General features: G+C 72.4%; 60 protein-coding genes. 30 read left to right on the forward strand and 30 right to left on the reverse strand.

Annotated features, from left to right (window positions below):
* The 3 genes from IE145_RS30055 to IE145_RS30065 all read right to left on the reverse strand — a co-directional run.
* A partial coding sequence (locus IE145_RS30055; RefSeq protein ID WP_189528584.1) for a contact-dependent growth inhibition system immunity protein occupies positions 1–582 on the reverse strand: 582 nt, incomplete at its 3' end.
* A gap of 88 nt (positions 583–670) precedes the next feature.
* Entirely contained in the window at positions 671–1,228 is a 558-nt protein-coding gene (locus IE145_RS30060; protein WP_189528585.1) for a hypothetical protein, read from the reverse strand.
* A 146-nt stretch (positions 1,229–1,374) separates the two neighbouring features.
* Positions 1,375–1,893: an RNase A-like domain-containing protein gene (locus tag IE145_RS30065; protein WP_189528586.1), complete on the reverse strand. Its 519-nt coding sequence runs from the start codon at positions 1,891–1,893 to the stop codon at positions 1,375–1,377.
* 265 nt (positions 1,894–2,158) lie between these two features.
* Here IE145_RS30065 and IE145_RS30070 point away from each other — a divergent pair, with 265 nt between their 5' ends.
* Positions 2,159–2,680: an EF-hand domain-containing protein gene (locus IE145_RS30070; protein WP_189528587.1), complete on the forward strand. Its 522-nt coding sequence runs from the start codon at positions 2,159–2,161 to the stop codon at positions 2,678–2,680.
* Positions 2,681–2,729: 49 nt separating this feature from the next.
* Here IE145_RS30070 and IE145_RS30075 read toward each other — a convergent pair whose 3' ends face one another.
* On the reverse strand, positions 2,730–4,301 hold the full coding sequence (locus IE145_RS30075; RefSeq protein WP_189528588.1) for a class I adenylate-forming enzyme family protein: 1,572 nt from the start codon (positions 4,299–4,301) through the stop codon (positions 2,730–2,732).
* A gap of 175 nt (positions 4,302–4,476) precedes the next feature.
* On the opposite strand from IE145_RS30075, the gene IE145_RS30080 reads away from it, so the two are divergent.
* The 4 genes from IE145_RS30080 to IE145_RS30095 all read left to right on the forward strand — a co-directional run bounded on the left by IE145_RS30080 (position 4,477) and on the right by IE145_RS30095 (position 8,866).
* Positions 4,477–5,676: an amidohydrolase family protein gene (locus IE145_RS30080; RefSeq protein WP_189528589.1), complete on the forward strand. Its 1,200-nt coding sequence runs from the start codon at positions 4,477–4,479 to the stop codon at positions 5,674–5,676.
* A 10-nt stretch (positions 5,677–5,686) separates the two neighbouring features.
* Positions 5,687–6,844 carry an acyl-CoA dehydrogenase family protein gene (locus IE145_RS30085; RefSeq protein WP_189528590.1) on the forward strand — a complete coding sequence of 386 codons (1,158 nt, stop codon included), beginning with the start codon at positions 5,687–5,689 and terminating at the stop codon, positions 6,842–6,844.
* Between the two features lie 7 nt (positions 6,845–6,851).
* Positions 6,852–7,955: an acyl-CoA dehydrogenase family protein gene (locus tag IE145_RS30090; protein WP_189528591.1), complete on the forward strand. Its 1,104-nt coding sequence runs from the start codon at positions 6,852–6,854 to the stop codon at positions 7,953–7,955.
* Positions 7,956–8,362: 407 nt separating this feature from the next.
* A complete protein-coding gene (locus IE145_RS30095; RefSeq protein WP_189528592.1) occupies positions 8,363–8,866 on the forward strand; it encodes an ATP-binding protein in 504 nt (167 codons plus the stop codon).
* 23 nt (positions 8,867–8,889) lie between these two features.
* Here the strand turns inward: IE145_RS30095 and IE145_RS30100 are convergent, their stop codons facing one another.
* The gene (locus IE145_RS30100) at positions 8,890–9,816 is read right to left on the reverse strand and encodes a cyclase family protein (protein WP_189528593.1); all 927 of its coding nucleotides are present in this window, start codon (positions 9,814–9,816) and stop codon (positions 8,890–8,892) included.
* Positions 9,817–9,900: 84 nt separating this feature from the next.
* Between IE145_RS30100 and IE145_RS30105 the strand changes: the two genes are divergently transcribed.
* The 4 genes from IE145_RS30105 to IE145_RS30120 all read left to right on the forward strand — a co-directional run bounded on the left by IE145_RS30105 (position 9,901) and on the right by IE145_RS30120 (position 13,874).
* Positions 9,901–10,878: an SDR family oxidoreductase gene (locus IE145_RS30105; RefSeq protein WP_189528594.1), complete on the forward strand. Its 978-nt coding sequence runs from the start codon at positions 9,901–9,903 to the stop codon at positions 10,876–10,878.
* Between the two features lie 84 nt (positions 10,879–10,962).
* Entirely contained in the window at positions 10,963–12,087 is a 1,125-nt protein-coding gene (locus tag IE145_RS30110) for an acyl-CoA dehydrogenase family protein (RefSeq protein ID WP_189528595.1), read from the forward strand.
* Positions 12,084–13,133, forward strand: coding sequence for a Zn-dependent alcohol dehydrogenase (locus tag IE145_RS30115; RefSeq protein ID WP_189528596.1), 1,050 nt, complete (start codon positions 12,084–12,086; stop codon positions 13,131–13,133). Before IE145_RS30110 ends, IE145_RS30115 begins: the two co-directional genes overlap by 4 nt.
* Before the next feature lie 87 nt (positions 13,134–13,220).
* Positions 13,221–13,874, forward strand: a complete 654-nt coding sequence (locus tag IE145_RS30120) for a TetR/AcrR family transcriptional regulator (protein WP_189528597.1) — start codon at positions 13,221–13,223, stop codon at positions 13,872–13,874.
* 98 nt (positions 13,875–13,972) lie between these two features.
* On the opposite strand, the gene IE145_RS30125 is transcribed toward IE145_RS30120, so the two are convergent.
* Complete coding sequence (locus IE145_RS30125; RefSeq protein ID WP_189528598.1) at positions 13,973–14,959, reverse strand: GlxA family transcriptional regulator; 987 nt, start codon at positions 14,957–14,959, stop codon at positions 13,973–13,975.
* A 69-nt stretch (positions 14,960–15,028) separates the two neighbouring features.
* On the opposite strand from IE145_RS30125, the gene IE145_RS30130 reads away from it, so the two are divergent.
* Positions 15,029–15,514 (forward strand): ribosomal maturation YjgA family protein, encoded by a 486-nt coding sequence (locus IE145_RS30130; RefSeq protein WP_189528599.1) that lies wholly within the window; start codon positions 15,029–15,031, stop codon positions 15,512–15,514.
* 15 nt (positions 15,515–15,529) lie between these two features.
* On the opposite strand, the gene IE145_RS30135 is transcribed toward IE145_RS30130, so the two are convergent.
* Positions 15,530–15,913: a hypothetical protein gene (locus IE145_RS30135; RefSeq protein ID WP_189528600.1), complete on the reverse strand. Its 384-nt coding sequence runs from the start codon at positions 15,911–15,913 to the stop codon at positions 15,530–15,532.
* 189 nt (positions 15,914–16,102) lie between these two features.
* On the opposite strand from IE145_RS30135, the gene IE145_RS30140 reads away from it, so the two are divergent.
* Positions 16,103–17,425: an MFS transporter gene (locus IE145_RS30140; RefSeq protein WP_189528601.1), complete on the forward strand. Its 1,323-nt coding sequence runs from the start codon at positions 16,103–16,105 to the stop codon at positions 17,423–17,425.
* A gap of 55 nt (positions 17,426–17,480) precedes the next feature.
* Here IE145_RS30140 and IE145_RS30145 read toward each other — a convergent pair whose 3' ends face one another.
* Both IE145_RS30145 and IE145_RS30150 read right to left on the reverse strand, forming a co-directional pair.
* Positions 17,481–18,092: a flavin reductase family protein gene (locus IE145_RS30145; protein ID WP_189528637.1), complete on the reverse strand. Its 612-nt coding sequence runs from the start codon at positions 18,090–18,092 to the stop codon at positions 17,481–17,483.
* A 157-nt stretch (positions 18,093–18,249) separates the two neighbouring features.
* Entirely contained in the window at positions 18,250–18,873 is a 624-nt protein-coding gene (locus tag IE145_RS30150) for a CGNR zinc finger domain-containing protein (RefSeq protein ID WP_189528602.1), read from the reverse strand.
* 172 nt (positions 18,874–19,045) lie between these two features.
* On the opposite strand from IE145_RS30150, the gene IE145_RS30155 reads away from it, so the two are divergent.
* Positions 19,046–19,501 (forward strand): VOC family protein, encoded by a 456-nt coding sequence (locus IE145_RS30155; RefSeq protein ID WP_189528603.1) that lies wholly within the window; start codon positions 19,046–19,048, stop codon positions 19,499–19,501.
* 38 nt (positions 19,502–19,539) lie between these two features.
* Positions 19,540–20,484, forward strand: coding sequence for a pyridoxamine 5'-phosphate oxidase family protein (locus IE145_RS30160; protein WP_189528604.1), 945 nt, complete (start codon positions 19,540–19,542; stop codon positions 20,482–20,484).
* 15 nt (positions 20,485–20,499) lie between these two features.
* Here IE145_RS30160 and IE145_RS30165 read toward each other — a convergent pair whose 3' ends face one another.
* Positions 20,500–21,327 carry an enoyl-CoA hydratase/isomerase family protein gene (locus IE145_RS30165; RefSeq protein WP_189528605.1) on the reverse strand — a complete coding sequence of 276 codons (828 nt, stop codon included), beginning with the start codon at positions 21,325–21,327 and terminating at the stop codon, positions 20,500–20,502.
* Complete coding sequence (locus IE145_RS30170) at positions 21,318–23,546, reverse strand: acetate--CoA ligase family protein (RefSeq protein ID WP_189528606.1); 2,229 nt, start codon at positions 23,544–23,546, stop codon at positions 21,318–21,320. The genes IE145_RS30165 and IE145_RS30170 overlap by 10 nt, the downstream gene beginning before the upstream one ends.
* A 393-nt stretch (positions 23,547–23,939) precedes the next feature.
* Between IE145_RS30170 and IE145_RS30175 the strand changes: the two genes are divergently transcribed.
* The 3 genes from IE145_RS30175 to IE145_RS30185 are packed head-to-tail and all read left to right on the forward strand — an operon-like array spanning position 23,940 to position 25,704.
* The gene (locus tag IE145_RS30175; RefSeq protein WP_189528607.1) at positions 23,940–24,497 is read left to right on the forward strand and encodes a hypothetical protein; all 558 of its coding nucleotides are present in this window, start codon (positions 23,940–23,942) and stop codon (positions 24,495–24,497) included.
* Positions 24,498–24,536: 39 nt separating this feature from the next.
* Positions 24,537–24,773 (forward strand): Dyp-type peroxidase domain-containing protein, encoded by a 237-nt coding sequence (locus tag IE145_RS34045; RefSeq protein ID WP_189528608.1) that lies wholly within the window; start codon positions 24,537–24,539, stop codon positions 24,771–24,773.
* A gap of 40 nt (positions 24,774–24,813) precedes the next feature.
* Complete coding sequence (locus tag IE145_RS30185) at positions 24,814–25,704, forward strand: NAD(P)H-binding protein (protein ID WP_229825954.1); 891 nt, start codon at positions 24,814–24,816, stop codon at positions 25,702–25,704.
* 93 nt (positions 25,705–25,797) lie between these two features.
* On the opposite strand, the gene IE145_RS30190 is transcribed toward IE145_RS30185, so the two are convergent.
* The 7 genes from IE145_RS30190 to IE145_RS33870 form a co-directional block, all read right to left on the reverse strand.
* The gene (locus tag IE145_RS30190) at positions 25,798–26,670 is read right to left on the reverse strand and encodes a hypothetical protein (protein WP_229825956.1); all 873 of its coding nucleotides are present in this window, start codon (positions 26,668–26,670) and stop codon (positions 25,798–25,800) included.
* Between the two features lie 103 nt (positions 26,671–26,773).
* The gene (locus tag IE145_RS30195; protein WP_189528610.1) at positions 26,774–27,883 is read right to left on the reverse strand and encodes a S1 family peptidase; all 1,110 of its coding nucleotides are present in this window, start codon (positions 27,881–27,883) and stop codon (positions 26,774–26,776) included.
* Between the two features lie 520 nt (positions 27,884–28,403).
* Positions 28,404–29,360 (reverse strand): AraC family transcriptional regulator, encoded by a 957-nt coding sequence (locus IE145_RS30200; protein ID WP_189528611.1) that lies wholly within the window; start codon positions 29,358–29,360, stop codon positions 28,404–28,406.
* 264 nt (positions 29,361–29,624) lie between these two features.
* Positions 29,625–30,098 carry a carboxymuconolactone decarboxylase family protein gene (locus tag IE145_RS30205; protein ID WP_189528612.1) on the reverse strand — a complete coding sequence of 158 codons (474 nt, stop codon included), beginning with the start codon at positions 30,096–30,098 and terminating at the stop codon, positions 29,625–29,627.
* Between the two features lie 135 nt (positions 30,099–30,233).
* The gene (locus IE145_RS30210) at positions 30,234–30,581 is read right to left on the reverse strand and encodes a VOC family protein (RefSeq protein WP_189528639.1); all 348 of its coding nucleotides are present in this window, start codon (positions 30,579–30,581) and stop codon (positions 30,234–30,236) included.
* Positions 30,581–30,949: a hypothetical protein gene (locus tag IE145_RS30215; RefSeq protein WP_189528613.1), complete on the reverse strand. Its 369-nt coding sequence runs from the start codon at positions 30,947–30,949 to the stop codon at positions 30,581–30,583. The genes IE145_RS30210 and IE145_RS30215 overlap by 1 nt, the downstream gene beginning before the upstream one ends.
* A gap of 39 nt (positions 30,950–30,988) precedes the next feature.
* Positions 30,989–32,107: a DUF2867 domain-containing protein gene (locus tag IE145_RS33870; protein ID WP_189528614.1), complete on the reverse strand. Its 1,119-nt coding sequence runs from the start codon at positions 32,105–32,107 to the stop codon at positions 30,989–30,991.
* A gap of 100 nt (positions 32,108–32,207) precedes the next feature.
* On the opposite strand from IE145_RS33870, the gene IE145_RS30225 reads away from it, so the two are divergent.
* A complete protein-coding gene (locus IE145_RS30225) occupies positions 32,208–32,807 on the forward strand; it encodes a TetR/AcrR family transcriptional regulator (RefSeq protein WP_189528615.1) in 600 nt (199 codons plus the stop codon).
* Positions 32,808–32,876: 69 nt separating this feature from the next.
* On the opposite strand, the gene IE145_RS30230 is transcribed toward IE145_RS30225, so the two are convergent.
* The gene (locus IE145_RS30230; RefSeq protein WP_189528616.1) at positions 32,877–34,100 is read right to left on the reverse strand and encodes a flavin-containing monooxygenase; all 1,224 of its coding nucleotides are present in this window, start codon (positions 34,098–34,100) and stop codon (positions 32,877–32,879) included.
* Between the two features lie 227 nt (positions 34,101–34,327).
* On the opposite strand from IE145_RS30230, the gene IE145_RS33585 reads away from it, so the two are divergent.
* The 3 genes from IE145_RS33585 to IE145_RS30245 are packed head-to-tail and all read left to right on the forward strand — an operon-like array spanning position 34,328 to position 35,452.
* Positions 34,328–34,531, forward strand: a complete 204-nt coding sequence (locus IE145_RS33585; RefSeq protein ID WP_229825958.1) for a hypothetical protein — start codon at positions 34,328–34,330, stop codon at positions 34,529–34,531.
* A gap of 37 nt (positions 34,532–34,568) precedes the next feature.
* Positions 34,569–35,021, forward strand: a complete 453-nt coding sequence (locus IE145_RS30240; RefSeq protein ID WP_189528617.1) for a DoxX family protein — start codon at positions 34,569–34,571, stop codon at positions 35,019–35,021.
* Positions 35,018–35,452 carry a Zn-ribbon domain-containing OB-fold protein gene (locus tag IE145_RS30245; RefSeq protein ID WP_189528618.1) on the forward strand — a complete coding sequence of 145 codons (435 nt, stop codon included), beginning with the start codon at positions 35,018–35,020 and terminating at the stop codon, positions 35,450–35,452. The genes IE145_RS30240 and IE145_RS30245 overlap by 4 nt, the downstream gene beginning before the upstream one ends.
* Before the next feature lie 13 nt (positions 35,453–35,465).
* On the opposite strand, the gene IE145_RS30250 is transcribed toward IE145_RS30245, so the two are convergent.
* Positions 35,466–35,879, reverse strand: a complete 414-nt coding sequence (locus IE145_RS30250) for a hypothetical protein (RefSeq protein ID WP_189528619.1) — start codon at positions 35,877–35,879, stop codon at positions 35,466–35,468.
* A gap of 75 nt (positions 35,880–35,954) precedes the next feature.
* Between IE145_RS30250 and IE145_RS30255 the strand changes: the two genes are divergently transcribed.
* Both IE145_RS30255 and IE145_RS30260 read left to right on the forward strand, forming a co-directional pair.
* A complete protein-coding gene (locus tag IE145_RS30255; RefSeq protein ID WP_229825959.1) occupies positions 35,955–36,779 on the forward strand; it encodes a helix-turn-helix domain-containing protein in 825 nt (274 codons plus the stop codon).
* Positions 36,776–37,027, forward strand: coding sequence for a DUF397 domain-containing protein (locus tag IE145_RS30260; protein ID WP_189528621.1), 252 nt, complete (start codon positions 36,776–36,778; stop codon positions 37,025–37,027). Before IE145_RS30255 ends, IE145_RS30260 begins: the two co-directional genes overlap by 4 nt.
* Here IE145_RS30260 and pspAB read toward each other — a convergent pair whose 3' ends face one another.
* From pspAB to IE145_RS30275, 3 genes are all read right to left on the reverse strand, one after another.
* A complete protein-coding gene (gene pspAB, locus IE145_RS30265) occupies positions 37,028–37,612 on the reverse strand; it encodes a PspA-associated protein PspAB (protein ID WP_189528622.1) in 585 nt (194 codons plus the stop codon).
* A gap of 38 nt (positions 37,613–37,650) precedes the next feature.
* The gene (gene htpX, locus IE145_RS30270) at positions 37,651–38,559 is read right to left on the reverse strand and encodes a zinc metalloprotease HtpX (protein ID WP_189528623.1); all 909 of its coding nucleotides are present in this window, start codon (positions 38,557–38,559) and stop codon (positions 37,651–37,653) included.
* A gap of 102 nt (positions 38,560–38,661) precedes the next feature.
* Positions 38,662–39,348 (reverse strand): pyridoxine/pyridoxamine 5'-phosphate oxidase, encoded by a 687-nt coding sequence (locus IE145_RS30275; RefSeq protein WP_189528624.1) that lies wholly within the window; start codon positions 39,346–39,348, stop codon positions 38,662–38,664.
* 97 nt (positions 39,349–39,445) lie between these two features.
* Here IE145_RS30275 and IE145_RS30280 point away from each other — a divergent pair, with 97 nt between their 5' ends.
* Positions 39,446–39,724 carry a type II toxin-antitoxin system Phd/YefM family antitoxin gene (locus IE145_RS30280; RefSeq protein ID WP_175516139.1) on the forward strand — a complete coding sequence of 93 codons (279 nt, stop codon included), beginning with the start codon at positions 39,446–39,448 and terminating at the stop codon, positions 39,722–39,724.
* A complete protein-coding gene (locus IE145_RS30285) occupies positions 39,717–40,121 on the forward strand; it encodes a PIN domain-containing protein (protein WP_189528625.1) in 405 nt (134 codons plus the stop codon). The genes IE145_RS30280 and IE145_RS30285 overlap by 8 nt, the downstream gene beginning before the upstream one ends.
* A 174-nt stretch (positions 40,122–40,295) precedes the next feature.
* On the opposite strand, the gene IE145_RS30290 is transcribed toward IE145_RS30285, so the two are convergent.
* Positions 40,296–41,468 carry a thiolase C-terminal domain-containing protein gene (locus IE145_RS30290; protein WP_189528626.1) on the reverse strand — a complete coding sequence of 391 codons (1,173 nt, stop codon included), beginning with the start codon at positions 41,466–41,468 and terminating at the stop codon, positions 40,296–40,298.
* Between the two features lie 165 nt (positions 41,469–41,633).
* Between IE145_RS30290 and IE145_RS30295 the strand changes: the two genes are divergently transcribed.
* Positions 41,634–42,854: an acyl-CoA dehydrogenase family protein gene (locus tag IE145_RS30295; protein ID WP_189528627.1), complete on the forward strand. Its 1,221-nt coding sequence runs from the start codon at positions 41,634–41,636 to the stop codon at positions 42,852–42,854.
* Positions 42,851–43,336, forward strand: a complete 486-nt coding sequence (locus IE145_RS30300) for a nitroreductase/quinone reductase family protein (protein WP_189528628.1) — start codon at positions 42,851–42,853, stop codon at positions 43,334–43,336. The genes IE145_RS30295 and IE145_RS30300 overlap by 4 nt, the downstream gene beginning before the upstream one ends.
* Before the next feature lie 167 nt (positions 43,337–43,503).
* On the opposite strand, the gene IE145_RS30305 is transcribed toward IE145_RS30300, so the two are convergent.
* Positions 43,504–44,151 carry a TetR family transcriptional regulator gene (locus IE145_RS30305; protein ID WP_189528629.1) on the reverse strand — a complete coding sequence of 216 codons (648 nt, stop codon included), beginning with the start codon at positions 44,149–44,151 and terminating at the stop codon, positions 43,504–43,506.
* A 355-nt stretch (positions 44,152–44,506) separates the two neighbouring features.
* On the opposite strand from IE145_RS30305, the gene IE145_RS30310 reads away from it, so the two are divergent.
* The gene (locus IE145_RS30310) at positions 44,507–45,316 is read left to right on the forward strand and encodes a VOC family protein (protein WP_189528630.1); all 810 of its coding nucleotides are present in this window, start codon (positions 44,507–44,509) and stop codon (positions 45,314–45,316) included.
* Positions 45,317–45,500: 184 nt separating this feature from the next.
* Positions 45,501–47,933, forward strand: a complete 2,433-nt coding sequence (afsK, locus tag IE145_RS30315) for a protein serine/threonine kinase AfsK (protein WP_189528631.1) — start codon at positions 45,501–45,503, stop codon at positions 47,931–47,933.
* A gap of 21 nt (positions 47,934–47,954) precedes the next feature.
* On the opposite strand, the gene IE145_RS30320 is transcribed toward afsK, so the two are convergent.
* Entirely contained in the window at positions 47,955–48,638 is a 684-nt protein-coding gene (locus tag IE145_RS30320; protein ID WP_189528632.1) for a hypothetical protein, read from the reverse strand.
* A gap of 197 nt (positions 48,639–48,835) precedes the next feature.
* On the opposite strand from IE145_RS30320, the gene IE145_RS30325 reads away from it, so the two are divergent.
* The gene (locus tag IE145_RS30325) at positions 48,836–49,366 is read left to right on the forward strand and encodes a hypothetical protein (RefSeq protein WP_189528633.1); all 531 of its coding nucleotides are present in this window, start codon (positions 48,836–48,838) and stop codon (positions 49,364–49,366) included.
* 17 nt (positions 49,367–49,383) lie between these two features.
* Here IE145_RS30325 and IE145_RS30330 read toward each other — a convergent pair whose 3' ends face one another.
* The 3 genes from IE145_RS30330 to IE145_RS30340 are packed head-to-tail and all read right to left on the reverse strand — an operon-like array spanning position 49,384 to position 51,783.
* Positions 49,384–50,160 (reverse strand): enoyl-CoA hydratase/isomerase family protein, encoded by a 777-nt coding sequence (locus IE145_RS30330; RefSeq protein ID WP_189528634.1) that lies wholly within the window; start codon positions 50,158–50,160, stop codon positions 49,384–49,386.
* 3 nt (positions 50,161–50,163) lie between these two features.
* Positions 50,164–50,619 (reverse strand): Zn-ribbon domain-containing OB-fold protein, encoded by a 456-nt coding sequence (locus IE145_RS30335; protein WP_189528640.1) that lies wholly within the window; start codon positions 50,617–50,619, stop codon positions 50,164–50,166.
* 15 nt (positions 50,620–50,634) lie between these two features.
* Positions 50,635–51,783 carry a lipid-transfer protein gene (locus tag IE145_RS30340; protein ID WP_189528635.1) on the reverse strand — a complete coding sequence of 383 codons (1,149 nt, stop codon included), beginning with the start codon at positions 51,781–51,783 and terminating at the stop codon, positions 50,635–50,637.
* Positions 51,784–51,882: 99 nt separating this feature from the next.
* Here IE145_RS30340 and IE145_RS30345 point away from each other — a divergent pair, with 99 nt between their 5' ends.
* The gene (locus IE145_RS30345; RefSeq protein WP_189528641.1) at positions 51,883–53,436 is read left to right on the forward strand and encodes a FadD3 family acyl-CoA ligase; all 1,554 of its coding nucleotides are present in this window, start codon (positions 51,883–51,885) and stop codon (positions 53,434–53,436) included.
* A 132-nt stretch (positions 53,437–53,568) separates the two neighbouring features.
* Here the strand turns inward: IE145_RS30345 and IE145_RS30350 are convergent, their stop codons facing one another.
* Entirely contained in the window at positions 53,569–53,748 is a 180-nt protein-coding gene (locus IE145_RS30350; RefSeq protein ID WP_189528636.1) for a hypothetical protein, read from the reverse strand.
* Between the last annotated feature and the right edge of the window lie 158 nt (positions 53,749–53,906).

The raw sequence follows: 53,906 nt of genomic DNA on the forward strand, positions 1-53,906 counted from the left end.
GGCCTCGTCCGTTGCGCTCCACGGCCCATCACCCGATCGGTGGCCAACTCGAAGAAGCTCATTGATCTCGCCGATCAACCGCGCGGTCAGGTGAGGGTCGGCCCCCGCTTGGTAGTCGCGGATCGCAGCGTCGTGGTCCGAGAATTCGTCGGGCATGTCCTGCGAGAACCAACCGCCGAGGAACTGCCCCAGCTCTCCGAAGCGGGCGTGCCACTCCCAGTGGGTCTGCGGCGTGGCCGGGGGCGGTACCTCTCCGGACTCGATGCTGTGCTTGATGTGATCGGCCATCTCGGACAGCCAGCTCTGGGTCCGGGACTCGGGGAGCCCGAGGTCGGGCACCGCGTAGAACTCACCGAGCCGCAGCCGGAGGCGGCCGGGTGGGTTCCGTGCGTACTCGCGCAGTTGCTGTTCGGCAACGGAGAGAGCCCATGGCCTGGTGTGCCAGGTGTGCCGGAGGTAGGCCTGGAGGGCGGGCGGCATGGTGTCCGTCTCCCGGCTCTCGGCGTCCTGTCCGGCGAAGGCAGCGACAACGACGTCGAGTTCGCCGTACCGACGGTCGAACTCCAGCGGCTTCATGGACACTGCGGCACCTTCACAGGTAGATCGGGTAAGTGGCGTGGGCGGTCTCTTTGTCGGGATAGGTGGCGGAACGGGTACGCACGAATAATCCTCAATCGATGGTGAAGCCCCAGAAGGCGCCGACTTCGGTGGCTGAGAGAGCGATGACACCGCAATCCATGACGTGCTCGGTGAATCCTTCGTACGCCCCTTCCCGGCTGAACATGTCGGCGTGTGGCTTATTCCGTGCCGACACCGCATTGGTGAAGAACAGCGAATCTTCTCCGAACCGGTCCAGAACCTTGCGCGCGTGAGAGGTCAATTCTGCCTCTCGGGCGGAAAAATTCGGGATCCCGTTCGTCTGGAACCACTCCGCCTGGAGGGTGACCATGATCTGCTCGGCTCCCCTTCGGGACACCGGGCACACGCCGTTGAAATAGATCGGCGTGACGGTGCCAAAAGGACCGTTCGGGCCCGGGGGGTACGGGGCGCCGCCCGGAGCGGACACCAGCCATGGCCAACCGCGTGGATCCGCCGTCGCCAGCCGCATGACGTCGAGGGCGTCGCATCGCCAGTCGTCGTGTCGGCGCGCGCCCACGGCCGCGAACATCCCTTCCCCGAAGAGGGCGCGCAGGGAAAGGGTCCACGAGGCCTCGTCGATCCGCGTCATGTTCCGTACCTCGGTCTCCACACGTGCGCACTACGGGGGCGTTCGTCGTCTGGAGGGGAGAGCGCGACGAGTTGGGCCCAGGGTTTGCCCGCGAGCCAATGGTCGAACTTCCTCTGGCTGGACGGTTCGTCCAGAGCCGTCTGAGTTTATCGCTGCGCGTCCGCGAGGGTGGTGAACGTCGAGACGGCTTCGGGGTGAATGCCGGAAGGCCGGACGATCTGCTGATCCCTCAGACGCTGTTCCAGCTGCTCATCTGCCTTACCCACGTGCTTGTCCACCACATGGGCCCCGACCGTACCTTCCTGATTCGCGAGATCGAGCGGGTATTTGTGGTTGCTTTCTCGGTCGGCGCGCGGGCGCCGAAGGACTCCGCGCGTGCCGAATCCGCCCGGAACGTGGGGGCGCTGTTGTATGCCCCGTCCAGGGCTCCGTGGAGTTTGCTGAGCTCGTTGACCTGACGGCGCACGTGGTTGTTGTACGCCTCGACCGCCGAGCTCACGGATGCGCACGGCTTCCTTGGCCGCCGCGCGGTGCTTCTTCCGGTAGGCCTTCGCTGCGGGGCCCTGCCGGCGGGCCTCGATGGCGTCGACGACCGCGTCCATCCGCTGGACCTGTCTGTCCAGGTATCGCTGCATGTGGTCGAGGTCGTCGGCAAGCTTCGTCAAGTTCCTGTTGCTCACCCGCAGCCCGGGTTCCGTCGACACGCCCGCCCCCATGCTCAGTCACCGCTCAACTGATCAAACATGCTCAACTTGCGCACTTTAACAAAGGGGAATAGCCATTAGCTGGGGGGTTTACTTGTCATGAGGGGTGCGTTCTCGTCACTCTCCTGCGGTTCCCGCCGCTCAGTCCACACGCCGATGCGAGGTTGTCACACAGGAACAGCTTCGCGGTGACACGTGAGCCCCTCCGGCGACGTACGCTCCCCGCATGGACAGCGCAGAGTACGAGCGAAAGATCGCGCACCGCTTCGCCGCCTTCGACCAGGACGGCAACGGCTACATCGATCGCGCCGATTTCAATGCCGCAGCCGCCCGTCTGCTCACCGAGTTCGGGACGACGGCCCGCTGCGACAAGGGGCAGGCCCTCTACACCGGGGCCGAGGCCTTCTGGCAGGGCATGGCGGGGATCGCCGATGTGGACGGGGACCAGCGGGTCACCCGTGAGGAGTTCGTGGGCGGGGCGGTGAAGCGGCTGCGGGACAGTCCCGAGCGGTTCGCCGAGATCGCCCGGCCGTTCCTGCGGGCGGTCATCGCGGTCGCGGACGGTGGGAACGACGGCAGAGCGTCGGTGGCGAACGTGGAGCGGGCGCTCCGGGTCCTCGGGGCCAGCGCCGAGATCGCGGGGGTCGCCGCCCAGAGCCTGGACACCGACCGGGACGGGAAGGTCGCGGAGAGCGATGTGGTGTCGGCGCTCGCCGTGTACTTCACGGTGATCGAGCCCGACGCGTAGCCGCTCCCGGCGTTACGGGGACGGCGCACCCGCCCCCGTAACGCCTCCCTCAGCCGCCGAACCGTTCCCGCAGCCTGTACTTGAGCACCTTGCGCAGCGTCTCGTTGCGGGGCAGGGCGTCCACCAGCTCCACCTGCTCGGGGAGCTTGTGGCGGGCGAGCCCCGCGCCGAGCAGATGGGCGGAGAGCTCGGCCGACGTCAACGGCGGGGCGCCCGGAGGCTGTTCGATCACCGCGCAGACCCGTTCGCCGCGCTCCGGATCGGGCAGGCCGATCACCGCCGCGTCGGCCACCCCCGGGTGGGTGTGGAGCAGGTCCTCGATCTCCTTGGCGGAGATGTTCTCGCCCTTGCGGATGATGATGTCCTTCAGCCGCCCGGTGAGCGTGAGGTGTCCGCTCTCCCGGAGGAGGCCCACGTCCCCGGTGATCAGGAACCCCTCGGCGTCGAAGGCCCCGGCGGAAGCGGCGGTGTCCAGATAGCCCCGGCAGACCGCCTCCCCGCGCAGCCGTACCTCGCCCTCCACGCCGTACGGCAGCGGCTTGCCGTGCTCGTCGGTGATCCGGATGTCCATGCCCGCGGGAGGCCGGCCCTCCGTCGTGGCGAGGTTCTCCGCCGTGTCGTCCGGGGCGCCCATGGTGATCATCGGGACCTCGGTCATGCCGTAGCCGTGGGTGAGCTGGACCCCCATCTCCCGCACCACCGCGTGGTAGACCTCCGGCGGCTTCGGCGCCCCGCCGCCCGCGAGGAGGCGGAGGGACGGGATCAGCGGGTGGTCCGGGTCCTTGCGCTGCTCGGCCAGGAACATCGTGTAGAACGCCGTCGAGCCACCCGCCACGGTCACCCCGTGGCGCCGGTACTCCGCCAGCGCGTCCGGCAGCGCGAACTGCTCGAACATCACCGCCGGGAACCCGTACAGCAGCAGCATCACCGTGTAGTCGGGCCCGGCGACATGGGCGTACGGGAACGCCATCGAGCCCACGTCGTCCGCCTCCGGCCGCAGCGCGTGGGCGAGGCAGGAGCCGCCCGCGATCAGGGAGCGGTCGGTGTGCAGGACGCCCTTGGGGTCGGACGTGGTGCCCGAGGTCCAGTAGATCCAGCGGACCTCCTCGCCGGAGGCCGGCTCCGGCGGGGGCGGCAGGAGCGCCGGGTCGCCGTCGGGGAGGACGTCGTACGCCTCGAAGACGCGCGGCGGGTCCGGGAGTCCGGCGGCGATCCGCTCGGCCATCGCGGTGTGGTCGAAGCCCCGCCAGGTGCCCGGCACGGCGAAGAACGCCGCCCCCGACTCCCTGAGCGCGAACCGCACTTCGCGGTCCCGGTAGAACGGGATGACGGGAGACTGCACCGCCCCGAGCCGGGTCAGGGCGAAGGAGAGCAGGGCCGTCTCCAGCCGGGTCGGCAGCTGCCAGGCGACGACGGTCCCCGCCCGCACGCCCATCCCGTACAGCCCGGCGGCCACCCGCTCCGCGCGGTCCCGCAGTTCGCCGAAGGTCAGGGTCCTCTCCTCCTGGAGCAGGACCGGGCGGTCGGGGGTGAGGGCGGCGCGGGCCCCGATCAGCTCCCAGAAGGTGCGGGAGGCGCCCAGGGTGCGGGCGAGCGCGGTCACGTCGTTCACGGCGGTCACGGGGATCCCTCCGAACTGACGGCCGGTCAGATATTGCGCAGAGCGTAGGGCTCCGCGCCTTGTCGGTCCAGAGGTGCGGGGCTAGCCTGAAGGCCGCGATCTGATCTGACGGGCCATCAGAAAGCATCTCGCGGGCGGTCGGTCCGCCGGGTGCGCGGAGGGGACGGCACACACCATGACGGACACGGAACTGCCTCGGATCGTCAGCGTCGACGACCATGTGATCGAGCCCGCGCACCTCTTCTCCACCTGGCTCCCCGCGAAGTACCGCGAGCGCGGACCCCAGCCGCTCACGGAGGGCATCGGGGAGCTGGCGTACACGGGCGGGAAGTACGTCATCACGATGGACCCGGACGGGCCGCCCGCCGACTGGTGGATCTACGAGGACCTGAGGTTCCCGTACAAGCGGAACATCGCCGCCGTCGGCTTCGACCGCGACGACATGACCCTGGAGGGCATCACCCGGGCGGAGATGCGCCCCGGCTGCTGGGACCCTGCCGAACGCCTCAAGGACATGGATCTCAACCACGTCGAGGCGTCCCTCTGCTTCCCGACCTTCCCGCGATTCTGCGGGCAGACCTTCGCCGAGGGGCACGACAAGGAGGTCGCCCTGGCCTGTGTGCGCGCCTACAACGACTGGATGGTCGAGGAGTGGTGCGGGGACAGCGGCGGCCGGCTGATCCCGCTCTGCATCATCCCGCTCTGGGACATCGGCCTCGCGGTCGCCGAGATCAAGCGGAACGCGGCGAGGGGTGTCCGCGCGGTCACCTTCTCCGAGCTCCCCACCCACCTCGGGCTCCCGTCCATCCACACCGGCCACTGGGACCCGTTCTTCGCCGCATGCCAGGAGACCGGCACCGTCGTCAACATGCACATCGGGTCCAGCTCGCAGATGCCCGCCGCGTCCCCCGACGCCCCGCCCGCCGTGCAGGCCTCGCTCTCCTTCAACAACGCGATGGCCTCGATGATGGACTTCCTCTTCAGCGGGGTGCTGGTGAGGTTCCCGACGCTGAAACTGGCGTACAGCGAGGGGCAGATGGGGTGGATCCCGTACGCCCTGGAGCGCGCCGACGACGTGTGGGAGGAGCACCGGGCGTGGGGCGGGGTGCGCGATCTGATCCCCGAGCCGCCCTCCACGTACTACTACCGGCAGATGTTCTGCTGCTTCTTCCGCGACAAGCACGGGATCGCGTCGCTGGACGTCGTCGGCCGCGACAACGCCACCTTCGAGACCGACTACCCGCACGTGGACTCGACCTTCCCGCACACCAAGGAGGTCGCCCTCGACCACGTCAAGGGACTGGACGCGGAGACCGTCCACAAACTGATGCGCGGAAACGCGATCCGGATGCTCGGCCTGGACCTGGACAAGTAGGCGGCGGGCCGTGGATCTCGCGTACACGGAGGCCGAGGAGGAGTTCCGGGGCCGGTTGCGGGAGTGGCTGGCCGCCGTCCTCCCCGGCCTGACCGCCAAGCCTCCGCCCGACGACTGGCCCGCGCGCCGGGCGTACGACACCACCTGGCAGCGGATGCTGTACGACGCCGGGTACGCGGGTCTGCACTGGCCGGTGGACGCGGGCGGGCAGGGGGCCACCCCGACCCAGCACCTGATCTTCCTGGAGGAGACGGAGAGGGCGGGAGCCCCCTACGTCGGGGCGAACTTCGTCGGCCTGCTGCACGCGGGGCCCACGATCGCCGCCGAGGGCACGGCCGGACAGCGGGCCCGCTGGCTGCCCCCGGTGCTGCGCGGCGAGGAGATCTGGTGCCAGGGGTTCAGCGAGCCGGACGCGGGCTCCGACCTGGCGGCCCTGCGGACGCGGGCGGTGCGCGACGGGGACGACTACGTGGTCACCGGCCAGAAGATCTGGACCTCCCACGCCGAGGTCGCCGACTGGTGCGAACTGCTGGTGCGGACCGACCCGGACGCGCCGAAGCACCGCGGGATCAGCTGGCTCGCCATGCCGATGGACGCCCCCGGGATCACGGTCCGGCCGCTGCGGACGCTCGCCGGGTCCACCGAGTTCGCCGAGGTCTTCCTCGACGAGGTCCGGGTGCCGGCCTCCTGCCGGGTCGGGGCGGAGAACGACGGCTGGCGCGTCACCATGGTCACCCTCTCCTTCGAACGCGGCACCGCCTTCGTCGGCGAGGTCGTCGCCTGCCGCCGCACCCTGGAGGCGCTCGCCGACGAGGCCCGGCGGACGGGCCGATGGGACGACCCGGTCCTGCGGCGGAGGCTGGGCCGCCTGAACGCGCAATTCCGGGCCCTGTGGCGGCTCACGCAGGCGAACGTCAGCGAGTCGCAGCGCACGGGCGGGGTCCCCGGCGTCGGCGGCTCGGTCTTCAAGCTGCGCTACTCCGGGCTCCGCCAGGAGCTGTGCGAGGCGGCGGCGGAGGTGCTGGGCGCGGCGGACGCCTTCGACCTGGACCGGGACGAGGTCCTGGACCGGCTGTCCTCCCTCTCGTACACCATCGCCGCCGGCACCTCGCAGATCCAGCGCGACATCGTCGCCGAGCGCATCCTCGGCCTGCCGAAGGGGCGCTGAGGCCACCGTGGACTTCCAGCTCTCGGACGACCAGCGGGCCCTGCGGTCCGGTATGCGCGACCTGCTCGGCGCGGTCTTCGGCCCCGGCCGGCTGCGGGCGGCGGTGGAGCGGGACGGGGTCCTGGACCGGTCGCTGTGGCGGGAGCTGGGGGCGGCCGGGTTCTTCGCGCTGCGGCTGCCGGAGGACGCGGGCGGGGTGGGCCTCGGGCTGCCCGAGGCCGTGCTGCTCTTCGAGGAGACGGGCCGGGCGCTGCTGCCGGGCCCGCTGGTCGCCACGCACCTGGCGGCGGGCCGGGTGGAGGGGGCCGCCGAGGGCGAGGCGGTGGTGACGGCCGTGGACGCGGACCTGCCGGTGGCGCACCTGGCGGAGGCGGACGCGGTGCTGGTGGGGGCCGAGCCGCTCGCGGGGGAGCCGCTGACCGGGGAGGCGCTGCGCGCCTTCGTGGCCGCCGCCCGGCCCGTACGGTCGATGGACCCGCTCACCCCGCTGCACCGCGCTCCGGCGGGTACGGCAGCGGCGGCGGGGCGCGTGTCGGCGGCGGAGGGGTCCCGGGCGGCTTCGGAGCGCACGCGGGCGGATACGCGACGTGCCCCGGCCGCGACGGAGCGCACTCCGGCGCACGCCGGGCGGTTCCACTGCGAGGCCACGCTGCTCACCGCCGCCGAGCAGCTCGGCAGCGCCGTCCGGACCACCGAGGCGGCCGTTCAACACGCCGGGAGCCGCCAGCAGTTCGGATCGCCCATCGGATCGTTCCAGGCGGTCAAACATCTCTGCGCCGACATGCTCGCCCGCACCGAACCGGCCCGCGCCGCCGTGTACGCGGCAGCCGTGACCGGCGACCCGGTGGAGATCGCGGCGGCGAAACTCCTTGCCGACGAGGCGGCCGTCCGCAACGCCCGCGACTGCCTCCAGATCCACGGCGGGATGGGCTTCACCTGGGAGGCAGATGTTCACCTCCACCTGAAACGGGCCTGGATCCGGGCCGCCTCCTGGCTCTCCGGGGCCGGTGCCGAGGAGCTGCTGGCCGCCGATCTGGGGGCGGCGGGGCGGCTTCGGCGCAGCTCGACGGCGTACGGACGGCGGGCCCCGGAAGCAGGGGGCGGAGGGTGACGCAGCGCATCCGCCCGGTGGCGATACCGGGTTGTGTCCTTTGCGTGATTCGTCACCGGGTGGAGTCGGGGCCCGGCTCGGGTACGCTCCGTGGGATGCGAGTGGTTCTGGAACCGGGTGATCCGGGGGCGGCCTGTGCGGCGGCTCCGGTCCGGAGCGAGGGCTCTCGCCGGAGATGTGCCGGGCCTGCCCGAAGAGCGTTTCTCGCAGTCTCTGCGCGCTCCTGTTCGACTCTCCGCAGCGTGCGTCGCACAGTATGCACCACGCGTACTCCTTCGCGCTGGAATATGCCCGAAGCGCTTGTTGCGGTGACTGTACGTCAACCATGCTGTCGCGTAAGGGAATCACGTTCCGTGACCCTGAGGAGGCGCGAGGCGATGTGTCCGCCGGTTCGGATGGTGTGAGCGGTGCAGGTGCTTCAGGTTCAGCTGGAGGTCGGTCCGGATCCCGCAGAGGTCGGGCGGGCCCGTAGGTGGGCGCGGTCGCGTCTGGTCGGTTCCGGGATAGGGGATGACGAGCCGCTCGCCGAGACGCTCATCCTGTTGATCTCGGAGCTGGTCACCAACGCCGTCGTCCACACCGGGTGCCCCGCCGTGCTGCGGATGCTCTTCGGCGGGGGCGGGGCCTCCGGCGCGGCCGGGACCGTCCGGGTCGAGGTCGCCGACGCCAGCGACTGCCCGCCGATCCAGCGGCATGCCGCGGGCGAGGACACGGGCGGCCGGGGCCTGGAGCTGGTGGACGGGCTCGCCGACCGCTGGGGCTGGCTGCCGGAGGGCGCGGGCAAGCAGATCTGGTGCGAGGTCGACCGGAGTGGTCCGGTGCGGGCCGCGGCGCTGCCCACGGTGGTCGTCCAGGGCGGCGGCGAGGTGTGCGAACCGCCTTCGTGCGTCTTCACCGACAACCTGGCCTGAGACCCACCTGACCCGGGACCGCTCTACAGAACCGCCACCGGGGCGACCGGCGACCCGGTGGCCCCGGCGAACGGCTCCGGCGCGGCGGTGAGCAGGAAGGCGTACCGGCCCTCCTCCGCGCAGGCTGTGGACAGCGCCTCCAGGTTCCAGTTCTGGCCCTGGAGCAGGCCCATTTCGACCAGGTGCAGCGCGTGCACGGGCAGCCACAGGTCCGCGATCTCCGGCGGGAAGATCTCGAAGGTCAGGGTGTCGTTGGCGACGGCCGCGGCGTCCCGGGCGTGGAACCACTCGGGGGTGCGCACGGAGAGCCCCGGCGACGGGTGGCCGTACGCGTCCCGGTCCCCGTCCAGCGCGAGGCGCATCTGCCCCGTCCGTACGAGCACGATGTCCCCGGCCCGTACGCGTACGCCCCCGAACTCCTCCGCCGCCGCCAGGTCCTCCGGTGTGACGGCGTGATCGCCCGGCAGCCGGTCCACGCCCCGGGCGCGGGCGACGTCCAGGAGCACCCCGCGCGAGACGAGGTGCGCCACGGCGGCGATGGACGAGAACCGCGCTCCGGCGTGCGCCGTGATGGTGTCGGCGGGGCGGCCGTTGTAGATCCTCCCGCTGTGCGAGACATGGGGCAGGGCGTCCCAGTGGGTGGCTGCCTGGAGGCCCATCGTGACGGTGTCGTCGCTGGTGGCGATCGTGCCGGGGCCGAAGATCTCCTGGTTGATCTGGACCATGGTGTGCAGCGGATTGACCCGGCCCGGGATGAGCCCGCTCTGTACGCCGTCCTGTCGGAGCGGCAGTGCGAGCGGTATCCGGCGGCCGGTGCGGACGGTCGCCACCGCCTCCCGTACGACGGCGTCGGTGACCAGGTTGAGCGTCCCGAGTTCGTCCGCCTCGCCCCAGCGCCCCCAGTTGTTGACGCGCTCGGCGATCTCGTGGAACTCGGCCGGCAGGGACATGGGGACCTCCTGGGTCTTGTGCCGGAGTATCTGACTGCCCGTAAAATCTAACGGTCCGTCAGAAACAGCGGGAAGGGGCCGGGCGTGGGGAACTTCTTGGCAGGCAGAGTGGTCGCCGTGACGGGGGCCGGCCGGGGGATCGGACGGGCGGTCGCGCTCGCCGCGGCGGCGGAGGGGGCACGGGTCGTCGTCAACGACTACGGCGTCTCGGTCGAGGGCTCCGAACCCACCAGCGAGGTCGCCCGGTCCGTCGTCAAGGAGATCGAGGCGGCGGGCGGCACGGCGGTGGCGGTCGGGGACGACATCTCCACGATGGCGGGCGGGCAGCGGATCGTGGACACGGCGCTGGCGGAGTACGGCCGGCTCGACGGGGTGGTCTGCGTGGCCGGGATCCTGCGCGAGCGGATGCTGTTCAACATGTCGGAGCAGGAGTGGGACCCGGTCCTCGCGACGCACTTGAAGGGCACCTTCACCGTCTTCCGCGCCGCGTCGGCGGTGATGCGGAAGCAGGAGGGCGGGGGCACGCTGATCGGCTTCACCAGCGGTAACCACCAGGGCAGCGTCTCCCAGGCCAACTACAGCGCGGCGAAGGGCGGGATCATCTCGCTGGTCCGCAGCGCGGCGCTGGGCCTGCACCGGTACGGGGTCACGGCGAACGCGGTCGCGCCCGTCGCCCGGACCCGGATGTCGGCCGGGGTCCCGGTGGAGCTGAAGGAGATCGGGGAGCCGGAGGACGTGGCGGCGCTGGTCGTCTACCTGCTGAGCGAGCGGGCGCGGGCGGAGGGAATCACCGGCCAGGTGTACACGATCGCGGGCCCGAAGATCGCGGTCTGGGCCCAGCCGAGGGAGTTGCGGGCGGGGTACGCGGAGGGGGCGCCCTGGACCCCGGAACGGATCGCGGACTTCCTGCCGGGGACGGTGGGGGTGGACCCGATGCCGATGCTGGAGCGGGTGGCGGAGATGGCGGCGGCGGCGAAGTCGGGCGACCGCCCGAACACATCCAGCCCCTCCGACGGGCCCGCGCGGGACGACCGGGGCAATCCCAGCCCCTCCGGCGGTTGAGGAGCGGGGGCCTGGAGCCCCCCGGGGCGCTGCCCCGGACTCCGGGCCTCCATCGCCGGACGGGCTTGATTTCTGGAGGAACCCATGGACTTTCGTACCGAGGTGCGTACGTGGCTGGCGGACCACCTCGCCGACACCCCCGCCCCCGAGCCCCGCGCCTGGGAACGCGAATTGGGCGGAGCGGGCTGGATCGGCATCGGCTGGCCCGGCGAGGACGGCGAGACCTACGGCAACCGCCGCGCCACCCTTCCCGAACAGGTCGTCTGGGCCGAGGAGTACGCCCGCTCGACCGCCCCCGCCCGGATGGGCCACATCGGGGAGAACCTCCTCGCCCCGACCCTCATCACCTACGGCACCGAGGAGCAGAAGCGCCGCCATCTGCCCCCCGTCGCCCGGGGCGAGAGCCTCTGGTGCCAGGGGTACAGCGAACCGGGCGCGGGCTCCGACCTCGCCGGGATACGGACCACGGCCACCCCGGACGGCACCGGCGGCTATGCCGTGACCGGGCAGAAGATCTGGACCTCGCTCGCCCTCGACGCCGACCACTGCTTCGTCCTCGCCCGCACCGACCCCGGCTCCACCCGCCACCACGGGCTGTCGTTCCTGCTGCTGGACATGGACCAGCCGGGCCGGATCGAGGTGCGGCCGATCCGCCAGCTGACCGGGACCAGCGAGTTCAACGAGGTGTTCTTCGACGGGGCCCGGGCGACGGAGAACGTCGGCGGGGAGGGCAACGGCTGGCGGGTCGCCATGGGGCTGCTCGCCCGGGAGCGCGGGGTGTCCACCCTCGCCCAGCAGATCGGGTTCGCCGAGGAGCTGGGCCGGGTCGTCGCCGCCGCCGTGGCGAGCGGGGCCGCCGAGGACCCGGTCATCAGGGCCCGGCTCGTCCGCCAGTGGGCCGAGCTGGACACCATGCGCCGCCACGCCCTGCGCACCCTCGGCGCCACCGGCGACCCCGGCGCGCCCAGCGTGGCGAAGCTGCTGTGGGGCGGCTGGCACCAGCGGCTGGGGGAGCTGGCGGTGGAGGTCTCGGGCGAGGCGGGGGCGGTCGGCCCCGAGCCGTGGACGGCGGAGCGCGGTTACGAACTCGACGCCGCCCAGCACCTGTTCCTCTTCAGCCGGGCCGACACCATCTACGGCGGCTCCGACGAGATCCAGCGGAACATCATCGCCGAGCGGGTGCTCGGCCTACCGAGGGAGCCGAGATGAGAGGCGTCGTCTTCGACGGCACACGGACCGAGGTCGTCGACGACCTGGAGATACGCGGCCCGGGCCCCGGCGAGGTGCTGGTGGCGATCGCCGCCGCCGGGCTCTGTCACAGCGATCTGTCGGTGATCGACGGCACGATCCCCTTCCCCGCCCCCGTCGTGCTCGGCCACGAGGGCGCGGGCGTGGTGGAGGCGGTCGGGCCCGGTGTCGTCCACGTACGGCCCGGTGACCATGTCGCGCTGTCCACGCTCGCCAACTGCGGGGCCTGCGCCCAGTGCGACCGGGGCCGGCCGACCATGTGCCGCAAGGCGATCGGGAGGCCCGGACGGCCGTTCTCGCGGGGCGGCGAGCCGGTGTTCCAGTTCGCTTCCAACTCCGCCTTCGCCGAACGTACGGTCGTGCGCGCCGTCCAGGCCGTGAAGATCCCGGCCGATCTGCCCCTCACCTCGGCCGCCCTGATCGGCTGCGGCGTGCTGACCGGCGTCGGGGCCGTCCTGAACCGGGCGAAGGTGGGCCTCGGCGACAGCGTTGTGGTCCTCGGCACCGGCGGCATCGGCCTCAACGTGCTCCAGGGGGCCCGGCTGGCCGGTGCGCGCACCGTCGTCGCCGTCGACAGCAACCCGGCGAAGGAGGCGGTGGCCCGGCAGTTCGGCGCCACGCACTTCCTGGCCTCGGCCGAGGGGGTGCGCGACATCCTGCCCGACGGGGCCGACCACGCTTTCGAGTGCGTCGGCCGCACCGAGCTGATCCGCCAGGCGATCGACCTCCTGGACCGCCACGGGCAGGCGGTCCTGCTCGGCGTCCCGGCGGCGAGCGCCGAGGCGTCGTTCCTGGTCTCGTCGATGTACCTGGACAAGTCGATCCTGGGCTGCCGCTACGGGTCCTCGCGGCCGCAGCGCGACATCGCCCTGTACGCGGACCTCTACCGGGAGGGCCGGCTGCTGCTGGACGAGCTGGTGACGGAGACGTACCCGGTGGAGGACTTCGCCAAGGCGGCCGACGACGCGCACCACGGGCGGGTGGCCCGGGGGGTGCTGGTGTTCTGAGCCGACGGGTCCGCCGGGGCTCCCTGATACCTTCCAACGAAACTTTCAGTGGGTAGCAGGCAAGCGAGCCGGGGAAGGTGGCCGTCCATGGCCGGGTCGGACGCGAGGACTCCGCGCGAGCGCTATCGCGCCCAGGTGCGCGCCGAGATCAAGCAGCACGCCTGGGAGCAGATCGCCACGGCCGGGGCCTCCGCGCTCTCCCTCAACGCGATCGCCAAGCGGATGGGTGTCAGCGGGCCCGCGCTCTACCGCTACTTCGCCGGCCGTGACGAGCTGATCACCGAGCTCGTCGGGGACGCGTACCGCAGTCTCGCCGACGCCGTCCACGCGGCGGCCGTCACCGGCGCCGACCCGGCCGCCCTCGCGCACGTCCTGCGCGACTGGGCCCTGGCGGACCCCCACCGGTACTTCCTCGTCTACGGCACCCCCGTCCCGGGCTACCACGCGCCCGACGAGATCACCGGCATCTCGCGGGAGATCATGGCCGACCTGCTGACCGCCTGGGCGGCCGTCGAGCCGGACCCGCCCGCCTCGCCGTTCGCCGCCCACCTGGCGGACCACCGCGCCTGGGCCGGGGACCACCCGGCCCCGCCCGGGGTGCTGCGGCGTGCCCTCGCGTTCTGGACCCGGCTGCACGGGGTGCTGTCCCTGGAGCTGGCGGGCCACTTCACGGGCATGGGCTTCGACCCGGCCCTGCTGTTCCGGGCCGAGCTGGACGACCTGGTGGGGCGCACGGGCTGAGGCTCCCGGGCCGTGGCTCGTGGGCGGGGGCTCGCGGGCCGGGGCTCCTGGGCGGGGCTCGTGGGCGGGGGCTCGTGGGCCGGGGCTCGTGGGCGGGCCTAGACGTCCGCCGACGACCGGAACGTACGCCGGTAGGCCGTCGGCGGCACGCCCAGGGCCGCCTGGAGGTGCTGGCGCAGCGAGGTGGCCGTGCCGAAGCCCGCGTCCCGGGCGACCTGGTCGATGGACAGGTCCGTCGACTCCAGCAACTGGCGGGCCCGCTCCACCCGCTGCTGGGTGAGCCACTGGCCGGGGCTGATCCCGACCTCCTCGCGGAAGCGGCGCGTGAACGTCCGTACGCTCATGGCCTCCTGCTCCGCCATGTCCCGCAGCAGGATCGGCCGCTCCAGCCGGGCCAGTGCCCAGGCCCGGGCGGCCGTCGTGGTCGCGAACTGCGGTTCGGGGAGCGGGCGGTGGATGTACTGGGCCTGCCCGCCGTCCCGGTGCGGGGGCACCACCGTGCGGCGGGCGATCTCGTTCGCGACGGCCGCCCCGTGATCGCGCCGCACCAGGTGCAGGCAGAGGTCGATCCCGGCCGCGACCCCGGCGGAGGTCAGGACGTCGCCGTCGTCGATGAACAGGACGTCCGGGTCGACCCGGACCTGCGGGAAGACGCGCTGAAAGTGGTCGGCGGACGACCAGTGCGTGGTGGCGGGGCGGCCGTCGAGGTATCCGGCCGCCGCCAGCACGTAACTGCCGGTGCAGATGGAGACCATCCGGGTGCCGGGCCGGACCAGGGCCAGCGCGGCGGCCAGCTCCTCGGTGAGCCTGCCCTCCTCGAAGACCGGGCCCAGCTCGTAGGAGGCGGGGACGACCACGGTGTCGGCGGTGGCGAGCGCCTCCGGGCCGTGCTCCACGAGGACGGCGAAGTCCGCGTCGGTCCTGACCGGGCCGGGCGGGCGGATCGAGCAGGTCACCACGTCGTACAGTTTCCGGGCCGTGCCGTCCGCCTCCGTGCCGATGCTGCGGCCGAAGATCCGCTGCGGGATGCCCAGTTCGAACGGGAGCAGCCCGTCGAGGGCCAGGACGACGACGCGGTGCGGCATGACGGCCTCCTCGGAGACGAGCGGCGGCGGTATTGGTATAGACCAATGGTGGTACAGAGTAGCGACGTGATGAAGAAGCCGACAGAGCCCGCGTCCATTCCCGACGCGGACCGTGACACCCGCACGCCCCCGCGCTCGGACCCGTCCCCGAACCGGCCGCGGCGCACTCGCGATCGCACGGCTCGCACGGCTCGCACGGTCGCGGCGGTGGCGGCCGCCGGCACCGTCGCCGCGGGCCTCGCCGTACGCGCAGTGGCGGACGGGGCCTTCGCCAAGTACGCCGGCAGCGCGCTCTACACGGTCCTGCTCTGCGCACTCGTCGCCTTCTGCGCGCCCCGCGCCCGCCCTGTCGTGGTGGCCCTCACGGCGCTGGGTCTGAGCTGGACGGTGGAGTTCGCGCAGCTCACCGGCGTACCGGCGGAGCTGTCGGCACACAGCGCGGCGGCCCGGCTGGTCCTCGGTTCGACCTTCAACGCGCCGGATCTGTTCTGGTACGCGGTGGGGGCGGCCGGTGCGTGGGCGGTGCTCCGTGCGGCGGCCCGGGCCCGGGGCTGACGGCGGCCCGGGTCCTCACTTCTTGCCGCGGGCCCGTTCCTCGCTCGCCTGCATCTCCAGTATCGCGAAGACATGGGCGCTGGTGCGCCGCCGTGAGGTGCCGCTGACGACGAGCGCCGCGCCCGCCACGGCCGTGGGGACGGACAGGGCCAGGATGCCGACGAGTGCGGGCCAGTCGCGCTCCCCGGCGCACAGGGAAGGGCTGGTGTGCGAACGGCCGTACGCGAGCGGGGACTCGCACTCCAGGTCGCGGCCGGGGGAGGACGCGACGGTGTACGGAGCCAGCAGCAGGTAGCCGAGCCAGAGCAGCAGCCCGGCTGCCACGGCGGACAGACCCACTCCCCAGGCCACGCGGGCCCCGGCTCGGCGGTCGAACTCCTGGCGGACGGCCCAGTGCATGTCGCTCCTCGTGTCGTGTCGTGCCGTGCCGGGATCCGGCGGGCGACCTCTCTCGTTCAGGCGGCGATCGTACGCAGTGCCCGCGTCCGCGCCCGCCCGCTCCGGACCCTGCCGTCGTGGCCCGATCCCTGCGAACCATGTCCTTCAGGCCACTCGTAGGGAAAGCCCCAGGCCAAGAAGCTGGTCCACGTGACCGAGACCATCGAAAGCGCAGCCCGGGACGACCGCCGTCCGCCCCGCGAGGAGCCCCGCCGGCCCCGTCCCCGCGTACACCGGGCGTGGCTCGTCGCCGCCGTCACCTTCGTGACGATCATCGGCGGCGCGGCCTTCAACTCCCTGCCCGGCCTGCTCATCGACCCGCTCCACACCGAGTTCGGCTGGTCGCGCGGTGAGATCGGGCTCGCGGTCTCCATCGACATGGCGCTGTACGGGCTGACCGCGCCGTTCGCCGCCGCGCTCATGGACCGCTTCGGCATCCGGCGGGTCGTGGCGGTCGCGCTCACCATGGTGGCGGCCGGGGCGATCGCCAGTGTCTGGATGACCGCCTCCTGGCAACTGATGATCTACTGGGGCCTGTTGGTCGGCCTCGGCACCGGGTCCATGGCGATGGCGTTCGCCGCGACCGTCACCAACCGCTGGTTCGTCGCCCGCCGGGGCCTGGTCACCGGCATCCTCACCGCCGCCGGGGCCTCCGGGCAGCTCGTCTTCCTCCCGCTCTGCGCCTGGATCGTCGACGAACACGGCTGGCGGCCCGCCTCGGTCACCGTCGGCCTGGCGTCCCTCGTCGTCGTCCCGTTCGTCTGGCTCCTGATGCGCGACCATCCGGCCGATGTGGGACTCGCCCCGTACGGCGGTGCGTACGTGGCGAAGCCCGGGCCCGCCCGGGGTGCCGCGCGCCGAGCGGTGCGCGTGCTCGTCGACGCGGCCCGCACCGGCCCGTTCTGGCTGCTCGCGGGCGCCTTCGCGATCTGCGGGGCCTCCACCAACGGCCTGATCCGCACCCACTTCGTGCCCTCCGCCCACGACCACCACATGCCCATCACCGTGGCGGCCTCGCTGCTCGCCGTGATCGGGGTCTTCGACGTCATCGGCACGATCTTCTCCGGCTGGCTCACCGACCGCTTCGACGCCCGCAGGCTCCTCGCCGTCTACTACGCGCTGCGCGGGATCGCGCTGCTGTTCCTGCCGATGCTCATGGCCCCCGACGTGCGCCCGCCGATGGTCTTCTTCATCGTGTTCTACGGTCTCGACTGGGTCGCCACCGTCCCGCCGACCCTCGCGCTCTGCCGTGAGCAGTACGGCGACGACAGCGCGATCGTCTTCGGCTGGGTGCTGGCCTCGCACCAGGTGGGCGCGGCGGTGGTCGCGTTCCTCGGCGGCGTCGCGCGGGATGTGTTCGGCAGCTACGACGTGGTCTGGTACGCGGCGGGGGCGCTGTGTGCGATGGCGGCGCTGATGTCGCTGGTGGTCCGCCGCGTTCCGGCGCCGAAGGAGTCCCCCGCCGGCCGCTGAACGGCCGAGGCCCCGCTGTCGGCCGCCGTGGGCCGTGCACCGCCGGAGCCCCGGCTCAGCGACTGAGCCGGCCGAAGGCCCCCCGGTGGAACAGCAGCGGATCGCCCTCCCTTGCCGCGCCCAGCGCCTCGACCCGGCCCACCACGATGAGGTGGTCGCCGCCGGTGTGGACGGCGTGGATACGGCAGTCGATCCAGGCGGGTACGGAGTCGAGCAGCGGTGAACCGGTCGCCGGGGCGTCCTCGTAGGCCACGCCCGCGAACTTGTCCGCCCCGCTCACCGCGAACTTGCGGCACAGCGCGCCCTGTTCGGCCCCCAGGATGTTCACGCAGAACGCCCCGGCGCGGGCGATGCGCGGCCAGGTCGTCGACGTACGGGCGACCATGAAGGACACCAGCGGCGGGTCCAGCGAGAGCGAGGCGAAGGACTGGCAGGCGAAGCCCGTCGGGCCGTCCGTGTCGCGGGCGGTGACCACGGTGACGCCGCTGGCGAAGTGGCCCAGCACGCGCCGGAATTCGGCCGGCTCGACCGGCGGGCGCTCGTCGTCCCGGACGGCCCTCAGGTCCGGGCGGGGCAGCGCCTCCGGCGGTGTCTCCTGCGGTGTCCGCGGTGCGGCTGTCGTTGCGGCGCCGACGGACCTGAGGTATCGGACGGCGGTGGCGGCCATGCCTGCGTGTCCCATCACGCCGCCCATTAGAACTGACGATGCGTCAGATGTGAACCCGCGTGCGGGCCGGGCCGAGCCGGGCCGGGCCGAACCGGAGCAGGCTGGGCCGGAACCGGAGTGGGCCGGGCCGGAACCGGACCGGTCCGAGCCCCGGGTCCTATGTCCCGGTGCGCCGGGCGTAGTGGCGCTGCGCCTTCGCGCGGTTGCCGCACCCCGCCATGGAGCACCAGCGGCGCGTGCCGTTCTTGGACGTGTCGTGGAAGTGCAGGACGCAGGCGTCGTTCGCGCAGTGGCGGATGCGGTCGGGGCGGTCCGCGACGAGCCGTAGCCAGTTCTCCGCCGCGTACCAGGCGGGCAGCCAGGACGGCTCGTCGACCTCCACCACCGACTCCGGCAGCCCGCCGGGGCCCAGTGTGCAACGGATCCGGCCGTGGGCGAGGACCTCGTTCAGCCGGGCGCTGTCCTCCGGGGTGGCCGGATTGCGGTGTACGGCCGTGGCGGCGAGGGCGTCGAGCGCGGCGCGGGCGGTGAGCAGCCGGTCCAGCGTCGCGCGGTCGGCGGTGAGGGGGGCTTCGGGGGAGAGGGCGGCGGAGGAGGTGAGGGAGGTGCCGAGGGTGAGGTGCTCGCGTACCGGAGGGCTGTCGAGCCAGATGGCCAGGCCCGACACGGTATCCAGCAGGTCGTGCCGCCCGCCCCCGTCGATCCAGCGGGTGTTGAGCAGGTCGATGGCGAGCGGTTCGCCGGTCAGCGGCCGGGGGTCGGGCCCGGGAGGCTGCGTCACGGTCGGGCTCCTTCCGTCGTGGGGGAGGGGCGGGGCGGGGGCGGGGTGACCCATCGATGATAACCGGCCAAATCAAGATCACCGGTTTGCGCTGGTCGTTTCTAACCGGCAAAATGAATGACAACGGTTACGAGATGACCTCGTGGCCCCGACCTAAGGCACGGGATCGACCATGAGCAAGGCCAGGAACCTCCGGACCGGCCACGTCGGCCTCAACGTCACCGACCTCGACCGCTCGACCGCGTTCTACCGGGAGGTCTTCGCCTTCGACGTGCTGGCCGAGGGCAAGGACGCCGACCGCCGCTGGATCTTCCTCGGACGCGACTCCCGGCTCCTGGTGACCCTGTGGCAGCAGAGCGAAGGGGCGTTCGCCACGGCCCTCCCCGGCCTCCACCACCTCTCGTTCGAGGTGGACACGGTGGACGAGGTCCGAGCCGCCGAGGAGGCCCTGCGGGGGCTGGGAGCGGAGTTCTCCTACGAGGGCGTCGTCCCGCACGGCGAGAGCGGCACCTCGGGCGGCATCTTCTTCGCCGACCCCGACGGCATCCGCCTGGAGATCTACGCGCCCACCGGGGCCGACCCGGCGGACGCCCCGACCGCCGGTGCTCCCACCTGCGGATTCTTCTAGGCGTCGGCGGCTCGGTGCGAAAGGGCAGGGTGCGGACCATGAACGGATATCACCGGGGCGAAATCGCCGTGCAGGAGCGGGCGGGGCTGGCCCGGCGGGCGGCGAGTGCGGAGCGGGCCATCCGTTCCGACATCCCCGAGGTGGCGGCGGAGTTCCTCGGCCGGCAGCCCTTCCTGGTGGTGGGCGGCGCGGACCGGCAGGGGCGGATCTGGGCGACCCAGCTCACCGGCGAACCGGGGTTCCTGGCCGTCCCCGCGCCGGACGTCCTGACCGTCGACGCGCTGCCGCCGCCCGACGACCCGCTGGCGGGCCTGCTGTCCGGTGCCCACGGGGGTGGCAGCGGCGCGGCGGGACCCGCCCGGATCGGGATGATCGCCATCGAGCCCGCCACCCGTCGCCGGATGCGGATGAACGGGCGGGCGGTCCGCGACGGGAGCGGGCTCCGCGTCACCCTCGACCAGGCCGTCGCCAACTGCCCCAAGTACATCCAGGAACGCCACCCCCACCGGATCGCACCGGGCGGGGCGGGTGGGGGGCGGCGCGAGGTCACCGACGGGGACGCCCTGAGCCCCGCACAGCAGGAGGCGCTGCGGTCCGCCGACACCTTCTTCGTCGCCACCGCCTCCGACCGGGGCGACGCCGACGCCTCGCACCGGGGCGGCAACCCGGGCTTCGTCCAGGTCGTCACGCCCTGGCTGCTGCGCTGGCCCGACTATGCGGGCAACGGCATGTTCCTGACCCTGGGCAACCTCGAACTCAACCCCGCCGCAGGACTGTTCGTGCCCGACTGGGACACCGGCTCCGCCCTCCACCTGACCGGCGTCGCCCGCACGGTCTGGGACGCGGACGAGGTGGCCCGCATCCCGGGGGCGGAGCGGCTCGTCGAGTTCGAGATCACCGCCGTACGGGAGATCGCCGCCGCCTCCCCGCTGCGCTGGTCGGCCCCGGAGTTCCACCGCTTCAACCCGCCGGTGGGCTCCTGATGGTTCTCACCTCTATCAGTGGCCTCGGTACTCCGGCGTACGGCGCTCGACGAAGGAGGCCACGCCCTCGTCGGCGTCGCGCGTGGTCATGTTGATCTCCTGGGCGGCGGCCTCGGCCGCGAACGCAGTGGCCCGGTCGCCGTCCAGCGAGGCGTTCACCAGCTGCTTGGTCAGGGCGACGGCGCGGGTCGGACCGGCGGAGAGCCGGCCCGCCCACTCCCCGGCGAGGGCCTCCAACTCCGCGCCCGGGACGGTACGGTTGACGAGCCCCATCCGCTCCGCGTCCGCCGCCGACAGCGCGTCGCCGAAGAACATCAGCTCCTTCGCCCGCTGCGGCCCCACCAGCCGGGGCAGCAGATACGCGCCGCCGCCGTCCGGGACGAGCCCCCGGCGTACGAAGACCTCGACGAACGTCGCGGTGTCGGCCGCCAGGACCAGATCGCAGGCGAACGCCAGATGGGCACCGATCCCGGCCGCCGTACCGTTCACGGCGGCGATCACCGGCTTCTCGCAGTCCAGCACCGCGGCGATCAGCCGTTGCGCGCCGAGCCGGATGGTCCGGGACACGTCCCCGGGGGCCCGTTCGCGGGCCTGCGCCGGCGCGCCGCGCAGATCGGCGCCCGCGCAGAAGCCCCGGCCGGTGGCGGTGAGCACGACGGCCCGTACGGCGGGGTCGGCGGAGGCGTCGGCGAGGAGGGCGATGATCCGCTCGCGCTGGTCCCGGGTGACGGCGTTCATGGCCTCGGGCCGGTTGAGGGTGATCCACGAGACGCCGCCGTCCAGGGCGTGCAGCACGGTGGCTCCGGCGGGCCCGCCCCCTGCCGCCTCCGCGCTCACCGGCACACCGCCAGCGCGTCCAGGGCCACCGCGCCCTGGCCTCGGCCCAGCACCACCAGCGGGTTGATGTCCAGCTCGGCCAGGTCGTCGCCCAGCTCCAGGGCCATGCGCTGGACCCGCAGCACCACCTCCACCAGGGCGTCCACATCGACGGGGGCCCCGCCGCGCACCCCCTCCAGCAGCGCCCGGCCGCGCAGCTCGCCGAGCATCTCCCGGGCGTCCCGCTCGCCGAACGGCGGGACCCGGACCGCCGCGTCGTGCAGCACCTCCACCAGGATCCCGCCGAGCCCCACCGTGACCGTCGGGCCGAAGAGGGCGTCGTGGGTGACCCCGACCATCATCTCGACGCCCCGGTCGATCATCTGGCAGACCAGGATGCCGTCCAGGTCCACCGATTCGTACCGGGCGATGTCGGTCAACTCGCGGTAGGCGTCCCGGACCTGGCTGGCCGAGGTGAGGCCGACCTTCACCAGGCCCAGCTCCGTCTTGTGGGCGAGCCGGGGCCCGGACGCCTTCATCACCACCGGGTAGCCGACCGGCCCGGCGGCCCGTACGGCACCGGCCGCACTGGTCACCAACTGCTCGCGCGGCACCCGGATCCCGTACGCCCGCAGGAGCTGCTTCGCCGCGTGCTCGCTGAGTTGCCGGCCCGGGCGCAGCAGGTTCTGCGCCTTGCGGAAGGACGGCGACGGGGTGCGCGGGGCGTCCTCGAAGGGGGAGCGGTAGCGGTCGGTGAAGCGGTGGTGGTCCAAATAGGCCTTCACGGCGGTGACGCAGTTGCGCGCCGTACGGAAGGTGGCGAGGCGGGAGGAGCCCAGCAGGGTGGTGCGGTAGGCGTCCTCGGTGCCGACGGGGGAGCCCCAGACGACGCAGACCAGCTTGTCGGTGGCCTCCGCCGCGTCCGCCAGGTCCTTCGCGAGCCGGTCGCTCATCGGGGGGAACGGGCCGGTGATGGGGCAGATCAGCACCCCGACCGACGGGTCCGCGAGGATCGCGTCGATGATCTTCCGGCCGCGCAGGTCGCCGACCGGGTGGCCGCCGTTGTCGATCGGGTTGGCGACGTTCAGGTACTCCGGTATCCAGGTGTGCAGTTCGGCCTGCTTGTCCGGTGACAGGGCGGGCAGGGTGAGCCCCGCCGCCGTCGCGAGGTCCGCGAAGTGCGCGCCGGTGCCGCCGGAGATGGAGTAGACGGCCACGCCCTCGGCCTTCGGCGGGCGGGCCCGGGCCAGCAGGGCGGCGGTGTCCTGGAGTTCGTCCAGGCCGTCCACCCGGACCACCCCGAACTGCCGCATGGCCGCGTCCACCACCTGGTCCGCCCCGGTCAGCTTCCCGGTGTGGGAGGCGGCGGCCTCCGCCCCGGCCTCGGTGCGGCCCACCTTCACGGCGACGACCGGGACCTTGGCGCGGGCGGCCCGGTCGGCGGCGAGCAGGAAGGAGCGGCCGTCCTTGAGCCCCTCGACGTAACAGGCGATCGCCCCGACCTCCGGGAGCTGGGCGAAGTACGCCAGGAAGTCGGCGGTCTCCAGATCGGCCTCGTTGCCCGTGGGGGCCCAGTGCGAGAGCCGGATGCCCAGCTCCTGGAGGGCGTGGAGCGGGCGGCCCTGGTGCCCGGACTGGGTGATCAGGGCGATGGCGGGGCCCTCCAGATCGTCCCGGAACCGCTCGAAGGCGTTCAGGTTGGTGTTCGGCCCGAGCAGCCGCAGCCCGGACCGCTCCACGGCCGCCGCCAGCCGGGCCTGGGCGGCCGCGCCGGCCTCCCCGGTCTCGGCGAACCCGGAGGCGAACGCGACGGCGAACGGCACCTCGGCCTCGCCCAGCTCCTCGATCACCGGCAGCGGGTCCGCGACCAGCAGGACCGCGAGGTCGACCGGCTCGGGCAGCGCGGCGACCGAGCGGACGCACTCCCGGCCGAACACGGCCGGCCGGGCCGGGTGCACCGGATGCAGCCGGGCCCCGACCCGTTCGGCCCAGGCGATCAGCTGCCGGGTGATGCCGGTGTTGGGGCGGCCCTCGGCGTCGGAGGCCCCGACGACGGCCACCGAGCGGGGCCGGAAGAAGCGGTCCAGGTCGGGCACGGCCAGGTGCAGCGGACGCCCGCTGACGTCGAGGCCGCCCTGCCGCGTGGCGGTGGGCAGGCTGACGACGGCGGCGTGCGGCTCCTCGCCGCAGGCCACCACCCGGGCACGGAAGTCGGTGGTGAGGGTGCCGTGAGTCGATCCAAGCATCGTTCCGCCCACTCCTGCTCGATGGCCCGCCGGTGAACGGGCGGGACCGGCCAATTAGCTGACGCACTGTCAGGTTACTGAACTGACGCGACGTCAGGAATGGGTGTGCGGGCAAAGGCTCGTGCGGGCACGTGGGGTGAAGCCGTGGCTCGCGGTCGCGGGGCCCCCTGGCCTTCCGTCGGGCCGGATGGTCGGCCGGGGTTCACGGAAGGCGCTGTCGCGGGGCGTGGCTTGCCCTCGAAGTGGTGCTGGGTGCTGGGTGCTGGGTGCTGGATGTTCGGTGTTCGGTGTTCGGTGTCGAGGGACGGGGTATCTCGACCTTCAAGCCCGCCTGGTGTGACCTGTGATGCAGGACCGGCATGCTGTAGGCGCTGAGGGAGGGTGGAGGGGCCTGTGAGATCAAAGCCGGAGCCGATGTCCAGCCTGCGCGGTTCCGAGTTCGGCGTGGGGGTGGTGGGGCTCTGCTTTTCGGTCGCCCTGGGCTTCTTCCACGCGGCCACCCAGCCGGCCGGTGAGACGCTGCCACTCTGGCAACGGTCCCTTCAGGGAATCTCATTGAGCACGGCGCTGGGATATCCGGCCTGGCTGCACCTCAGATGCCGGGTGCTCCTGGGCAAGGACGGGCTGTTGATGCACAACAGGCTGACGGACATCCGGGTGCCGTACGGTCTCATCCAGCGCGTCCTCACCACGGACGGGCTCGGCGTCGAACTCAAGGACGGCCGCGTCCTCAAAAGCCCGGCCGTCGCCCCCTCGTTGAGCGGGAGACTCGAGGGCTACCAGTCCGCGAAGGAGTTCCGACGGGCGGTGCAGCCCCGGCTGACTCCGGCTGATCCCGCGCCGGAGGGCTCGGACATCGAGCGGCAGGTGCAGCTGTCCTGGGTGTTCTTCCCGGTGATGACCGCCGTTCACGGATTCTGGTACCTCCTGCTCCTCGCCGCGGAGTCATGAGGCACCAGTCGCCCGGGCAGTCTGGGCGGCCCCGGCAGCATGCGCGAAACCGCCGACCGGGTGCTCGTAGCCGCCCAACTGGGCGAGCCCGCATGGGCTGTGGGCGGCAGCTACCAGGTCGTACGCATCATCCGGCTCTCCCCCTCGCTCTGGGACGAGGGCTCGGTTCACGAGCAGGAACGTGGGCCGAGGCGCCGGTGTGGGCGTCGGAGCGGAGGTGGGCGTGCGGCCCGGCGCGGGAGTGCCGGACGCTCGGACATCCCTCCCGGACGCTGAGCCATGGGCGGGGACCGCCCCGCCGCGTGAGGCTGGTGCCATGACTCAGAATGACGCTTCCGCAGACGCGACCGCAGCAGCGGCCTCCGTGCAGGGACCCGTACTCGTGACCGGCGGCACCGGCAAGACCGGCCGCCGGGTGGTGGCCCGCCTCCGTGAGCTGGGGGTGGAGACCCGGGCGGCCTCGCGGTCCGGGGACACCCCGTTCGACTGGACGGACCCCACCACCTGGCAGGCCGCCCTGGACGGTGTCACCGCCGTCTACATCACCCCGCTCGACGCCTCGCCCTCCCCGACCCCCGCCTTCGTCGAACAGGCCGTCGCGAGCGGGGTGCGGCGGCTGGTGCTGCTCTCGGCCCGGGGGGCGGACGTGCCCGGCTACTTCGGCCCCTCCTACGAGGACGGCGGACCGCACGGCGAGGGGGAGCGGGCCGTCCGGGCCTCCGGGGTGACCTGGACGATCCTGCGGCCCGGCTGGTTCTCCCAGAACTTCAGCGAGGGCGTCTTCCTCGACGGCGTACGGGACGGGGAACTGGCCCTGCCCACCGGGGACGGGAGGGCCGCGTTCATCGACGCGGACGACATCGCGGACGTGGCCGTGGCCGCGCTCACCGAGGACGGCCACGCGGGCGAGGAGTACGGACTCTCGGGCCCGCGCGCGCTCGGCATCGCCGACGTCCTGGACGAGATCGCGAAGGAGACCGGGAAGCGCGCCGCGTACGTCCCCGTCGACGCCTCCGTCTTCCGGGCCGGGCTCATCGCCCAGGGCTTCCCGGAGGGGGAGGCCGACCTCTGGACCGACGCGCTGGAGCCGATCACGTCGAGCCGGGAGGCACCCGTCCTGGACGGCGTACGCCGGGCACTCGGCCGCGAGCCGCGCGACTTCGCGGACTTCGTGCGGGACGCGGCGGCACGGGGGGTCTGGGGCTGAGACCCGGGGCGGAGTGAGGGGGGCAGGCATAGCCCCCCACCCTGCCCCCCCGGGGGAGAGGTTGAGTTGCCGCGAGGCCGAGGTGATCGCCCTTCAGGTGGTTTTGGGTGAGAGTCCGCGGCGACCCAGGTATGGGACCGGCTCGCCCGTAAGCGCGTCGAGCAGCACGCGATCCGTGACCGGACGCTCCAACTCCACCGTTACCTGCCGCAATTTCCCCCGCTTTGTGCAGTTACCGCCTCTGTTCGTGCTCTGGACGGGGGACGACAGCACTACGCTGTCGCTCGTTTCCAAGGACTTCACCGCGGGGGCGTCCTCGCAGTTACCTTGGAGGACAATCACCGTCACCGAGAGGCCGTCCGCACTCGTCCGGACGAACTGGTGAATCGGATGTCCGGAGATGTTGCTCGTGGGGCCAATCGGAGGCCGGGGCGGCGTCGACGGGACGGCGGCAGCCCGCTTGAGGGGGGTGTCGTAGCCGTCCAGAGTAAAAAGCCAGGCCGGAACCGTCGCGGGCCCCCGACTGGTGACCAGCTTCATCTCCCCCAGCTTCGCTCCTGTCACGGAGAGGTGGGGTTCATCCTTGGCACTTGTACTGGCCAGAGCCCGGTACGAAGCGTCCGCTTCCACCAGCGGGCGTGTGAGGGCCGCTTTGCCACTCCACGTCACCCGGCCATCTTTCGGCCCGGTCGGCAGGCTGCCCCGCAGGACGAAGTTCTGACTCTCGTAGGCTTGCTCGTCGGCCTTGGTGCGCAGGCCGCCTTTCGGTAGTTGGGTCTGCTCCCCGGTGGGAAAGTAGCCGGCGCGGCGGACAGCAGATGCGGCCGAGCCGTCCCAGGCCGCAGCGACCTGCCGGGCGCGGTGTGCCAATTCGGCCGCGCCGTCATCGGCTGCTTTCTGGCTGCTGCACGCTGAGGCGCCGCCGATCCCAGCGGCCGACAAGGAGAACCCGACAACGAGAGGCACGAATCTCGATCGCCTCGTACGCATGTGACCTCCCAGATGACCGGACAACCGTTGTCCTGCCCTTGTGACGTGGCCGGGCCGGGCCGAGTTCCTGCGAGAGGCGTCAGAAGACCCGGAGACCACGCTCGTTCAGCACGGTCTGGACCTTGGTGAAGTAGTTGCGATAGGTACCGGAGGAGGAGGAGTTGCACACCGTCTCAGATGTACCGCCGGACAGAAGCCCCAGAGCCGTGGTTCCGTTGTGGGCCGGCCCACCGCTGTCGCCGCCGAGAGCGCAGACCGTGGACTCAAACATTCCGTACAGTCTCTGGCCCTCGATGTTCACCGTCACCGACGTCTTGGTTATGTGGCCTGTCGTGTCCCGGCTGACTGTTCCGGTCCTGCTGATTTTCTCCTTTTCCATCGGGTATCGGGACTTAGTGATCTGGCGATAGTCGCCATTTCCGTACCGGACGGTCCCGCGTGGGGTCACCGGGCCGTTCACCTTGATTGTGGCCCAGTCGCAGGCGCGAGTAGAGGAATCGCATTTCCCTGTGGTTCCGGTCCCGAAGTTGTACGCGTTCTGAGTGCCGATCTTGGCGCCCCCGTTGACGGCGTACCAGGTGACTCCTGTGCGCGGAGTGCAGTGTCCAGCGGTAAGCGTGTAGTAGGCTCCCGCCGAGTTTACGGTGTTAAATCCGGCACTGCATAACCCACCCTCCGAACGTATCCCGTCTCCCCCGCGGAGGTCGGTGGCCTTGAATATTAGATTACTGTCGATCTCATTAACGCTTATCGCGCCGGTGTGTGCTGCTGCGATCCTCTTGATCCTGTCCCGGGTGTCGGAGGAAGCTCCGTTGAAGATTTCGACGCTTACCTGGTTCGTTGATGCGTCGACGCCCCATGATGTGTGGGGGGTGTGCTCCAGCTCGTCAAGTTTGTGATGAATCGACTCAAGTTGGGCGGCGCTGCGGGTCACCATTCTTGGTGTCCCTCCCGCGTCGCGTACAGATTCTGCGGCTGCTTGGTCCGTGACGGTCACGACGATATTTCCCTCTTCGAGGTACACGCCACCGGTGCGGTCGGCGCCGAGCTCGTTCGCCAGCGAAGCCGCCTGCTCCGGCGATCGAAGCGGTTCAGGGGATTCTTCGCCGTAGGCTTGTGGCGCTGCGGTGATAGTTGTCAGGAGCGCGGCGGAGGATATCTGAGCGAATCTCTGCCGAACGTGCCACATGGGCGACTCCAGGAGTTGTGGCGAGGCTCGCGCGACCGCCGAGTTCGCCGTATGGAATTTTTCTGTGAAGCTGGATGGACAGTACGCAGGGCATCGTGATGTGCGCCAGGGAATCACTACATGCTGTCCTTCTTTGGCTGGATAGGGTGACTCTCTGTCCGATGTCGATACTCTGGAGTGTGGAATTCCAGATAGGGCTCGGGCGGCGTGGAAAGTTCTTTTCGTGAAGCGTGGCGCAGAGAGGGAAGGATCTTCTGAGCTGCTTTTCCCTTCCGGGGAAGGGGTGATCGCCCTGCGGTGGTGGCCCCGAGCTGCGGCTCGCCGGGGTGAGATCGGTGAGGTGGGGGAGTGGAATCTGTCGTCGCTGCCGACGACGGTGAGGATGCAGGCTACGGTCCTGACCTCCATGCCGGGCGTCGAGGCCAGGACTTCGAAAGAGGGGGCTGGGTCTATAGCTCCAAGCGGTGCTGAACCAGCGCGAAATTCTCGCCGGGCGGACGGAGGATCTTCTGGAAGCGGCTCACCCCGCCGGCGCCGCCGCCTCCACCGGGTCGGGGGCCGCCGCCGCGCGCCGGAACGCGCTCGGGCTCTCGCCGCGCACGCGCTTGAACGCCGCGCTGAACCCGAACGCGTCCGCGTAGCCGACCCGGCGGGCCACGGCCGCCACGGTCAGCTCGGGGCGGGTCAGCAGGTCGGCGGCGAGGGTCATGCGCCACTCGGTCAGATACGCCACGGGCCCGTCACCGACGAGTTCGGTGAACCGCTTCGCCAGGGTCGTCCGCGACACCCCCGCCCGGCTCGCCAGCTCCGCCGTCGTCCAGGGGTGCGCCGGGTCGTCGTGCATCGCCCGCAGGGCTGGGCCCGCGACCTCGTCGCCGAGCGCCCCGTACCACCCCGGCGGGTTCGCCTCGGGCCGGTCGAACCAGTCGCGCAGCGTGCACACCAGCATCCAGTCCAGCAGCCGGTCGAGCACGATCTGGTCCCCGGGGCGGCCCCGGCCGAGCTGCGCCTCCAGGTAGTCGCGCAAGGGTGCGCAGTCCTCCTCGTCGGGCACCACGACGGCCGGGGGCAGCGCCCGCAGGAGCCGCTGGGGAAGCTGCTCCTGTACGTCGTAGGCGGCAGCCAACAGCACCGTGGCGCAGTCGAATTCGGGGACTGAGCCCGATGCGGCGCCGCTGTCCCGGACCTGGCCCCAGCGCACCTCCCGTACGCCGCCGGCCCGCGCCGCCGTACCCTCCGACGGGTCGTCGGTGAAGACGAACGGGGCCGGCCCCCGGACGATCGCCGCCTCCCCGACCTCCACCCGCAGCGGTTCGCCGCCCTCCGGCACGATCCACCCCGCACCCCGCAGCGGCAGGCACAGGGTCAGATACGCCCCGTCCGTGAACCGCAGCGACCAGGGTGCGCACAGCACCGAACGGCCGAACACCGCGCCCCGGCCCCGCACGCCCCGCAACAGCTCGTCGAACACGTCCATGACGTCCACGATAAGCAGAGCCGCGACCATCCCTGACGCTCGCCTGTGCACGACGGACGGGCGCCCGTGGTCCCGCAGGCGGCCGCCGCGATGGACGGGGCCCCATGACGACGAAGAGCACCCACCGCACCCCGCCCGGCGTCCTCGCTCTCGGGGCCACCGGCAGGACCGGCAAGTGCTCGGCCGGGGAGGGCGGCGGACCCGGAGCCGTGGGCGCGGCGGAGCACGCCCACGGGGGTCCGGGCGTGGCCCCTGGGGCCTGCTCTAGGCGAACTGGCCCACCTGGTAGTCGCCGGCCGGCCGCTGGAGGATGACGTTCAGCCGGTTGAAGGTGTTGATCAGGGCGATCAGCGAGACCAGGGCGAGGAGTTGCTCCTCGTCGTAGTGCTTGGCGGCGTTCGCCCAGACGTCGTCCGGGACCCCGCCCGCCGCGTCCGCGATGCGGGTGCCCTGTTCCGTCAGTTCCAGCGCGGCGCGCTCGGCGTCGGTGAAGACGGTCGCCTCCCGCCAGGCGGCGATCAGGTTGAGGCGCAGCGAGGTCTCACCGGCCGCGGCGGCTTCCTCGGTGTGCATCTCCAGGCATCCGCCACAGCCGTTGATCTGGCTCGCGCGGATCTTGACCAGCTCCTGCGTCGCCGCGGGCAGCGACGTGCCTTCGACGATCTTTCCGGCCGCTACCAGGTGCTTGACGAGCTTGCCCGTGACCGGGCTGGCGAAGGCGTCGAGTCGGGCGTCCATGGTGTGCTCCTCTGCTGTCGTCCTCGGTTGCACACACAGGACGGAAGGAGCCCGGAAGGATGTGACATCGGCGCGGAGTGACGGCCGTCACAGCCTTGCGGTGGCCGGTGCGCCGCCCGCCGTGAGCGGCAGGTGTCAGCGGTGGCTCAGCACATTGACCACCCGGCCGTCGGGGTCCCGGACGAAGAACCTCCGCACGCCCCACTCCTCGTCCTGGAGCGGGTGGACGATCTCCGCGCCGCTCTCCCGTACGACGGCGTACACCGCGTCCACGTCGTCCACCTCGACGCTCAGATCGGGGACGACCGGGGCGGTCAGGTCGTGGGTCATGAAGCTGACCTGCTCCTGCGGGCCGGACGGCGAGGCGACGGTCGTGATCCAGCCGAGGTTCATGACCTCCTCGAAGCCGAGCAGGCCGTAGAAGTCCCGGTTCTCCTCGACCGCCTTCGTCCGGAGATTGGGCACGACGCGGCGAACGGTCATCATCGACTCCTCGGAAGAAGGGCTTCTGTCAGGTTGGCCCGGCCGTCGCGGAATTCCAGCGCGTCCGGCACCGGGTCCTCGCAGGCACGGTAGTGCCCCAGCCGGACCGTGCCGTCCTCCCACCGCAGGGTGTCGGGCGCGTGCGCGGCGAGCCGGCCGGGCCGCGCGCCGGCCTCCTCCGCCTCGTCCGGGTGGATCTCGGTCCGGGAGGTCGGAGCCCAGCCGCCGCCGGGGAGGCCGTCGCGGGCGGTCAGGGCCGAGCAGAGCGCGCCCGCCGTCCACAGCGCCGGCTCACCGCCCGCCCCGTTGCTGGTCCGGCAGCCCTCGCGCAGGTCGACCGTCACGGTCAGTTCGTAGACATCGCTCATGCGGCGCACCCTGGGCGGGGGCTCGGACAGTCCGCCCCGTCAGGCCGCCCGAACGGTGGCCGCCGCGTCGCGGAGCAGCCCGGGGGCCAGGCGGCGGTGGACGGCGGACAACGGCGGCCACACGGCACGGGCCAACCGGCGGTCGTAGCGCAGGAACGTACCCAGCGACACCTGCCCGTCGGCCGCCCGGACGACGAGGTTGCCGGTCAGGAACCAGGATGCCGCTTCGAGCCGGATCCAGTCCTCGCCGCGCTCGGCGATCCGCCATCCGGCCACGGTACCGGGCGACCGCCCCCGGCTGAGCCGGAGTCCGAGGAGGCCCCGCCAGATCAGCCGCTCCACGGGGTCGGGGACGTCGCCGAACAGGGCGCGTGCCCATAGCTCGGCCGTCGCTCCCGTGCCCGCGCCCACGTTGGTGTCCGCATCCGTGCCGGCGGTCGCGTCCGTGGAGAGGGTGAACACGTCGGCGTAGTCGATGCGCGACAGTGAACTGAGAGCACGGATGGGCCCGGGGATCTCGTGCGTCCCCACGGCCCGGCCGACGGCAAGACCGCCGCCGCCCTCCGCGCCCGGCCGGCCGCGGTCCCGCCACGCCTGTTCCCTCTGCCGGACGAGCGCCGGGAAGACGACGAGGCGTCGGAAGGGCGCGATGGCGGCCATGTACAGCCGCCCGCGCAGGCCGTTGGGCTTCACGAGGACCGCCATGCGCAGCTCGTGTCCACCGCTTCCGTCCGGCGCCAACCCCAGGTGGATCACCGCGTGGACAGTGGTGGTCGCCCGTTCGAGGGCGCACTCGTCGTCGAGTTCGTACAGGGAGGCGAGCGGGGCGAGTCCGGCGTCCGAGCGGCCGGGGGCCTCGCGGAGGTCGCGCGGCAGGCGGCCGCGCAGCGACGGGACCGGATCCCCGGCGCCCGTCAGGGGCTTGTCCCACCCCAGGAGGGCGCCGATCCTCCGGCGCACCGCGAACAGGAACCGGGACGACAGGGGGTCCTTCGCGGGTCCGGCGGAGGCCTGCATCGCGGTGAGCAGCGTGGGGAAGTCGTCCGGACCGGCGCCGGGCGTGCGCACGGCCCACACGTCCTCGACCCGGAAGTCGCCGGTGAGTTCGTGGACGCGCCAGGGGCGCTCGGTGTGGACGCGGTCGGGCAGTCGGGTCATCAGGGGCCCACCTTCTGTACGGCACCGTATACACGTAGGATAGCCACTTCTGTACGGTGCCGTACAGAAACGGTGCCATGCAGAAGACGGGAGGGATTGGGTGGCAACCGCCAGGACGCCCCGCGCGGCGTGGATCGACGCCGGACTGCGCGCGCTCGCGGCCGGGGGGCCGGACGCCGTGCGGATCGAGGTGCTGGCCAGGTCGCTCGGTGTGACCAAGGGCGGCTTCTACGGCTATTTCACCGACCGCCGCGCGCTGCTGGAGGAGATGCTCGACGCCTGGGAGCGCGATGTCACCGACGCCATCATCGAGAGCGTCCGTGCCGAGGGCGGCGACGCGCGGGCTCGGCTGCGCCATCTGTTCCGCATCGCGGGAAGCCCGGAAGGCGTGACCGCCGAGATGAGTACGGAGCTGGCGATCCGGGAGTGGTCGCGGCGCGATCCCGATGTCGCGCATCGCCTGCGGCGCGTCGACCGCCGCCGGATGGACTATCTGCGGGAGCTGTTCCGGGAGTTCTGCCGCGACGAGGACGAGGTGGAGATCCGCTGCACCATCGTGACGTCGGTGTGGATGGCGGCCCACTTCATCGCTTTCGACCACGGGGAGCGGACGCACGACGAAATCGAGGACTTGGTGTTGCGGCGCGTGCTCGACGAGCCACCGGGTGACGGCGACCCGGGCGGGGCGGCGCGGCCCTGAGGACCCGGCCTCGACGACCTCGAAGGTCTCGTTCAGCCCGCGCGCCGTGCGGTCAGCCCCGGCGCACCCTCAACGCGGCGCCCGCGCCACCCTCTTGGCGATCTTCTCCGCGTCCAGGGCCATCTCGCGCAGCATCCCGCTGATCGGATTGGTGAAGCCGGTGAAGTACAGCCCGGGGGCTCCCTTCGGTGACCGGCCGCCGTGGGTCACCGGGCGGCCCCGGCCGTCCAGGACGTCCAGGTGGCCGAGCAGCGGCTCCAGGGCGCGGTCGTAGCCGGTGGCGGCGATGACGGCGTCCGGGGTGAGCCGGGTGCCGTCGGCCAGGACCACCGTGTCCTTGTCGAAGGAGGCGACCGTCGCCACGGGGGTGACCCGGCCGGTCTTCACCGCGTCGATCAGGCCGACGTCCTGGACCGGGATCGCCCCCTCGCGGACCCGGGAGTAGAGGCCGGTGGCGGGACGCGGCAGGCCCCGGTCGGTCAGGTCGGGCACGGCGACCTTCGCCAGCAGAGCCCCCGCGCGGTCGACGAGCCGTACCGGCAGGCGGCGGACCAGGATGCCCGTGGCCTGGGCCGGCCAGCCGGCGGTGGAGCGGCGGACGATGTGCGGGGCCGTCCGGATCGCGATGCGCACGGCGGACGCCCCGCCCTCCGCCAGGTCCGCGGCGATCTCCGCGCCCGTGTTGCCGATGCCGACGACCAGGACGTCCTTCTCCGCGTACGGGGCCGGGTTCCGGTACGCCGCCGCGTGCAGCAGCTCGCCCGTGAACGTGTCGCGGCCTGGCCAGTCCGGTATGCGCGGGGTGTGGTTGAAGCCGGTCGCGACGACGACCGCGCGGCCCCGCAGGACCCGCCCGCCCGTTGCGGTGAGCTGCCAGTCGCCGGAGCCGTCGGGGGCCGGGTCGACCCGGGTCACCTCGACGCCCGTCACCACTTCCAGCGCGTGGTGCTCGGTGTACTTCTCCAGGTACCGCACCACGTCGTCCCGGCCCACCCAGCGCCCGAACTTCCGCGGCATCTTCAGCCCCGGCAGCGCCGACCAGCGGCGGGTGGTGTGCAGGTGCAGCCGGTCGTAGTGGCCGCGCCAGGACGCCCCGACCCGGTCCGACTTCTCCACGACCACCGCCCGCACCCCCCGGGCGCGCAGCGCGGCCGCGGTGGCGAGGCCGCCGGGGCCGCCGCCGATGACGTAGACGGGCCGGTCCTCCGTACGGTCGGTGAGGGCGACGGCGTCCGTACGGCCGGCCAGGGCGGCGGCGTCGTGACTGGATGCGGAGGACGTGCTGTTGGGCATGGTTCGGAGCGTAATCGCCCGCTCTGTTGATGGGTCTCGGTCAAGAGGGAAATCGATTGCGAATTGATCACGACCGGTGCGATGGGGCGACCGTGCACACCCGGGCGCCCCCGTCGGTCGGGCAAGGCCCATGCGTACGGGTCCCCGCGGATGTGGTCCGCCGGTACGGCGGCGGGCCGCGAACTCCCGGTGCTGTGGAAGGTGCCGCCCTTCCCGCTGGTGGGGCCGTGCCTGCCCTCGCCGTGGCCCTCGCCCTCGACGCGTTCGCCCGCGGCGGCGAGGCCGGGCGGGCGCTGGGTGCCGCCCCCGGGCGCGTACGCCTGCTCGGCACGGTGCTGCTCAGCGGCACGGTGCTGCCCAGCGGCGCGGCCGACGACGCTGAGGCCGTGCGGACTGTGCGGCCCCTTGCGCGGGCGCCCTCCGTCCGGTGAACTGACGTACCGTCAGAAAACTGTGAGGGGAGGGCCGATGCAGACGATCTGGCTCGGCGGCGCGGAGTGGCTGGCCGTCCTGCGCATAGGCCTCGGCCTGTGGTGGCTGGAGAGCTGGCGCCACAAGGACCGCAAGGGCTGGTTCGAACGCGGTACGGGGATCGCGTGGGCGGCGGACATCGCGGGCAAGCACCGCTGGGGCATGGTCCGCACGGGCTTCCGGTGGGTGGTCGAACCCCGCCCGAAGCTGATCGCGTACGTCATCGTCTACGCCGAACTGGCCCTGGGCCTGGGCCTGGTGACCGGCTTCCTCACCCCGGTCGCCCTCGTCGCGGGCCTTCTCCTCAACCTCCTCTACCTGACCCTGATGATCCACGACTGGGCCGAACAGGGGCAGAACGCGATGATGGCGCTGATCTCGCTCGTGGCGCTGCTGGCGATGGCGTGGCAGACCTGGTCGCTGGACGCGGCGCTGGGGCTGTTCCTGTGAGCGCCGACCGCGCCTCCACGGGCCCGCGCTTCGACCTCCCGGAGCCGGACGCCTTCACCCGCCCGTACTGGGACGCGGCGGCGGAGGGCCGGCTGCTGATCCGCCGCTGCGCCGGGTGCGGCCGGGCACACCACTATCCGCGCGAGTTCTGCCCGTACTGCTGGAGCGAGGACGTCCGCTGGGAGCCCGCGAGTGGGGAGGCGACCCTGTACACGTGGTCCGTCGTCCACCGCAACGACCTGCCGCCCTTCGGCTCCCGCGTTCCGTACGTCGCGGCCGTCGTCGACCTCGCCGAGGGGCCCCGGATGATGACGGAGATCGTGGAGTGCGCGCACGAGGCGCTGCGCGTCGGGATGGGCCTGACCGTCACCTTCCGGGAGGCGGGGGAGGGCGGCGGGGAGGCCGTGGCGGTGTTCCGGCCCGCAGACTGAGGGCCCCCGGGGGTCACTCCTCGGCCGCCTCCGGAGCCAACTGGGCCATCACCAGCCCGTGCAGCAGCTCCGGATCCACGAACTCGTCCTCCTCCGGCGGCCCGCACCGCCAGCTCAGCGGATACGTGTTGCCGTCCGCCGCCGGAATGCCCACCCACGCGTCACGCGTGGCCGGCCCGAAGCACTTCGCGCCCGGCGGCCAGTCGTGCCCTTCGCTCGCCCCCGGCGGAATCAGGAAGTACGTCCACCGCGCCCCCGACATCTCCCGCACCACCGGCCCCGGCTCGCCCTCGGTGAGGGTCGCCAGATGCTGGAGGACGGCCTCGCCCCGGACGCCCCGGAGCCGGATGGCGTCGAAGTGGATGCCGGTGAGGTGGAGTTGGTGACCGGAGTCGGGTACCCAATCGGGGTGCTTCTTGCTCGTCATGGCTACGAGCATTCCCCCGGCTGCGTAGCGTGACCAGCAGGACACGGTCCACATCGAGGCGATGTGGGGAGGGTGGTGACGGCTGTGGGGACGAGTGGTGAGCTGACGCACGGACGGCGGCTCGTGGGGGAGCTGATCCGTATCCACCGGGTGCGGGCGGGACATACCCAGAAGGCGGCGGCGGACCTGCTGCTGATCTCGGAATCCCTGATGGGAGCGGTCGAGCGGGCGGAACGCATCCCTTCACGGGACCTGCTGATGGACGCCGAACGGGCGTTCGCGGCGGACGGGGCGCTGGAGGCGTGCTGCGATCTGGTGGACGAGGAGAAGTACCCCGCGAAGATTCTGGACTGGGTTCGCCTGGAACGGCTCGCGCGTGTCATCAGCGCGTACGAAACGATGGTGATTCCGGGGCTGCTCCAGACCGAGGCGTACGCGCGGGCGTTGTACGAGGCGCGAGTACCGGCGTACACGGAGCAGGAAATCGTCCGGCACGTCGAAGCCCGGATGGAACGAAGTGCGGTGCTGACGCGGAAGGCGCCGCCACGGGTGGGGTACGTCATCGAGGAAGCGATCCTGGAACGCCCTATCGGTGGCGAGGCGGTGCTCAAGGAGCAGCTTCGGCACCTCCTGGAGTGCATGCGCACGATGAACCACCTGACACTTCAGGTCATGCCGACCCGCCGTCACACGCACGCCGGTCTCAACGGCCCGATGAAGCTGATGGCCACGGAGGACGGCCGTCCCCTCGTGTACCAGGAAGGGCAGGGGGGCGCTACGTTGATCTCCAAGCCCGAGCGGGTCAGCGACCTCTTCGACCTCTTCGGCACCCTGCGTGCGCAGGCGCTCAACCCTTGGGAGTCTGCCGAGTTCATCGAGAAGAAGGTGGCAGAACTGTGAAGACCGGGCCCGAACTGTTCTGGTTCAAGTCCAGTTACAGCAACAACGAGGGCGGCGAGTGCATCGAAGTCGCCTACGACTGGCGGAAGTCCAGTTACAGCAACAACGAGGGCGGGGCCTGCGTCGAGGTCGCCACCTGCCCCCACACCGTCCACGTCCGCGACTCCAAGGTCACCGACGGCCCCACCTTCGCCGTCGCCCCGGCCGCCTGGACCACGTTCCTGGACCACGCGGTCGCCAACGGCTGATCACAGCCCCGGCGCGCCCCACACCGGGAACCACCGGGACAGGTCCTTCTCCACCCGGAGGTCGTCGCCGAGGGCGCCCCGGACCTGGAGTTCCAGCTGGTTGTCCCGCTTCTCGGCGTCGCCGGGGAGTGGGGCGAACGGGTAGAACGTGCCCCGTTTGTAGAGGTAGACCAGCGCCAGCGACCGGCCCTCCGTGTTCCGGAAGCCGATCAGCGAGCACAGCAGGTGCGGGCCGAAGCCGCCGTCCTGGAGCATCGTGTTGACCGCGTGCAGGTCGTTGACCAGGCCCGCCGTGTCGTCGGCCGGGTGAGTGGCCAGCAGCCAGGTGTAGCCGTACGCGTCCCGGCTGAACTCCACCGGGATACCGCCGCGTTCCGTGTCCGCGTCCAGCAGTTCCCGTACGTCCTCCTGGAGGCGCGCGAAGCCGCCGCCCTCCACTCCTGCGAAGCAGACCGAACCCCGGCCGGTCGGGGTGAAGCCGGTGGCGGCCTGGAGGGTGAGGGCGGCGGAGGGGACGGCGAAGAGCTGGTCGAGGTCGGGGCGGACCGGTTTGCTCCGGCCGAGGATCGCGTCGAGCAGGCCCACGGGCGTGACTCCTTCGGTCGGTCGGGGTGGTCGGACGGTCAGCGGGACAGGTCCGTGGAGATGCGGGACAGCTGGTCCAGGCGCTGTTCCAGCGTCGGGTGCGAGGAGAACAGCCGGCCCAGGGACTCCTTCGCGGAGAACGCGGGCATGAAGTAGAACGCGTTGTACGGCTCCGCCTTCCGCAGGTCCTCCGTCGGGATGCGGGCCATCTGCCCGCTGACCTTCGTCAGGGCGGAGGCGAGCGCGGAGGGGCGTCCGGTGAGCAGGGCTGCGGCCCGGTCGGCGGACAGTTCGCGGTAGCGGGAGAGCAGCCGGGTCAGCAGGAAGCTGATCGCGTACACGACGGCGCTGATCAGCGGGATCAGGAGCAGCAGGATGCCCGCCGGGTCGTTGCCGGGGCGGCTGCGCGCGAAGCCGCCCCACAGGGCGATCCGGGTGATGATCCCGGCCAGCACACCCAGGAACGAGGCGATGGTCATGACGGCCACGTCCCGGTGTGCCACGTGCGACATCTCGTGGGCGAGGACCCCTTCCAGCTCCTCCGGCTCCAGCCGGCGCAGCAGGCCCGTCGTCGCGCAGACCAGGGCCGTCTTCTCGCTGCGTCCGGTCGCGAACGCGTTCGGTACGTCGCTCTCGGCGATCGCCACCTTCGGCTTCTGCATGTCCGCCAGCGCGCAGATACGGTCGATGGCGCCGTGCAGCTCGGGGGCCTGTTCGGGGGTGACCTCCCGGGCGCCCATGCCGTACGCGGCGATGCGGTCGCTGAACCAGAACTGGGCGATGAACATGCCGCCCGTGATGATCAGGATGATCGGCCAGGAGCCCCGCAGGGCCGCGAGGAGCACGCCCACGAAGACGACGTACAGCAGACCGATCAGGAACATGGTGGTGACCATGCGGCCGGTCAGGCCCCGGTCGGGGGCGTAACGGGAGCGGGCTCGCGGCATCGGTGCCTCCCAACAGCTCAGCTGTCTCCCATAGTGCCCCTTTACGGTGAGAACCGGATAAACGTGCTGTGTGCAGCTTCCTGCGCGGCTTCCTGTACCGGGTCAGGGCCAGAGCAGCTCCCGCGTCCAGTCGCCGTTCCCCTCGCCCACGTCGCGGCGGTAGCGCAGCCGGATGTGGCGGCGCCGGGCGTCGCCCTGGAAGAACTCGACCTCGGTCGGCTCGACGACGTACCGGGTCCAGGTCGGGGCCTCCGCGTCCGGTTCCGCCACCGCCCGGTCCCAGGCCGCGTCCGCCGTCCGGTGCAGCTCCGCCACCGAGCCGACGACCGCGCTCTGGGCTCCGGTCAGCGCGGCGGCGAGCGCCCCGGTGGACCGGGCGTGCAGGTCGGCGTGGCTCTCGGCCGGGGTGCAGCGGACGACGGGGCCCCGGACCCGTACCTGCCGGCCCTGTGCGGGCCAGTAGAAGCCGAGTGCGGCGTGCGGGCGGGCGGCGAGCTGGCGGCCCTTCGCACTGGTGGCGTGGGTGGCGAAGTGCCAGCCCCGCTCGTCGGCGTCGTGCAGGAGCAGCGTGCGTACGTCGGGGAGCCCCTCGGCGTCGGCCGTGGCCAGCGCCATCGCGTGCGGCTCGGGCTGTCCCGCCGCCACGGCCTCGGCGAACCAGGCGTGGAAGAGCGCGAGGGGCGCGGGCGGGGCCGCTTCCGGATCGAAGGCGGGCAGGTCGGTGTCCCAGACGCGCTGGGCGTGCAGCAGGTCGCGGAAGGAGCGCTGGGAGGTGGCGTCGTCGGTCATGGGGTCATTGGACCGCACGGGGGCGTCGGGTCGTGCAGCCCGGCCGGTGCGGGCCCATGGTGTAGCCCCATGAGACACAGCGCGCTACGGTGGAGCCATGAAGACCATTACGCAGCGGGAGTTCCGGAACAACTCCGCCGAGGTCATGGACGCGGTGGAGGGCGGCGAGACCTTCCACATCACCCGGAACGGCATAGAGGTCGCGGAGCTGCGTCCGATCAGTCGCAAGCGGCAGCTCAGTGCCGAGGAGCTCGTGGCCCGGCACCGGCGGCTGCCCCGGGTCGACGGCGACCTGCTGCGCCGTGAGGCGGACGAGTTCTTCGGCACGGAGGACCGGGTCGGCGACGACGACGTGTGGGAGCGCAACGGTGGCTGAGCGGTACCGCACGGGGGTGCTCGACACCTGTACGTACATCGACCTCGACCTGCTGGAGCCGGAGCGGCTGCCCGCGCTGCCCGCCCTCACCGCCGTATCGCTGGCCGAACTCCAGCAAGGTGTGGCGATGGCGAAGGACCCGCTGGTGCGGGCCGCCCGGACGGAGAAGCTGGGCGCGGCCGCGGCGGACTTCGAGCCGCTGCCCTTCGACGGGGACGCCGCCGCGCGGTACGGGACTCTCGTCGCCCTCGTCCTCGCGGCCCGGCGTGATCCCCGGCCGCGCCGCATGGACCTGATGATCGCGTCCATCGCGTCTGTCCGGGGCCTGCCGCTCTTCACGCGCAACGCCGACGACTTCAAGGGGCTGGAGAGCGTGGTCACCGTCGTCGGGGTCTGAGGGCGGGTCCGTCCCCCAGGGGCCCGCTCCCAGGGACCCCCAGGGACCCACTCTCAGGGACCCCAGGGGCCCGCTCCCAGGGACCCCCAGGGTCCGACTCCCAGGGACCCCAGGGATCCACTCCCAGGGGGCCACCCCAAGGGGGCCCGCCCCCTTAGGCCCGGCACCGTCCGCTCACCCCCGCCCCAGCACCACCGTCCCCGACGAGCAGAACCAGCCGCCCGTCCCCGACGCCACCGCCAGCTCCGGCAGTCCGCCCCCGGCCCTCACCACCTGCCGGGGTCCCGCCTCGCCGCGCAGCTGCCGTACCGCCTCCACCAGCAGGAAGAGTCCGCGCATCCCGGGGTGGCAGGCGGACAGGCCGCCGCCGTCCGTGTTCACCGGGAGCTCGCCGCGCAGCCCGGTGCGGCCCTCCTCGACAAACGCGCCGCCCTCGCCCTTCGCGCAGAAACCCAGGTCCTCCAGCGTCACCAGCGTCATGTAGGTGAACGCGTCGTAGATCTCGGCCAGGTCGATGTCGGCCGGCCGCACCCCGGCCCGCTCGAAGGCCAGGCGGCCGGAGACGGCGGCGGGGGAGACCGTGAAGTCCTCCCACGCGGACATCGACGCGTGCGAGGTGTGCTCCCCGGTGCCGAGGATCCACACCGGTGCCTTTGCCGTGTCCGGTACGTACTCCTCGGCGGCCAGCAGCACCGCGCAGCCCCCGTCGCTGCGGATACAGCAGTGCAGCTTGGTGAACGGGTCCGCGATCATGGGCCCCGACAGCACCTCGTCCACCGTGATCGGGTCCCGGAACATCGCCTCCGGGTTCGCCGCCGCGTTCGCCCGGGCCGTCACCGCCACCTCGGCGAGCTGCTCCAGCGTCGTGCCGTACGCGTGCATGTGGCGGCGGGCGGCCATCGCGTACTTGGCGATCAGGCTGTGCCCGTACGGCACCTCGAACTGCGCCGGCCCCCGCGCCCCGAACGACAGGTTCGACGTGCGGCGGCCCGCCTTGATGTCGGCCCGGGCCGTCGACCCGTAGACCAGCAGCACCGCCCTCGCCCGGCCCGCCGCGATCGCGTCCGCCGCGTGGGCGGCCATCACCTCCCAGGTGGCGCCGCCCACCGACGTCGAGTCGACCCAGGTCGGCCGCAGCCCCAGGTACTCGGCGACCTCGACCGGGGCCAGGGTCCCGAGCCCCGCCGAGGCGAAGCCGTCGACGGCCGAGCGATCGAGGCCGGAGTCGGCGAGGGCGCGGCGGGCGGCCTGGGCGTGCAGGGCGTACGGGGTGGCGTCGTCGACCCGCCCGCAGTCCGCGAGGGCGACACCGACGACAGCGACCCTGCGGGGGCGGGAAGCAGACATGAATCTGACGGTACATCAGATATGCGGTGCCGCAACCGCGCGTGCGCGACGCCTTCCGCACCCCGCGCCCCTGCGCGACTCTGGGAATTCCCGGCACCTGTCCTTAATATGACGACCCGTCAGGTCCGGGGTCGTCGGGGTGCCCCGGGTGGAAGGAGCCCGCCGATGGACGCCGCCCTCACCGCGGAAGCGCACGAGATCCGCCGTACCCTGCGCGACCTGCTCGCCCGGCATGCCGGACCCGGTGCCATCCCCGCCGCCGTGGGCACCGCCGAGGGCTACGACCCGGCCCTGTGGCATCGGCTCGCCGGGGATCTCGGGCTGCCGGGCCTCGCGCTCGCGGAGGAGTACGGCGGGGCCGGCTGCACGGTCGCCGAGCTGGCCCTCGCCTGCGAGGAGACCGGGCGGGTGCTGCTGCCCTCACCGCTGCTCGCCACCGCCGTCCTCGCCGCACCCCTGATCGCCGCCCTCGGCACCCCGGACCAGCGGGCCGCCCTCCTGCCCCGGATCGCCGACGGGACCCTGACCGCCGCCCTCGCCCTTCCCGGCGGCTCGCTCGCCACCGCCCTCGGCCTCACCGGCGACAACCGCGACGGAGCCTGGGCGGGAGGCGGCCGGGCCGGCGGCATCCAGGCCCGGGGGGAGGGCGGCGGTGCCCGGCGGCTGTACGGCGAGGCCGACCGGGTCCTGGACGGACACAGTGCCGGGCTGCTCCTGGTCGCCGCCCGCACCGGGGGATACCCGCGCGGCCGGACGCAGCTGTTCCTGGTGCCCGGCGATGCGCCCGGGCTGACCCGCACCCGGCTCACCGCCCTCGACGAGACCCGCCCCCTGGCCCGCGTCGAACTGCGCGACACCCCCGCCGAGCCGCTCGGCGCGGAGGACACCGCCGAGCGGCTCGGCGGGGCGCCCGCCGCCCTCGCCGCCGCCGGGCGCACGGCCGCCGCGATCCTCGCCGCCGAAGCGGTCGGGACGGCGGCGAGCGCCCTGGAGCGGACCGTGGAGTACGTGAAGGCGCGCGAACAGTTCGGCAGGCCCGTCGGCTCCTTCCAGGCCGTCAAGCACCGCCTCGCCGACCTGTACGTACGGGTCGAGGCGGCCCGCTCCGCCGCGTACCACGCCGCCCGCGACCCCGAGTCGGGGCCGCTCGCGCTCGCCCAGGCCCTGGAGTCGGCCAGGATCACCACCGGTGAGGCCGTCCAGCTGCACGGCGGCATCGGCTTCACCTGGGAGCACGAGGCGCACCGCTACCTCAAACGGGCGGCGGGCGACGACCTGCTCTTCGGCCCGGTCCACCGTCTGCGTGACCACGCGGCGGAACGGGCGGGACTCTTCGGGCCCGGACAGACACCGCTCGCCGCAGCGCGCGGGGCGGGCCTCCGGTGACCGGCGCCCGGGGTGTGCGCCTGGTCCAGCGGGTCTCCTCGACCCGGGCCTTCGCGCTGATCGCCCCGCATGTGGTCCCCGTGCTGGACCGGGCAGTGCACCGGCTCACCCGGGGCAGGGTGCTGCCCAGCGCCCGGATGCTGCCGGGGCTCGTCCTCACGGTGCCGGGGGCGCGCACGGGCCGGCCGAGGACCACCCCGCTGGCCTGTATGCCCGAGGGGGAGGTGGAGGGCGCCTGGATCCTGGTCGGCAGCAACTTCGGCCGTACGGGTCACCCGGCCTGGACCGCGAACCTGCTGGCCCGCCCGGACGCGGCCGTCGTCAACTGGCGCGGCCGGGACATCCGCGTACGCGCGACCCTGCTGGAGGGCGAGGAGCGGGCCCGGGTGTGGGAGGCCGCCCTCGCGTTCTGGCCGCCGTACGCGGCGTACCAGCGGCGGGTGGAACGGCAGATCCGGCTGTTCCGGCTGGAGCGGCGGTAGCGGAGGGGCGGCGGTGGCCGCAGGAGTGGCGGTGGCGGAGGGGCGGCGGTGGCCGCAGGCGTGGCGACCGGGGTGATGGCCGGGAATGTCCGGGGACGCCGACGGCGGACCACCCGCAGGGGTGCGTGGGGGTGGTCCGCCGTCGGTGAGACAGGACGGGGCGGGGCCTACTTCGTCGGCTTCTTGCCGGTGATGCCGAGGTGGACCAACAGGGCCAGATTGGGCCGGAGTTCGGCCTGCTTCACGCCCCAGGTGGTGAACCCCTTCTGGTGCGAGGCGACCGCGGCCAGCATCGCCACCAGGGAGCCCGCCATCGCCGCCGGGCTGACGTCCTTGTCGACCCTGCCCTTGCTCTGGAGCTCCTTCATCGAATCCGTGAGGGAGTTGGTGACCGAGTTCAGGATCTTCATGCGGATCTTGTAGAACCGTTTGTCCCCCTCGGCCGCGCCGAGGTCGATCACGCGGAGGATCGCGTCGTTGTGTCGCCAGAAGTCGAGGAATCCTTCGACGAGCTGCTCGGAGGTGGTCCAGCCGGCCTTGCCGACCCAGGAGCGTCCGGCGACCAGTTCGGTCAGTCCGGCACCCTCCTTGGCGACTTCCTCGGCGATTTCGAGGACGGCGCCCTCCACGTCGGGGAAGTACTGGTAGAAAGTCGCGGGTGAAGTCCCGGCCTTCCGGGCGACGTCGATGACTTTGACGTCCCGGTACGGCGAGGAGCTGAGCATCTCGCTGAGGCAGTCGAGCAGCTTCTGCCGCGTCGCCTGACCGCGTCGACCGGCCACGCGGCCGTCGACGGTGCGTACTTGTCCTGTCATGCCGTCAGCTTACCGAGGGGTGCTGGGAGCGCGATTCGGCCGACTGCAAATGGGGAACGGCGCAGGACCGGCGGGGTGCGCGGGGGCGGGGGGCGGCGGTTTTCGGCCGCGGTCCGCGCAGGCGGCGGAGCTGGGGGTGTTACGTACGGTAAATGTTATCAACAGCCTGTGGATAACATCGGTGGACAACTTTCGTCCACATGCTGGGCGCCTGCTTCGCCGATCGGTCGCATGTTCCCCATGGGTGCATCCGCCGGCACTCACGGTGCGTTCGCCGCGCCTCGGGGCGCGCGAGACCGGGGGCGACGTTACGTTGACTGTGACGGGCGTCACTGCTACGGAAGGACCCGGTCCCATGGCCGTATTCGCGCATTCCGCGCCGTGCTGGGCGGACGTGCAGCTCTCCGACCTCGAAGCGGGCAAGCGCTTCTACGGCGGGCTCTTCGGCTGGACCTTCCGGGCGGGCGACGGCATGCCCTTCGCGGACGCGCTCAGCGGTGGCCGTCTGGTCGCCGCGCTCGCCGCGAAGAAGGACGGCCGGATGCCCACGGCGTGGGGCGTCTACTTCTCCACCGAGGACATCCGGGCCACCGTCGCCTCGATCCGCGAGCACGGCGGCCAGATCATCACCGATCCCGTACGGGCGGGGCGCGCCGGGATCGTGGCGGAGGCGGCCGACCCCGGGGGCGCGGTCTTCGGGCTCTGGCAGCCGGAGGGACGCGCGGGCTTCGAGAAGCAGAACGACCCCGGTTCCTTCTGCTGGACCGAGGTCTACACCCGGCAGCCGGACCGCGTGGACCCCTTCTACGAGAAGGTCTTCGGCTTCCGCGGCACCGACCTGGACGAGGCGGGCCACGACGTCTCCGGCGACTCCGAGGCGCTGGTCGACTTCCGGATGTGGTCCCCCGAGGGCGTCGAACCGGGCCCGGACACCGCCGTCGGCGGCCGCAGCGTCATCACGGACGCCTTCCCGGCCGAGATGCCGAGCTACTTCCTCATCTACTTCGCCGTCGCCGACTGCGACGCCGCCGCCGAACTCGCCGTACAGCTCGGCGGCCGGGTCGCGCAGCCGCCGTTCGACATCCCCTACGGCAGGATGGCCGTGCTCCACGACGACCAGGGGGCCGCCTTCGCCGTACTGCAACCCGGCGAACTGCTTCCGTGACGGGTACGGGTGAACCCGGTGTGGACGGATACGGGATGAAGTGACATGGGACACCCCGATCCGCCCCCGGGTTCGCAACCGGGGCCCGGGCCAGGAAGAATCGGGGTGCGCGCAGGGCGGGATTCGATCGGGCGGTAATTCGCGGACTTCGTCGCCGAGGTCCGTACGGGGAGGTGGCAGGCAAGTGGTGGAGCAGCTGACGCAGCACGACCCGAGACGGATCGGCCCGTTCGAGGTGCTGGGACGGCTCGGGGCCGGCGGCATGGGGCTGGTCTATCTCGCCCGCTCGGCGTCCGGCCGGCGGGTGGCGATCAAGACGGTGCGGACCGAGCTCGCCGAGGACCAGCTCTTCCGGGTGCGCTTCACGCGCGAGGTCGAGGCCGCCCGCGCCGTCAGCGGGTTCTACACCGCCGCCGTGGTCGACGCCGACCCGCGCGCCGCCGTGCCCTGGCTCGCCACCGCCTACGTGCCCGCGCCGTCGCTCGAAGAGATAGTGAACGAGTGCGGGCCCATGCCGACGCAGGCCGTGCGCTGGCTGGCCGCCGGTATCGCCGAGGCCCTCCAGTCCATCCACGGCGCGGGCCTCGTCCACCGCGACCTGAAGCCGTCCAACGTCCTCGTCGTCGAGGACGGCCCCCGGGTGATCGACTTCGGCATCGCGTCCGGCGTCTCCAACACCCGCCTGACCATGACGAACGTCGCCGTCGGCACGCCCGCGTACATGTCGCCCGAGCAGGCCCGGGACTCCCGCAGCGTCACCGGGGCCAGCGACATCTTCTCGCTCGGCTCCACCCTCGTCTTCGCCGCCACCGGGCACGCCCCCTTCCACGGGGCCAACCCGGTCGAGACGGTGTTCATGCTGCTGCGCGAGGGCCCCGACCTGGAAGGGCTGCCCGACGACCTGCGGCCGCTGATCGAGTCCTGCATGCAGATGGACGCCACCCACCGGCCCAGCCCCGCCGACCTCCAGGCCCAGCTCGCCCCGCACCTCTTCGCCTCCGGCGGCGACGACAGCGGTACGGCGTCGGCCTGGCTGCCCTCCCGGGCCACCGCGATGATCGAGGCGCGCCGGGGCGGCGGACGGACCGCCCTGCCCGCGGCCCCCGTGTCGCCCCCGCCGCCCCCGCGGCAGCCCCCCAGGGCCCCGGAGCGGGACACCGCCTGGCGCAGCGGGGCCGATCTGCGCTCGCCCTCCCCGCTGGCCTCGCCCTCGCCGATGTCCGGCGGGCCCGCCCAGGCCCCCGCCCCGGCGGGACCGTCCGCGGCGCCCGACAGCGGGCCCGTCCAGCTGCCCGGCGCGAAGGTGCCCATCGGGCCCGGCCCGCGAGCGGGAGACGGGCGCGGGGCGGCCGCCGCGCACCCGGCCCCCGCGACCGGCTGGGTCCGCCCGCCCGCCGGGGTCAACGGCTCGTCCGCCGCGGCCGCCGCGCCCACGGCCCCCGTTACGGCCCCCGGCCCCGCCCCGGAGGCCCCCGCCCCCGACCGCTGGCGGCCCTGGCGCTTCCGCATGTCCAACGACGTGTGGGGCACGCCCGTCGTCTCCGGCGATCTGCTGTACGTGACGTCCTTCGAGGTCCACGCGCTGGACGTGGGCAACGGCCGACGCCAGTTCAAGACGCGGGACGTGGCCTGGGCGATGGCCGTCGAGGGCGGCAGGATCCACGCGTCGGACGGCCCCTCGCTGTACGCGCTGGACGCCACGACCGGCGCCGAGCAGTGGCGTCTGTCGACCGACGCCTGGGTGTACGCCCTCAAGGCCGACCGGGGCACGGTCCTGACCGCGACCCGGGGCGGCGGCGTACAGGGCTGGGAGGCGTCCAGCGGCGAGAAGCTGTGGGAGGTCACCGGCGCGCAGACCGACTTCGAGACGGCGGAGGCCGGGCCGGTCATCCACGACGGCACGGTGTACGTCTGGCAGGACGCCCGGCTGCGCGCCCTGGACGCCCGTACGGGCCTGGAGCGCTGGTCGTACCCGATCGGCGACGCGGCCTCCTGCGGCGGCGTCCCGGTCCGGGTCACCCCGGCCACCGACGGCTACGTCTACATCGCGGCGGGCACCCGCGTGCTGGCGGTGGAGACCGGCTCCGGCCGGGTGCGCTGGCACTTCGAGGCCCCGGCGGTCTTCCTCTCCCCGCCCGCGTTCGCGCCGGGCCCGGCGGTGACCGGCGGCGGGGTGTACCTCGCGGACTACCTCGGCACGGTGTACGCGCTGGACGCGACGACGGGCAAGGACCGGTGGCGGATCGCCACGGAGGCCCGCTCCTCCATCGAACCGGTGCTGGTCGCGGTGGGCAACGTGCACGTCGGCAGCGGCAGCGCGCTGTACACCCTGGACGCGGTCACCGGCACCCCCAAGTGGCGCTTCGCGGCGGGCGGCGACGTGGTGGGCGCGCCGGTGGTGGCGGACGGCCGGGTCCACTTCGGCTCGGCGGACCATGTGCTGTACACCCTGGACGCGGCGGGCGGCCAGCTCCGCTGGAAGCTGGCGACGGGCGGCGAGATCACGGGCTCGCCGGTGGCGCGGGCGGGCGTGGTGTACGCGTGCAGCAAGGACCGGTGCGTGTACGCGCTGGACGCGCTGAAGGGGACGGGCACGGGGAACCGGGCACGGACCTGAGCCGATGGCTCGGGGCGGGCGTCAGCCCCGCGGGGGAGGCGGCGGCCGGTGGGGCGGATGCACCGGGTCCCGGGGGTCGTCCTCCGGGTGCGGCGCCCGCGGATACGACCGCGTACGGGGATCACGGGGATCGGGCCCCGTGTACGGGTCCGCCTCCGGCTCCGGCCACGGTGACGTCTGCACGGACATCCCCGGCTCCTGCGTCGGCGGCCAGGTGTCCACCTGATCCGCGGCCGGCACGGCGAACGGCTCCACCGGCTCCCGCTTCCGCTCCGGCCCCCGCTCCCGCCGGCTCCGCCGGCCGCTCATCAGCAGCGCCCCGATCAGCATCAGCACCCCGCCCGCCAGCGCGTTCACCACCCCCACCTGCAACCCCGCCCCGTCCCCGCCCACCACCAGCGACCCCGCGGCCTGGCCCTGGCGGACCATCCACAGGATCGTGAAGCCCAGCGCCACCAGGCCCGCGAGGGCGACCACGAGGCGCGAGCGGAGCACCACACCCACGATCACCAGCAGCGCCGCCCCCAGGAACGGCAGCAGGATCGAGACCAGCATCCCCGACTCCGTGGCGGTGATCCCCCCGAAGAGGTCCGCCACCCGGTAGTCGTGCCCGACCCGGCCGGCGTACCAGTCGCGGAACGGGCTCAGCACGGCGGAGGCGGCCCCGGCCAGGGCGACGACGGAGCCGAGGACGTTGCGGATCATCGGCAGCCTCCAGAGGCGTACGCGGACGGCCCCCGTCCCCGACGCTACGCCCGGACGATCACCCCCGCCACGCAGACCATGACCGGACCGTGACAGGGTCATGACCTGAACAGGGGGTCCCGCGCGGCATGCTGAAGGTCGCAACGCACGCCACCGGCTCCACACACGGCAACGAAACGAAAAGGGGGGCTGCATCCATGATGCGGCAACAGACGAAGCTCGCGGCGGTCCTGGTCGTCGTGGTGCTCGCGCTCACCGGATTCTCGACCTCCAGCAGCGGCGGCAAGAGCGGCAAGAGCAAGGGCGGCAGTTCGAGCGGTGGCGGCTGCTCCAGCTCGAAGAAGAGCAACAACGGCTACCGCGACACCGACTACGACGACGACTACGACGACTCCTCGTCCTCCGGCTCGTCCGGCTCCTACTCCACCCCGACGCCCACCGCGTCCGACGGCGCCCCCGCCGTCCGGGTCATCCGCTGCGCCACGCCGCGCAAGGGAAAGCGCAAGGCGGTCACCTCCTCGCTGATCGAGGTGGAGGCGAACGGCCGGTACACCCAGGAGTACGAGATCGACGTGCGGTTCGTCGACGCCTTCGGCAAGACCGTGGACACGGCCGAGGCCACCACGACCCTCGACAGCGGCGAGTTCCGGACGCTCACCGTACGCATGGAGAGCCCCGGCAAGGTCTCCCGGGTCAAGCGCTGCGAAGTGACCGCCAAGGTGGTCTGACCGCGCGGCGCACCCGCTCACCGCACCCGGGGCTCCCCGCTCGCACCCCGCGCCCCGAACAGCTCCGCCTGCCGGTCCGGGGGCAGGTTGCCCAGGGCGATCAGCGCCGGGGCGTGGGCCATCGCCTGGGTCCTGGCCGCCTCCTTCGCGGACCACACCGCCCGGACCGTGCCCTGCACCGCGTCCGTCGGGTGGCCCGCGATCACGGCCGCCGACCGCAGCGCCGCCGCCACCGCGCCGCCCGGCTCCGTCACCTCGCTGACCAGCCCGACCGCGTACGCCCGCTCGGCGCTCAGCCGTTCCGCCGTGCCCATCAGGGACATCCGGGCGACTTCCCCGTACGGCATCCGCTGGGCCATCGCGATCGCCTCGTACGCCGAGACCATCCCGTACGTCGTGTGCGGGTCGAAGAACGTCGCCTCCCGGGACGCGACGACGAACTCCGCCTCGCCCAGCAGGTAGAACGCACCGCCGCAGGCCATCCCCTCCACCGCCGCGATCACCGGCTTCCACAGGTCGTTCGCCTTGGGCCCGATGCGCAGGAGCGGATCGTCGACGGCGTACGGGGAGGGGGGCTGCGGGACCGTGGCCGCCCGGTCGATCCCGGTACAGAAGGCGCGCGTACCGGCCCCGGTGAGGACAGCGGCCCGGACGTTCTCGTCGTACCGCAACTCCTGCCACAGTGCGGCGAGTTCCGCGGCGGTCTCCAGGTCGATCGCGTTGAGCCTCGCCGGCCGGTCGAGGGTGACGAGCGCGACCCCGGCGGCAGCCTCCCGCTCGATGCGCAGGGCCACCGCTCACCGCTCCAGGAGCCAGCGCACGAGCGTGACCGAGCCGCCCGGACCGGCCGGGCAGAACGCGGCCCGCACCGGGGCCCCGATCCGCAGCCGCGCCGGGTCGACGGAGTTCAGCGGTGCGTCGGGGGAGGCGACGACGTTCCCGGCCAGCCGGATCCGCGGGGCGTCCACCAGCTCCACCAACACCGCGTTGTACGGGGCCTGTTCCGCGTAGGCGGGAAGGAGCGGCGGGTGCGGGACGACGTACGACCAGAGCCGCCCGCGCCCGCTCGTCAGCAGCCACTCGCTCGCGAACGACCCGCAGTGCGGACAGCAGGGCCGGGGCGGGAAGCGGAGTTCGCCGCAGGCGGGGGAGGCGCAGGCCTGGACGCGGAGTTCGCCCCGGGCGGCGTAGGCCCAGAAGGGGGCGCCGTCCTCGTCGACGACGGGCGGCAGCAGGGAATCGGAGTCGGACATACTCATGGGTTCTCCTCAACTCCTCAGCAGGACAGCGGATGTCGGCACGCCCTCACCGGCGGTGACCAGGCAGGTGGCGGCGTCCGGCACCTGGGCGGTGGAGGTTCCGCGCAGTTGCTTGACGCCCTCGGTGATGAGGTTGAAGCCGTGGACGTACGCCTCGCTCAGCCCGCCCCCGCCGGTGTTGACCGGCAGCCGTCCGCCGCTCTCCAGCGCCCCGCCCTCGGTGAACGCCCCGCCCTCGCCGCGCGCGCAGAAGCCGTAGCCCTCCAGGGAGAGGGGGACGAGCGGGGTGAACGCGTCGTAGATCTGGGCCACATGGACGTCCTGCGGCCCGAAGTCGGCCTGTTTCCAGAGCTGTCGAGCTGCCGTCCAGGCGGGCCCGGTGAGCGGGTCGTCGTTCCAGTAGTTGACCATCCCGTGGTGCTGGGCGGGCAGCCCCTGGGCGACGGAGTGGAGGTAGACGGGCTTGTGCCGGCAGTCGCGGGCGCGCTCGGCGGAGACGATGACGCAGGCCAGCGCCCCGTCCGTCTCCAGGCAGTTGTCGAAGAGGCAGAGGGGTTCGCTGATCCAGCGGGAGGTCATGTACATCTCGCGGGTCAGCGGCCGGTCGTACATGATCGCGTCCGGGTTCTGGTTGGCCCGGTTGCGGCAGGCGAGGGCGACGTTGAAGAGGTGGTCGCGGGTGGCGCCGTACTCGTGCATGTAGCGCCGGGCGAGCATGCCGATCTCGTCGGCGGGACGCAGCAGCCCGTAGGGCCGGGTCCACTGTGCGGGGGTGGGGAGCTGTACGGCGGTGTTCTTCCACGGCCGGGGGCCCGACCCGCGCTTCCGTGACCGCCAGGCGACCCCCACGCTCGCCTGTCCGGTGGCGACGGCGGCGGCGAGATGGCCGAGGGTGGCGCAGGAACCCCCGCCTCCGTACCCCACCTTGCTGAAGAAGGTGACGTCCCCGGCCCCGATCGCCTTGGCGACCTCGACCTCGTCGGTCTCCTCCATGGTGTACGAGGCGAAGCCGTCGACCTCCGAGGGGGTGATGCCCGCGTCGTCGAGGGCGGCGAGGATCGCCCGGCAGGCGAGGGTCTTCTCGGACTCCGGCAGCCGTTTCGCGAACGCCGTCTGCCCTATCCCGACTATCGCCGTCGCGTCCTTGAGCGTCGCCATCCGCTGACCTCCCGCACCGTCGCCCCTGCTGACAGCGGCAGAGGCTACCGCTAATCTGACGGATAGTCAGCTAGTGCGGCGGCGGAAGGCGGGCGCGTGATGCGGGGCGACGAGGAGTGGGGCAGCATCCCGGGGCTGGTGCGGGCGGCGGCGACCCGGTACGGCCCCACCGAGGCGGTGGCCGACGGCCGCACGAGGCTCACGTACGCCGAGCTCGGCGCGCGGGTGGAGCGGGCAGCGGCGGCGTGCATGGCGGCCGGGGTGGAGCCCGGCGACCGGGTGGCGATCTGGGCCCCGAACACGACGGAGTGGATCGTCTCGGCGCTGGGGGCGGTGAGCGCGGGCGCGGTGCTGGTCCCCCTCAACACCCGCTTCAAGGGCGCGGAGGCGGCGCACATCCTGCGGCGCAGCCGGGCGAGGCTGCTGTTCGTGACGGGAACGTTCCTGGGCACGTCGTACGTGGCGTCGCTGCGCCGGGCGGAGGTGAGACTGCCGGACCTGGAACGCGTGGTGGTGCTGGCGGACACGGCTCCCGAGGACTACACGAGCTGGCCGGAGTTCCTGGCGGCGGGGGAGGGGGTGGAGCCCGCGGCGGTACGGGACCGGGCGGCCGGGATCGCTCCTTCATCGCCCTCCGACATCATCTACACGTCGGGCACGACGGGCGCGCCCAAGGGGGCGGTGATCACGCATGCGCAGACGCTGCGCGCGTACGGGATCTGGAGCGAGCTGGCGGGCCTGTGCGAGGGCGACCGCTATCTCATCGTGAACCCGTTCTTCCACACCTTCGGCTACAAGGCGGGGATCATCGCCTGCCTGATGCGGGGGGCCACGATGGTGCCGCAGCCGGTGTTCAACGTGGACACGGTGCTGGCGAACATCGCGGCGGAGCGGATCTCGGTCCTCCCCGGCCCGCCGACCCTCCACCAGTCCCTCCTGGACCACCCGTCCCGCGACGCACACGACCTGTCGGCCCTGCGCCTGGTGGTGACGGGTGCGGCGGTGGTCCCCCTCCAGCTGGTGGAGCGCCTGCGCAACGAGCTGGGCATCGCCACGGTCCTCACGGCGTACGGCCTCTCCGAGGCGAGCGGCATCGTCACGATGTGCCGCCGGGACGACGCGCCGGAGACCGTGGCGACGACCTCGGGCCGTGCGATCCCCGGCACGGAGATCCGCGTCCTGGCGGAACCGGGCGCTCCGGGCGAGATCCAGGTCCGCGGCTTCCACGTGATGACCGGCTACTTCGAGGACCCGGACACGACGGCCGCCACGATGACCGAGGACGGCTGGCTCCGCACCGGCGACGTGGGCGTCCTGGACGCGGCGGGCAACCTGAGGATCACGGACCGGATCAAGGACATGTTCATCGTGGGCGGCTTCAACGCGTACCCGGCCGAGATAGAGCAGCTCCTCGGCCTCCACCCGGACGTGGCCGACGTCGCGGTCATCGGCGTCCCGGACCCGCGCCTCGGCGAGGTCGGCAAGGCGTACGCGGTCCGCCGCCGGGGCGCGACGCTCACCGCGGACGACCTGATCGCCTGGTCCCGCCGCGAGATGGCGAACTTCAAGGTCCCGAGGACGGTGGAGTTCGTCGCGGAACTCCCGCGCAACGCGAGCGGCAAGGTGGTGAAGGGGGAGCTGCGGGGGCTGTAGGCCCCGCCCCCGGACACGCGGGAGGGGCCCGAGCGTTTCCCCCGTCTCGGGCCCCTCACACATTCCCCCGTACCGCGACCGCGGCGGCTCCCCCTCGGCGCTGCCGTGATCGCTTCCCCCTCGGGCCCCCGCTCAGCGCGGGTCCGGCCCCGTCATGTGGCTGTCTGCGGCCTGGACCGTGGGCTCGCCCGTCATGTGGCTGTCCAAGGGCTGGACCGTGGGCTCGCCCGTCATGTGACTGTCCTGGGGCTTGACGTCGCCTGCGGTTCCGGGCTGAACCTGCGGCGGCTTGATCTTCTTCGCTTCGCTCATGGGTGAACTCCGTTACTCGGTGCGTGGATGGTTGGCGAAGCTCGTCCGGCTGCTCCCCCGTGGGCTGCCGGACGAGCTATTCAGAGCCGTTCACCTTAGACGTCGTTTCTTATGGCTATCAGAGCGGCATGAGAGCCTCCTGGCATGAGCTACGACCT

Source organism: Streptomyces sindenensis (assembly GCF_014649035.1).
Classification (GTDB): domain Bacteria; phylum Actinomycetota; class Actinomycetes; order Streptomycetales; family Streptomycetaceae; genus Streptomyces; species Streptomyces sindenensis.

Excerpts from the sequence above, each read along its gene's own strand:
- IE145_RS30060 (WP_189528585.1), bottom strand. The coding sequence starts at position 1,228 with ATGACGCGGATCGACGAGGCCTCGTGGACCCTTTCCCTGCGCGCCCTC.
- IE145_RS30070 (WP_189528587.1), top strand. The coding sequence starts at position 2,159 with ATGGACAGCGCAGAGTACGAGCGAAAGATCGCGCACCGCTTCGCCGCC.
- IE145_RS30080 (WP_189528589.1), top strand. The coding sequence starts at position 4,477 with ATGACGGACACGGAACTGCCTCGGATCGTCAGCGTCGACGACCATGTG.
- IE145_RS30100 (WP_189528593.1), bottom strand. The coding sequence starts at position 9,816 with ATGTCCCTGCCGGCCGAGTTCCACGAGATCGCCGAGCGCGTCAACAAC.
- IE145_RS30110 (WP_189528595.1), top strand. The coding sequence starts at position 10,963 with ATGGACTTTCGTACCGAGGTGCGTACGTGGCTGGCGGACCACCTCGCC.
- IE145_RS30115 (WP_189528596.1), top strand. The coding sequence starts at position 12,084 with ATGAGAGGCGTCGTCTTCGACGGCACACGGACCGAGGTCGTCGACGAC.
- IE145_RS30120 (WP_189528597.1), top strand. The coding sequence starts at position 13,221 with ATGGCCGGGTCGGACGCGAGGACTCCGCGCGAGCGCTATCGCGCCCAG.
- IE145_RS30125 (WP_189528598.1), bottom strand. The coding sequence starts at position 14,959 with ATGCCGCACCGCGTCGTCGTCCTGGCCCTCGACGGGCTGCTCCCGTTC.
- IE145_RS30130 (WP_189528599.1), top strand. The coding sequence starts at position 15,029 with ATGAAGAAGCCGACAGAGCCCGCGTCCATTCCCGACGCGGACCGTGAC.
- IE145_RS30135 (WP_189528600.1), bottom strand. The coding sequence starts at position 15,913 with ATGCACTGGGCCGTCCGCCAGGAGTTCGACCGCCGAGCCGGGGCCCGC.
- IE145_RS30145 (WP_189528637.1), bottom strand. The coding sequence starts at position 18,092 with ATGGCCGCCACCGCCGTCCGATACCTCAGGTCCGTCGGCGCCGCAACG.
- IE145_RS30155 (WP_189528603.1), top strand. The coding sequence starts at position 19,046 with ATGAGCAAGGCCAGGAACCTCCGGACCGGCCACGTCGGCCTCAACGTC.
- IE145_RS30160 (WP_189528604.1), top strand. The coding sequence starts at position 19,540 with ATGAACGGATATCACCGGGGCGAAATCGCCGTGCAGGAGCGGGCGGGG.
- IE145_RS30170 (WP_189528606.1), bottom strand. The coding sequence starts at position 23,546 with ATGCTTGGATCGACTCACGGCACCCTCACCACCGACTTCCGTGCCCGG.
- IE145_RS34045 (WP_189528608.1), top strand. The coding sequence starts at position 24,537 with ATGCGCGAAACCGCCGACCGGGTGCTCGTAGCCGCCCAACTGGGCGAG.
- IE145_RS30185 (WP_229825954.1), top strand. The coding sequence starts at position 24,814 with ATGACTCAGAATGACGCTTCCGCAGACGCGACCGCAGCAGCGGCCTCC.
- IE145_RS30195 (WP_189528610.1), bottom strand. The coding sequence starts at position 27,883 with ATGTGGCACGTTCGGCAGAGATTCGCTCAGATATCCTCCGCCGCGCTC.
- IE145_RS30200 (WP_189528611.1), bottom strand. The coding sequence starts at position 29,360 with ATGGACGTGTTCGACGAGCTGTTGCGGGGCGTGCGGGGCCGGGGCGCG.
- IE145_RS30205 (WP_189528612.1), bottom strand. The coding sequence starts at position 30,098 with ATGGACGCCCGACTCGACGCCTTCGCCAGCCCGGTCACGGGCAAGCTC.
- IE145_RS30210 (WP_189528639.1), bottom strand. The coding sequence starts at position 30,581 with ATGACCGTTCGCCGCGTCGTGCCCAATCTCCGGACGAAGGCGGTCGAG.
- IE145_RS30215 (WP_189528613.1), bottom strand. The coding sequence starts at position 30,949 with ATGAGCGATGTCTACGAACTGACCGTGACGGTCGACCTGCGCGAGGGC.
- IE145_RS33870 (WP_189528614.1), bottom strand. The coding sequence starts at position 32,107 with ATGACCCGACTGCCCGACCGCGTCCACACCGAGCGCCCCTGGCGCGTC.
- IE145_RS30230 (WP_189528616.1), bottom strand. The coding sequence starts at position 34,100 with ATGCCCAACAGCACGTCCTCCGCATCCAGTCACGACGCCGCCGCCCTG.
- IE145_RS30240 (WP_189528617.1), top strand. The coding sequence starts at position 34,569 with ATGCAGACGATCTGGCTCGGCGGCGCGGAGTGGCTGGCCGTCCTGCGC.
- IE145_RS30250 (WP_189528619.1), bottom strand. The coding sequence starts at position 35,879 with ATGACGAGCAAGAAGCACCCCGATTGGGTACCCGACTCCGGTCACCAA.
- htpX (WP_189528623.1), bottom strand. The coding sequence starts at position 38,559 with ATGCCGCGAGCCCGCTCCCGTTACGCCCCCGACCGGGGCCTGACCGGC.
- IE145_RS30275 (WP_189528624.1), bottom strand. The coding sequence starts at position 39,348 with ATGACCGACGACGCCACCTCCCAGCGCTCCTTCCGCGACCTGCTGCAC.
- IE145_RS30280 (WP_175516139.1), top strand. The coding sequence starts at position 39,446 with ATGAAGACCATTACGCAGCGGGAGTTCCGGAACAACTCCGCCGAGGTC.
- IE145_RS30290 (WP_189528626.1), bottom strand. The coding sequence starts at position 41,468 with ATGTCTGCTTCCCGCCCCCGCAGGGTCGCTGTCGTCGGTGTCGCCCTC.
- IE145_RS30295 (WP_189528627.1), top strand. The coding sequence starts at position 41,634 with ATGGACGCCGCCCTCACCGCGGAAGCGCACGAGATCCGCCGTACCCTG.
- IE145_RS30305 (WP_189528629.1), bottom strand. The coding sequence starts at position 44,151 with ATGACAGGACAAGTACGCACCGTCGACGGCCGCGTGGCCGGTCGACGC.
- IE145_RS30310 (WP_189528630.1), top strand. The coding sequence starts at position 44,507 with ATGGCCGTATTCGCGCATTCCGCGCCGTGCTGGGCGGACGTGCAGCTC.
- IE145_RS30320 (WP_189528632.1), bottom strand. The coding sequence starts at position 48,638 with ATGATCCGCAACGTCCTCGGCTCCGTCGTCGCCCTGGCCGGGGCCGCC.
- IE145_RS30325 (WP_189528633.1), top strand. The coding sequence starts at position 48,836 with ATGATGCGGCAACAGACGAAGCTCGCGGCGGTCCTGGTCGTCGTGGTG.
- IE145_RS30335 (WP_189528640.1), bottom strand. The coding sequence starts at position 50,619 with ATGTCCGACTCCGATTCCCTGCTGCCGCCCGTCGTCGACGAGGACGGC.
- IE145_RS30340 (WP_189528635.1), bottom strand. The coding sequence starts at position 51,783 with ATGGCGACGCTCAAGGACGCGACGGCGATAGTCGGGATAGGGCAGACG.
- IE145_RS30345 (WP_189528641.1), top strand. The coding sequence starts at position 51,883 with ATGCGGGGCGACGAGGAGTGGGGCAGCATCCCGGGGCTGGTGCGGGCG.
- IE145_RS30350 (WP_189528636.1), bottom strand. The coding sequence starts at position 53,748 with ATGAGCGAAGCGAAGAAGATCAAGCCGCCGCAGGTTCAGCCCGGAACC.